Source organism: Mycobacterium sp. (assembly GCF_044223235.1).
GTDB lineage: Bacteria > Actinomycetota > Actinomycetes > Mycobacteriales > Mycobacteriaceae > Mycobacterium.
This window is the reverse complement of record NZ_JBGAME010000028.1, coordinates 1-57,457: the sequence shown is the minus strand read 5'-3', so window position 1 is coordinate 57,457 and position 57,457 is coordinate 1. Positions and strand designations below refer to the sequence as shown.

54 protein-coding genes and 1 riboswitch (1 of these 55 cut by a window edge) are annotated in these 57,457 nt (G+C 69.2%); of the genes, 20 read left to right on the top strand and 34 right to left on the bottom strand.

The features are described 5' to 3' along the window. From ADBZ6K_RS23380 to ADBZ6K_RS23370, 3 genes are all read right to left on the bottom strand, one after another. Positions 1-50: the beginning of an APA family fibronectin-binding glycoprotein gene (locus tag ADBZ6K_RS23380; RefSeq protein WP_526351174.1), read on the bottom strand. Its footprint begins 1,021 nt before the window's first position; the window shows 50 of its 1,071 coding nt (coding positions 1-50); it begins with the start codon at positions 48-50; the stop codon falls past the left edge of the window. Positions 51-260: 210 nt separating this feature from the next. Then, positions 261-1,355 (bottom strand): sulfate/molybdate ABC transporter ATP-binding protein, encoded by a 1,095-nt coding sequence (locus ADBZ6K_RS23375; RefSeq protein WP_526351172.1) that lies wholly within the window; start codon positions 1,353-1,355, stop codon positions 261-263. Then, a complete protein-coding gene (locus ADBZ6K_RS23370; protein WP_526351169.1) occupies positions 1,352-2,152 on the bottom strand; it encodes an ABC transporter permease in 801 nt (266 codons plus the stop codon). Before ADBZ6K_RS23370 ends, ADBZ6K_RS23375 begins: the two co-directional genes overlap by 4 nt. Positions 2,153-2,319: 167 nt before the next feature. Here ADBZ6K_RS23370 and ADBZ6K_RS23365 point away from each other — a divergent pair, with 167 nt between their 5' ends. The 3 genes from ADBZ6K_RS23365 (at position 2,320) to ndh (ending at position 5,451) form a co-directional block, all read left to right on the top strand. Beyond that, positions 2,320-2,991, top strand: a complete 672-nt coding sequence (locus ADBZ6K_RS23365) for an SDR family oxidoreductase (protein WP_526351192.1) — start codon at positions 2,320-2,322, stop codon at positions 2,989-2,991. Between the two features lie 17 nt (positions 2,992-3,008). Then, on the top strand, positions 3,009-3,938 hold the full coding sequence (locus ADBZ6K_RS23360) for an LLM class F420-dependent oxidoreductase (protein WP_526351167.1): 930 nt from the start codon (positions 3,009-3,011) through the stop codon (positions 3,936-3,938). Positions 3,939-4,080: 142 nt separating this feature from the next. Continuing rightward, complete coding sequence (gene ndh, locus ADBZ6K_RS23355) at positions 4,081-5,451, top strand: type II NADH:quinone oxidoreductase Ndh (protein WP_526351165.1); 1,371 nt, start codon at positions 4,081-4,083, stop codon at positions 5,449-5,451. Here ndh and ADBZ6K_RS23350 read toward each other — a convergent pair. The 7 genes from ADBZ6K_RS23350 to ADBZ6K_RS23320 all read right to left on the bottom strand — a co-directional run bounded on the left by ADBZ6K_RS23350 (position 5,448) and on the right by ADBZ6K_RS23320 (position 10,433). Then, a complete protein-coding gene (locus tag ADBZ6K_RS23350; RefSeq protein ID WP_526351163.1) occupies positions 5,448-6,080 on the bottom strand; it encodes an urease accessory protein UreD in 633 nt (210 codons plus the stop codon). The genes ndh and ADBZ6K_RS23350 overlap by 4 nt on opposite strands. A 2-nt stretch (positions 6,081-6,082) precedes the next feature. Beyond that, positions 6,083-6,763: an urease accessory protein UreG gene (gene ureG, locus ADBZ6K_RS23345; protein ID WP_526351160.1), complete on the bottom strand. Its 681-nt coding sequence runs from the start codon at positions 6,761-6,763 to the stop codon at positions 6,083-6,085. A 39-nt stretch (positions 6,764-6,802) separates the two neighbouring features. Further along, positions 6,803-7,438, bottom strand: a complete 636-nt coding sequence (locus tag ADBZ6K_RS23340; protein ID WP_526351158.1) for an urease accessory protein UreF — start codon at positions 7,436-7,438, stop codon at positions 6,803-6,805. An 8-nt stretch (positions 7,439-7,446) separates the two neighbouring features. Beyond that, a complete protein-coding gene (locus tag ADBZ6K_RS23335; RefSeq protein WP_526351156.1) occupies positions 7,447-9,168 on the bottom strand; it encodes an urease subunit alpha in 1,722 nt (573 codons plus the stop codon). A gap of 94 nt (positions 9,169-9,262) precedes the next feature. After that, entirely contained in the window at positions 9,263-9,577 is a 315-nt protein-coding gene (locus ADBZ6K_RS23330; protein ID WP_526351154.1) for an urease subunit beta, read from the bottom strand. Between the two features lie 103 nt (positions 9,578-9,680). After that, positions 9,681-9,983, bottom strand: coding sequence for an urease subunit gamma (locus ADBZ6K_RS23325; protein WP_526351152.1), 303 nt, complete (start codon positions 9,981-9,983; stop codon positions 9,681-9,683). Between the two features lie 45 nt (positions 9,984-10,028). Beyond that, positions 10,029-10,433, bottom strand: a complete 405-nt coding sequence (locus tag ADBZ6K_RS23320) for a PaaI family thioesterase (protein WP_526351150.1) — start codon at positions 10,431-10,433, stop codon at positions 10,029-10,031. A gap of 63 nt (positions 10,434-10,496) precedes the next feature. Between ADBZ6K_RS23320 and ADBZ6K_RS23315 the strand changes: the two genes are divergently transcribed. Then, positions 10,497-10,877 carry a rhodanese-like domain-containing protein gene (locus ADBZ6K_RS23315; RefSeq protein WP_526351148.1) on the top strand — a complete coding sequence of 127 codons (381 nt, stop codon included), beginning with the start codon at positions 10,497-10,499 and terminating at the stop codon, positions 10,875-10,877. A 151-nt stretch (positions 10,878-11,028) separates the two neighbouring features. Here the strand turns inward: ADBZ6K_RS23315 and ADBZ6K_RS23310 are convergent, their stop codons facing one another. Next, a complete protein-coding gene (locus ADBZ6K_RS23310; protein ID WP_526351146.1) occupies positions 11,029-11,769 on the bottom strand; it encodes an iron reductase in 741 nt (246 codons plus the stop codon). Positions 11,770-11,988: 219 nt separating this feature from the next. On the opposite strand from ADBZ6K_RS23310, the gene ADBZ6K_RS23305 reads away from it, so the two are divergent. From ADBZ6K_RS23305 to ADBZ6K_RS23290, 4 genes are all read left to right on the top strand, one after another. Then, the gene (locus ADBZ6K_RS23305) at positions 11,989-12,405 is read left to right on the top strand and encodes a BlaI/MecI/CopY family transcriptional regulator (protein ID WP_526351144.1); all 417 of its coding nucleotides are present in this window, start codon (positions 11,989-11,991) and stop codon (positions 12,403-12,405) included. 14 nt (positions 12,406-12,419) lie between these two features. Beyond that, positions 12,420-13,370, top strand: coding sequence for a M56 family metallopeptidase (locus tag ADBZ6K_RS23300; RefSeq protein WP_526351141.1), 951 nt, complete (start codon positions 12,420-12,422; stop codon positions 13,368-13,370). A gap of 89 nt (positions 13,371-13,459) precedes the next feature. Beyond that, complete coding sequence (gnd, locus tag ADBZ6K_RS23295) at positions 13,460-14,920, top strand: NADP-dependent phosphogluconate dehydrogenase (RefSeq protein ID WP_526351139.1); 1,461 nt, start codon at positions 13,460-13,462, stop codon at positions 14,918-14,920. A 47-nt stretch (positions 14,921-14,967) separates the two neighbouring features. After that, complete coding sequence (locus ADBZ6K_RS23290; protein WP_526351137.1) at positions 14,968-16,404, top strand: GuaB1 family IMP dehydrogenase-related protein; 1,437 nt, start codon at positions 14,968-14,970, stop codon at positions 16,402-16,404. Here ADBZ6K_RS23290 and ADBZ6K_RS23285 read toward each other — a convergent pair. Genes ADBZ6K_RS23285 through ADBZ6K_RS23275 form a run of 3 tightly spaced genes read right to left on the bottom strand, consistent with a single transcriptional unit; the run spans position 16,387 to position 20,069 of the window. Continuing rightward, positions 16,387-17,454, bottom strand: coding sequence for an ABC transporter ATP-binding protein (locus ADBZ6K_RS23285; protein ID WP_526351135.1), 1,068 nt, complete (start codon positions 17,452-17,454; stop codon positions 16,387-16,389). The two genes, ADBZ6K_RS23290 and ADBZ6K_RS23285, sit on opposite strands and share 18 nt — an antisense overlap. Then, positions 17,447-18,991, bottom strand: a complete 1,545-nt coding sequence (locus ADBZ6K_RS23280) for an ABC transporter permease (protein ID WP_526351133.1) — start codon at positions 18,989-18,991, stop codon at positions 17,447-17,449. Before ADBZ6K_RS23280 ends, ADBZ6K_RS23285 begins: the two co-directional genes overlap by 8 nt. 4 nt (positions 18,992-18,995) lie before the next feature. Then, positions 18,996-20,069, bottom strand: coding sequence for an iron ABC transporter substrate-binding protein (locus ADBZ6K_RS23275; RefSeq protein WP_526351131.1), 1,074 nt, complete (start codon positions 20,067-20,069; stop codon positions 18,996-18,998). Positions 20,070-20,497: 428 nt separating this feature from the next. On the opposite strand from ADBZ6K_RS23275, the gene ADBZ6K_RS23270 reads away from it, so the two are divergent. From ADBZ6K_RS23270 to ADBZ6K_RS23250, 5 genes are all read left to right on the top strand, one after another. Then, a complete protein-coding gene (locus ADBZ6K_RS23270) occupies positions 20,498-21,868 on the top strand; it encodes a CNNM domain-containing protein (RefSeq protein WP_526351129.1) in 1,371 nt (456 codons plus the stop codon). Further along, a complete protein-coding gene (locus tag ADBZ6K_RS23265; RefSeq protein ID WP_526351127.1) occupies positions 21,868-22,917 on the top strand; it encodes a CBS domain-containing protein in 1,050 nt (349 codons plus the stop codon). The genes ADBZ6K_RS23270 and ADBZ6K_RS23265 overlap by 1 nt, the downstream gene beginning before the upstream one ends. Further along, entirely contained in the window at positions 22,910-23,851 is a 942-nt protein-coding gene (locus ADBZ6K_RS23260) for a 3-methyladenine DNA glycosylase (RefSeq protein WP_526351125.1), read from the top strand. Before ADBZ6K_RS23265 ends, ADBZ6K_RS23260 begins: the two co-directional genes overlap by 8 nt. A 119-nt stretch (positions 23,852-23,970) precedes the next feature. Next, positions 23,971-26,220, top strand: a complete 2,250-nt coding sequence (locus tag ADBZ6K_RS23255; protein ID WP_526351123.1) for a malate synthase G — start codon at positions 23,971-23,973, stop codon at positions 26,218-26,220. Positions 26,221-26,322: 102 nt separating this feature from the next. Next, a complete protein-coding gene (locus ADBZ6K_RS23250; RefSeq protein WP_526351121.1) occupies positions 26,323-28,182 on the top strand; it encodes a vWA domain-containing protein in 1,860 nt (619 codons plus the stop codon). Positions 28,183-28,189: 7 nt separating this feature from the next. On the opposite strand, the gene gcvP is transcribed toward ADBZ6K_RS23250, so the two are convergent. The 11 genes from gcvP to secA2 form a co-directional block, all read right to left on the bottom strand. Beyond that, a complete protein-coding gene (gene gcvP, locus ADBZ6K_RS23245; RefSeq protein WP_526351190.1) occupies positions 28,190-31,027 on the bottom strand; it encodes an aminomethyl-transferring glycine dehydrogenase in 2,838 nt (945 codons plus the stop codon). A gap of 178 nt (positions 31,028-31,205) precedes the next feature. Beyond that, positions 31,206-31,304, bottom strand: a riboswitch (glycine riboswitch). Positions 31,305-31,346: 42 nt separating this feature from the next. After that, complete coding sequence (locus ADBZ6K_RS23240; RefSeq protein WP_526351119.1) at positions 31,347-31,964, bottom strand: MerR family transcriptional regulator; 618 nt, start codon at positions 31,962-31,964, stop codon at positions 31,347-31,349. A gap of 257 nt (positions 31,965-32,221) precedes the next feature. After that, entirely contained in the window at positions 32,222-32,716 is a 495-nt protein-coding gene (locus ADBZ6K_RS23235) for a bifunctional nuclease family protein (RefSeq protein ID WP_526351117.1), read from the bottom strand. 48 nt (positions 32,717-32,764) lie between these two features. Then, complete coding sequence (ftsR, locus tag ADBZ6K_RS23230; RefSeq protein ID WP_526351115.1) at positions 32,765-33,529, bottom strand: transcriptional regulator FtsR; 765 nt, start codon at positions 33,527-33,529, stop codon at positions 32,765-32,767. A gap of 15 nt (positions 33,530-33,544) precedes the next feature. Further along, a complete protein-coding gene (gene garA / locus ADBZ6K_RS23225; protein ID WP_526351113.1) occupies positions 33,545-34,027 on the bottom strand; it encodes a glycogen accumulation regulator GarA in 483 nt (160 codons plus the stop codon). 192 nt (positions 34,028-34,219) lie between these two features. Then, positions 34,220-34,618 (bottom strand): glycine cleavage system protein GcvH, encoded by a 399-nt coding sequence (gcvH, locus tag ADBZ6K_RS23220; RefSeq protein WP_526351111.1) that lies wholly within the window; start codon positions 34,616-34,618, stop codon positions 34,220-34,222. A gap of 55 nt (positions 34,619-34,673) precedes the next feature. Then, positions 34,674-35,480 (bottom strand): DUF881 domain-containing protein, encoded by an 807-nt coding sequence (locus tag ADBZ6K_RS23215; protein ID WP_526351109.1) that lies wholly within the window; start codon positions 35,478-35,480, stop codon positions 34,674-34,676. Continuing rightward, positions 35,477-35,809: a small basic family protein gene (locus ADBZ6K_RS23210; RefSeq protein ID WP_526351107.1), complete on the bottom strand. Its 333-nt coding sequence runs from the start codon at positions 35,807-35,809 to the stop codon at positions 35,477-35,479. The genes ADBZ6K_RS23215 and ADBZ6K_RS23210 overlap by 4 nt, the downstream gene beginning before the upstream one ends. Positions 35,810-35,849: 40 nt before the next feature. Then, entirely contained in the window at positions 35,850-36,773 is a 924-nt protein-coding gene (locus ADBZ6K_RS23205) for a DUF881 domain-containing protein (protein WP_526351105.1), read from the bottom strand. Further along, complete coding sequence (locus ADBZ6K_RS23200) at positions 36,770-37,423, bottom strand: CDP-alcohol phosphatidyltransferase family protein (RefSeq protein WP_526351103.1); 654 nt, start codon at positions 37,421-37,423, stop codon at positions 36,770-36,772. The genes ADBZ6K_RS23205 and ADBZ6K_RS23200 overlap by 4 nt, the downstream gene beginning before the upstream one ends. Positions 37,424-37,433: 10 nt before the next feature. After that, positions 37,434-39,788, bottom strand: a complete 2,355-nt coding sequence (gene secA2 / locus ADBZ6K_RS23195; protein WP_526351101.1) for an accessory Sec system translocase SecA2 — start codon at positions 39,786-39,788, stop codon at positions 37,434-37,436. Between the two features lie 93 nt (positions 39,789-39,881). Here secA2 and ADBZ6K_RS23190 point away from each other — a divergent pair, with 93 nt between their 5' ends. The 3 genes from ADBZ6K_RS23190 (at position 39,882) to ADBZ6K_RS23180 (ending at position 45,445) form a co-directional block, all read left to right on the top strand. Further along, positions 39,882-41,501 carry an FAD-dependent oxidoreductase gene (locus tag ADBZ6K_RS23190; protein WP_526351099.1) on the top strand — a complete coding sequence of 540 codons (1,620 nt, stop codon included), beginning with the start codon at positions 39,882-39,884 and terminating at the stop codon, positions 41,499-41,501. 75 nt (positions 41,502-41,576) lie between these two features. Then, positions 41,577-43,490, top strand: coding sequence for an ABC transporter ATP-binding protein/permease (locus ADBZ6K_RS23185; RefSeq protein ID WP_526351188.1), 1,914 nt, complete (start codon positions 41,577-41,579; stop codon positions 43,488-43,490). Positions 43,491-43,528: 38 nt separating this feature from the next. After that, complete coding sequence (locus ADBZ6K_RS23180; RefSeq protein WP_526351097.1) at positions 43,529-45,445, top strand: ABC transporter ATP-binding protein/permease; 1,917 nt, start codon at positions 43,529-43,531, stop codon at positions 45,443-45,445. Positions 45,446-45,671: 226 nt separating this feature from the next. Here the strand turns inward: ADBZ6K_RS23180 and ADBZ6K_RS23175 are convergent, their stop codons facing one another. Then, positions 45,672-46,397: a TetR/AcrR family transcriptional regulator gene (locus ADBZ6K_RS23175; protein WP_526351095.1), complete on the bottom strand. Its 726-nt coding sequence runs from the start codon at positions 46,395-46,397 to the stop codon at positions 45,672-45,674. A gap of 120 nt (positions 46,398-46,517) precedes the next feature. On the opposite strand from ADBZ6K_RS23175, the gene ADBZ6K_RS23170 reads away from it, so the two are divergent. After that, complete coding sequence (locus ADBZ6K_RS23170; protein WP_526351093.1) at positions 46,518-46,958, top strand: nitroreductase family deazaflavin-dependent oxidoreductase; 441 nt, start codon at positions 46,518-46,520, stop codon at positions 46,956-46,958. A 24-nt stretch (positions 46,959-46,982) separates the two neighbouring features. Here the strand turns inward: ADBZ6K_RS23170 and ADBZ6K_RS23165 are convergent, their stop codons facing one another. The 8 genes from ADBZ6K_RS23165 to ADBZ6K_RS23130 form a co-directional block, all read right to left on the bottom strand. Further along, positions 46,983-47,621, bottom strand: coding sequence for an Rv1815 family serine proteinase (locus ADBZ6K_RS23165; protein WP_526351091.1), 639 nt, complete (start codon positions 47,619-47,621; stop codon positions 46,983-46,985). Between the two features lie 190 nt (positions 47,622-47,811). After that, on the bottom strand, positions 47,812-48,444 hold the full coding sequence (locus tag ADBZ6K_RS23160) for a LysM peptidoglycan-binding domain-containing protein (RefSeq protein WP_526351089.1): 633 nt from the start codon (positions 48,442-48,444) through the stop codon (positions 47,812-47,814). Between the two features lie 134 nt (positions 48,445-48,578). Further along, positions 48,579-49,985, bottom strand: a complete 1,407-nt coding sequence (locus ADBZ6K_RS23155; protein WP_526351087.1) for an NAD(P)/FAD-dependent oxidoreductase — start codon at positions 49,983-49,985, stop codon at positions 48,579-48,581. 81 nt (positions 49,986-50,066) lie between these two features. After that, positions 50,067-51,257, bottom strand: a complete 1,191-nt coding sequence (locus ADBZ6K_RS23150; protein ID WP_526351085.1) for a cation:proton antiporter — start codon at positions 51,255-51,257, stop codon at positions 50,067-50,069. 3 nt (positions 51,258-51,260) lie between these two features. After that, complete coding sequence (locus ADBZ6K_RS23145; RefSeq protein ID WP_526351083.1) at positions 51,261-51,743, bottom strand: cation:proton antiporter regulatory subunit; 483 nt, start codon at positions 51,741-51,743, stop codon at positions 51,261-51,263. After that, a complete protein-coding gene (locus ADBZ6K_RS23140; RefSeq protein WP_526351186.1) occupies positions 51,743-52,723 on the bottom strand; it encodes a sterol desaturase family protein in 981 nt (326 codons plus the stop codon). The genes ADBZ6K_RS23145 and ADBZ6K_RS23140 overlap by 1 nt, the downstream gene beginning before the upstream one ends. An 89-nt stretch (positions 52,724-52,812) precedes the next feature. Next, the gene (locus ADBZ6K_RS23135; RefSeq protein ID WP_526351081.1) at positions 52,813-54,387 is read right to left on the bottom strand and encodes a carboxylesterase/lipase family protein; all 1,575 of its coding nucleotides are present in this window, start codon (positions 54,385-54,387) and stop codon (positions 52,813-52,815) included. A 139-nt stretch (positions 54,388-54,526) separates the two neighbouring features. Then, positions 54,527-55,726: an MFS transporter gene (locus ADBZ6K_RS23130; RefSeq protein WP_526351079.1), complete on the bottom strand. Its 1,200-nt coding sequence runs from the start codon at positions 55,724-55,726 to the stop codon at positions 54,527-54,529. A gap of 84 nt (positions 55,727-55,810) precedes the next feature. On the opposite strand from ADBZ6K_RS23130, the gene ADBZ6K_RS23125 reads away from it, so the two are divergent. The 3 genes from ADBZ6K_RS23125 to ADBZ6K_RS23115 form a co-directional block, all read left to right on the top strand. Beyond that, positions 55,811-56,179 carry a DUF202 domain-containing protein gene (locus tag ADBZ6K_RS23125; protein ID WP_526351077.1) on the top strand — a complete coding sequence of 123 codons (369 nt, stop codon included), beginning with the start codon at positions 55,811-55,813 and terminating at the stop codon, positions 56,177-56,179. After that, positions 56,176-56,517 carry a DUF202 domain-containing protein gene (locus ADBZ6K_RS23120; RefSeq protein WP_526351075.1) on the top strand — a complete coding sequence of 114 codons (342 nt, stop codon included), beginning with the start codon at positions 56,176-56,178 and terminating at the stop codon, positions 56,515-56,517. Before ADBZ6K_RS23125 ends, ADBZ6K_RS23120 begins: the two co-directional genes overlap by 4 nt. Before the next feature lie 94 nt (positions 56,518-56,611). Continuing rightward, positions 56,612-57,457: 4-alpha-glucanotransferase (locus ADBZ6K_RS23115; protein WP_526351073.1), on the top strand; the 846-nt coding region annotated here is incomplete at its 3' end.

Genomic DNA, 57,457 nt, shown 5'->3' with positions numbered 1-57,457 from the left:
TTCGAGAGGCCCTTGCGTCGTGATGACGACGTCTTGTCCGGGAGCTCCATGGGGAAGAAACTACCGTGTTACCGCCGTGACGCAAGTGTGAGTTGCTTTCAAAGCGCACTCGTGGGATTTAGCTGCCGACAAGAAAGGCGCTGTGGACGCGCTATCGATGCGATTGCTGACACGACGAACATCGGCACGCCACGCCGGGGCCGCCGGCCGGGCGTGAAAGCCCTGATCGTGATCGTTGATCGCGGTCGCGGCCCGCCGCGTTACTGCGCGGGATGAATCGCGACTTCCTGCGCCTTGACGGCGAAGAACACCCGATCGCCCGGCACCAGACGAAGGTCGCCGGTCGCCTCCCTGGTGATGTCGGCGGCCAGGCCCGGCCCGCCGTCGGGTTGCTCTTCGGTGCGGACCCGGATCCCCGCTCCGCGGCTGTCGAGCTCGGCGACCGTTACCTCGACGGTGTTCCGCGGGCTGCCGTGCGGTTTGTCCCGGTACACCGCGACCGCCGACGGAGAGAAGACGGCCACCGCGGGCTCGCCGGGCGCCACGGTAGCGCCGGGTGCCCCGTGCCAGGCCGTACCCCATTGGGTGCGCAGCACTCCCCCGTCCGCCGCCGTGCCCGCGACGAGGTTGACCCCGGCGAACCGCGCGCCGAAGCGACTCCGCGGAGCCGCCAGAATTGCTGTCGCAGAACCACTTTCGACGATGCGGCCGGATTCGATGATGAGCACCCGATCGGCCAGCGAGAGCACGTCGAGCAGATCGTGGGTGACGAGCAGGGCGGAGCGTCCGCCGTAGCCGAGGACCCGCCGCAGCACCCTGCGCATCGCGGTTGCGGCTGCCACGTCCAATCCGGCCAGCGGTTCGTCGAGCATCAGCACATCGGGTTCGGCGGCGAGCGCCCGCGCCAGGGCGACCCGCTGGGCCTGGCCACCCGAGAGCTGTCGTGGCATCCGGTCGGCCAGATCAGAGGCGTCCACCTCGGCGAGCCAGTGCGCCGCCGCAGCCGCACAGGTTCTACGGTCCGTCCCGCGCCACAAGCGACGGCCGCTGCGCGGCGCGAACGCGACGTTCGACGCTGCGGTCAGATGTGGGAACAGCAGCGGATCTTGCAGCAACAAGCCCACCCGGCGATCGTGCGTCGGCACGAACACACCCGCGGTGGTGTCGGTGAGCACCCGGTCACCGGCCAGCACCCGCCCGGAGTTTGGGCGTACCAGACCGGCGACGACGTGTAGCGCGGTCGACTTGCCCGCTCCGTTGGGGCCGAGTACGGCCAGCACCTCGCCGGGGGCCACCTCGAACTCGAGGTCGACATCCCGGCCTTCGACGACGGCCCGCAGCCGCAGTCCGGTCACGTCCAGCCTCCCGCGCGCAGCCTCCGGCTGCCCAGGCCCACGACGACCACGGCGGCGACCGCGACGAGCAGGACCGACAGCGCGACCGCGGCGTCGGCGTCGCTCTCCCGCTGCAGGTAGATCTCCAGGGGCAGCGTGCGGGTGACACCCTGACGGGATCCGGCGAAGGTCAGCGTGGCGCCGAATTCGCCGAGGGAGCGCGCGAACGCCAGCACCGCGCCGGAGATGAGTCCGGGGGCGAGCAGCGGCAGCGACACCCGCCACCACACCGTCGTCGGCCGCGCGCCGAGCGTGGCGGCCACCACCTCGTAGTCGTGCCCCGAGGTGCGCGCCGCACCCTCCAGCGCGATCACCAGGAACGGCAGCGACACGAACGTCTGCGCGAGCACCACGGCCGTGGTGCTGAACGCGATCTGGATGCCCGCGGCGTTCAGATACCCCCCGATGAGGCCGAGCCGGCCGTAGGCGTAGAGCAGCGCGATGCCGCCGACGACGGGCGGCAACACCAACGGCAGGAGGATCAGCGGACGTGCCAGCCGCACCAGGCGCGAACCGCTTCGGGCCAGCACCAGGGCCAGCGGCACCCCCAGGATCAGGCACATCACCGTGCTGGCGGCGGCGGTTTTCAGGCTCAGCCCCAGCGCAGCCAGCGACGATTCGCTGGTGATCAAGGTGACGAACCGCGGCCAATCGACCCTGGCGGCCACCGCGACGAGCGGCAGCACGATGAACGCCGCGCCGATACCTGCGGGCAGGTAGACCCACCGGGGAAGGCCGGGACCGCCGATCGCGCCCATGACCGAAAACCCTAGATCAGGGTCCCGGCAATGCGGCCGCTGAACGAACTTGCCCCGGCGTGCCGGTTTGGCCGCCTAGCTACCGTCCAGTAACATCACCGGGGATCCCCGCCGCCGACATCGGCGCGATTCGCAGGGTCAACGGTGAAGTGGAGGAGGTCGTGGCGATGGATGTGCTGGTGACAGGTGGTGACACCGATCTGGGCCGCACGGTCGCGGAAGGCTTCCGCGACGCCGGTCACAAGGTGCTGATCGCGGGAGCGCGCCGCGACGAGCTGGAGATCGCGGCCAAGGAGCTCGACGTCGACTCGATCGTCATCGACACCAGCGATCCGGCGAGCCTGAAGGCGGCGCGCAGCCTGTTCCCGCAGCACCTGGACGCCCTCGTCAACGTGCCCGCCGGCCTGTGGGACGCGGGCGACCCGCGCACCTACGGCCTGACCGACACCGTGACCGCATGGCACGCCGCGCTGAGTTCCACCGTGCTGTCGGCGGTGCTGACCGTCCAGCTGCTCGGTGACCACCTGCGTTCCGGCGGCGCGATCGTCAACGTGGTGCCGGACCATCCGCAGGACGGCAGCGCCGAGGCCGCGATCAAGGCGGCCCTGTCGAACTGGACCGCCGGGCAGGCGACCCACTTCGGCGCCCGTGGCATCACCGTCAACGCCGTCGCATCCGGCCGCGGCTCCGAGCCTGGCTACGACGGCCTCGCGCTCACCCCGCCGTCGGTCGCGGCCGAGATCGCGCGCCTTGCCTTGTTCCTGAGCACGCCGAGCGCCCGCCACATCACCGGCCAGACGCTGCACGTCAGCCAGGGGGCACTGGCTAGCTTCGCCTGAGTGGTTACGTTGGTGGAGTGACCATCCGCCTCGGACTGCAAATACCCAACTTCACCTACGGGACCGGCGTCGCCGAACTCTTCCCGACAGTGATCGCCCAGGCGAGGGAAGCCGAGGCCGCCGGCTTCGATTCCGTCTTCGTGATGGATCACTTCTATCAGCTGCCCGGTATCGGCACGCCGGACCAGCCGATGCTCGAGGCGTACACCGCGCTCGGCGCCCTTGCCACCGCCACCGAACGCGTGCAGCTGGGCACCCTGGTGACGGGCAACACCTACCGCAATCCCACGCTGCTGGCCAAGGCGATCACCACGCTGGATGTCGTCAGTGCGGGCCGTGCCGTGCTGGGCATCGGGGCGGGCTGGTTCGAGCTCGAACACGATCAGCTCGGCTTCGAATTCGGTACCTTCACCGACCGGTTCAACAGGCTCGGCGAGGCCCTGCAGATCATCCTGCCGATGCTCGCCGGAGAGCGGCCCACGTTCTCCGGTCGCTACTACCGGACCAGCCAGGCCATGGCCGAACCCCGCTTCCGCGACCACATCCCGCTGATGATCGGCGGCAGCGGTGAGAAGAAGACGATCCCGCTCGCCGCGCGGCACTTCGACCACCTCAACATCATCACCAGCTTCGATCAGCTGGCGACGAAGGTGCAGGTGGTCCGGCAACGCTGCGAGGAGATCGACCGCGATCCTGCCACCCTGGAGACCAGCATGCTGGTGTCGGCCCTGGTCGACGAGAACACCTCCTACGACCAGTTGCCCGAGGACGCGAAAGCGCGCACGGTGGCGGGCAGTGCCGAACAGATCGCCGAACAGATCAGCACGAAGGTCTTCGGCGCGGGCGTCGACGGCGTGATCATGAACCTGCCGACGTGGGTGACCGGCTACCAGCCGGACCAGATCAGCGCCCTCGGCGAACAGCTGAAGTCGCTCACCGGGGCCTGATCAGCGGTAGCGTGGCCTACGCCACAACGAACGTGGTCCCCGATGGACGGGGGTGGCGACTACCGTATCGGTTGCAAACCGCGTGCCGTAGCCGTCAAGGAGCCTGCCAGATGAGCGCTTGCGCGAAGAAGAAGGTTGACCGATGAACCATCCCGGAGCCACCACAACCAACAAGCACCGAGTCGTCATCATCGGGTCGGGCTTCGGCGGGCTCAATGCCGCCCAGAAGCTCAAACACGCCGACGTCGACATCAAGCTGATCGCCAAGACCACGCACCACCTGTTTCAGCCGCTGCTGTACCAGGTGGCCACCGGCATCATCTCCGAGGGCGAGATCGCCCCGCCCACGCGGATCATCCTGCGCAAGCAGAAGAACTGCCAGGTGCTGCTGGGCGAGGTGACCCATATCGACCTGGCGAACAAGACCGTCGACTCGCTGCTGCTCGGGCACACCTACCGCACGCCCTACGACAGCCTGATCATCGCCGCAGGGGCGGGCCAGTCGTATTTCGGCAACGACCACTTCGCCGAGTGGGCACCCGGCATGAAGACGATCGACGACGCCCTCGAATTGCGGGGGCGCATCCTGGGCGCATTCGAACAGGCCGAACGCTCCAGCGACCCGGTGCGCCGCGCCAAGCTGCTGACCTTCGTGGTCATCGGCGCCGGACCGACCGGCGTCGAAATGGCCGGGCAGATCGCCGAACTGGCCGACCACACCCTCAAGGGCGCGTTCCGGCACATCGATTCCACCGAGGCCAGGGTGATCCTGCTCGACGCCGCGCCCGCGGTGCTGCCGCCCATGGGTGAGAAGCTGGGCAAGAAGGCCCAGGCGCGACTGGAACAGATGGGCGTGGAGATCCAGCTCAACGCCATGGTCACCGACGTCGACCGCAACGGGCTGACCGTCAAGCACAAGGACGGCACCATCAATCGCATCGAGGCCGCCTGCAAGGTGTGGTCGGCCGGGGTGGCGGCCAGTCCGCTGGGCCGAGACCTCGCCGAGCAGTCCGACACCGAGCTCGATCGGGCCGGGCGGGTCAAGGTGCTGCCCGACCTCACCATCCCCGGGCACCCCAACGTGTGGGTGGTCGGCGACATGATGGCCGTCGAGGGCGTCCCCGGCCAGGCGCAGGGCGCCATCCAGGGCGGCAAGTACGCGGCCAACATCATCAAGGCCGAACTCAAGGGTGCCAACCCCGCCTTCCGCGAACCGTTCAAATACTTCGACAAGGGTTCGATGGCCACCGTGTCGAAGTACTCGGCGGTGGCCCAGGTCGGCAAGATCGAATTCGCCGGCTTCTTCGCCTGGCTGGCGTGGCTGTTCCTGCACCTGATCTATCTGGTCGGATTCCGGACCAAGGTCGCGACGCTGCTGGGCTGGGCGACGACGTTCTTCGGGCGCGAACGCGGCCAGCTCACCATCACCGAGCAGCAGGCCTACGCACGGACCAGGATCGAACAGCTGGAGGAGATCGCGGCCACCGTCGAGGACGAGAAGGCGGCCAGCTAACCCGTCAGCCGGTCGCCCTGCCAGGTGGCGAGGACACCACCCCCCGCCAGCTCCAGGGGGAGCCCGGCTCCGTCGAAAGATGTTGCCGGGTAGCGTAATTCGCTGATGCAGGCCAGCGGCGTGCCGAGCGCGTCGTCGGCGACCGCGCCGCTGCCGAGTTCCACTCGGTGCCGCAGCAACGGGGCGCCGTCGGCGTCGGCGTGCAGCGATCCCGACCAGAAACCCTGGCGCTCACCCGATCTGCCGATCTGCACACGCTCGCGCAGCCGCACCTGCGCCGCACCGGTCAGCTGCAGCCGGGTCGTCGTGAGGTGGTGGGAGCCGCCCGCCACCACGGTGGGCTCTGGGTCGAGGTCCAGCTCCCCCGCCACCTCCACGTCCCAGCTGGCGTGCGACTCGACCATCGCCGCACCGGGCAGGGCCACCGTCGCCGCCGCGCTGCGCAACCGCAGCCGCGCCCCGGCCGCCACGACGACACGCACGCGGATCGTGTCCCCGCCCAGCGGGGTCGCGGCCGCCGACACCAGGTGCACGGTGTCGGGCGCGGTGTGACGGGCGGCGATCCCGCCGCTGCACGCGATGTGCGCCAACCGGCCGGGCCTGGCGACGATGGTGACGTCGGAGCGCACGGCTACTTCCGCACCGGCGCGCGCAGCTGGTCGCGCACCCATGCCAGCACCGCCGACGCCCCCGGATCCTCGGTCAGCGAGATCAACACGGTCGGGCGTTCGCCGCGCACCGCGGCCGCGTCACGGCGCATCACGCCCAGATCTGCGCCGACCATCGAGGCCAGGTCGGTCTTGTTCACCACCAACAGATCCGAGAACGTGACCCCGGGACCGCCCTTCCGCGGCACCTTGTCACCGCCGGCGACGTCGACGACGAAGATCTGGACGTCGACCAGACCCGAGGAGAAGGTGGCGGTCAGGTTGTCCCCGCCGGACTCGACCAGGATGAGATCCAGCCCGGGATGGGCCGCGATCAGGTCGTCGATGGCATCAAGGTTGGCGGTGATGTCGTCGCGGATCGCGGTGTGCGGGCAGCCGCCGGTCTGCACCGCCGCGATGCGATCGTCGGGAAGCACCGCGTGCCTGCGCAGGAAGTCGGCGTCCTCGGTGGTGTAGATGTCGTTGGTCAGCACCGCCAGCGACAGTTCGTCGCGCAGCTGGCGGCACAGCGCGGCGACCAGCGCGGTCTTGCCGGAGCCCACCGGGCCGCCGATGCCGATGCGCAGCGGCTCCCCCGGCGTGCGGACCCGTCGGGGCCGGTCCGCGTGGGAGTGCGGCTGTCCGTCGATGAAATGCGGTGGCATATCAGGCCTTATCGGTAGTCGGGCGTGACGAGACGAGATTCACGAAACGAACAGGGGTCGGTCGCGTTCGCTGTGCCGTTGGGCCAGCGTGTCGAGCAGCGGGTCAGACAGGTCGGCGAGTTCCTTGGCGGCCGCGGCGGCGGTCCGGTCGCACAGGCCGGACAGTTCGAAGGTCAGTGCGGCGACATCGCCGGGATCCAGCGCCAGCAGCCGCTGGGCCGCCGTCGCCGAACCGGTCATCGTGGTGTAGACGACCGAGAGGGCGGTGTGCTCGGCGGTGAGTTCGCACGCCGCCCCGGCCGCACCCGCAGCGACCGCCAGATGCGGTGTCGAGCCCAGCGCTGTCCAGTCCCGGTCCGGCCACACCCGTCGGGCCAGCCGCACCAGCCCGCGGCCCTGCGCCCGCGATGCCGCCCGGGAGGCCGGCGCCGGTGTGCGCGCATCGGTTTCGCGATCGGCGGCGTCGGGAAGAAGCGCGCCGGTGTGCACCGCGGCGGCCACCGACGCGGCGACCAGACCGTGGGTGCGGATGCGCCGGATCAGATAGGCCCGCAGGGTCGGCACGTCCATGACCAGGCCGCTGGTGACGGCCTCCTCGATGCCGCCGGAGTGCACGTGCCCGCCCGTCGGCAACCGCGAATCGGATAACACCAGCAGCGTGGTCAGCCCACCCACACCATGCATCAGAACAGGAAGTAGCGCTGCGCCATCGGGAGCTCGGTAGCCGGCTGTTCCTGCCACACATCACCGTCGATGCGCACGGTGAAGGTGTCCGGGTCGACCTCGATCCTGGGCAGCGCGTCGTTGAGCGGCATCTGCGCTTTCGCGACTTGCCGAACGTTGCGGACCGGCACCAGTTTCCGCCGGACGTCGATGCGATCGGCCAGGCCGTCCTCGATCGCCTGCGGGGCGACGAAGTGCACCGAGGTGGCGGCGGCCGCCGCGGCGGCGGCGCCGAACATCGGGCGTGGCAGTACCGGCTGCGGCGTCGGGATGGACGCGTTGGCGTCACCCATCGCCCCCCAGGCGATCATGCCGCCCTTGATCACGGCGTGCGGCCGCACCCCGAAGAACGCCGGCTCCCACAGCACCAGGTCGGCGAGCTTGCCGACCTCGACGGACCCGACCTCACCGTCCAGTCCGTGCGCGACGGCGGGGCAGATCGTGTACTTGGCGATGTAACGCCGGACCCGGTTGTTGTCCGCCGCCCCATCGCCTTCCAGGGCGCCGCGTCGCCTCTTCATCACATGGGCCGTCTGCCAGGTGCGTATCACCACCTCACCGATGCGGCCCATCGCCTGCGCGTCGCTGCCGATCATCGAGATCGCCCCGATGTCGTGCAGCAGATCCTCGGCCGCGATGGTCGACGGCCGGATCCGGCTCTCGGCGAACGCCAGATCCTCGGGGACGCTCGGGTTGAGGTGATGGCACACCATCAGCATGTCGAGGTGCTCATCGAGGGTGTTGACGGTGTGCGGGCGGGTCGGGTTGGTGGAACTGGGCAGCACATAGGGCTCGGCGGCCACCGTGATGATGTCCGGTGCATGCCCGCCGCCGGCGCCTTCGGTGTGGTAGGCGTGGATGGACCGGCCCGCGATGGCACGCAGGGTGTCCTCGACGAAGCCCATCTCGTTGAGGGTGTCGGTGTGGATGGCGGCCTGCACACCGGCCGCGTCGGAGACCGTCAGGCACGCGTGGATCGCCGCCGGGGTGGTCCCCCAGTCCTCATGCAGCTTGAAACCCGCCGCGCCGCCACGTAACTGCTCCCACATCGAATCGGCGTTGACCGTATTTCCTTTGCCGAGCAGCACGATGTTCATCGGCCACGAGTCCAGCGACTCCAGCATCCGCGCCAGATGCCAGGCGCCGGGCGTCACGGTGGTGGCCTTGCTGCCCTCGGCCGGGCCGGTGCCGCCACCGATGATGGTGGTGATGCCGCCCCCGAGGGCCTCCGCCATGATCTGCGGGCAGATCAGGTGCACATGGCAGTCGATGGCGCCCGCGGTGACGATGCGGCCGTTGCCCGCGATGATCTCTGTCGAGGGGCCGACCACGAGGTCCGGGTGGATGCCGCTCATCGTGTCCGGGTTGCCGGCCTTGCCGATGGCGACGATGCGGCCGTCGCGAATCCCGATGTCGGCCTTGATGATTCCCCAGTAGTCGATGATCACTGCGCCGGTGATGACGGTGTCGGGTGCCCCTTCGGCACGGGTTGCGCGGCCTTGGCCCATCGATTCCCGCAGCACCTTGCCGCCGCCGAACACCGCCTCGTCGCCCGCCAGCCCCGGTCCGCCGCTGCGGTCCTCGGTGATCTCGACGAACAGATCGGTGTCAGCCAGCCGGACCCGGTCACCCGTCGTCGGCCCGAACAGCGCGGCGTAGCGCGCACGCGAGAGTTCGGTCATCGCCCCTCCCTCAGGCGCCGAGATAGCGCCCACGGTTGTGCTTGCGTCGGAATCGCAGCCCTGAGCGCTATCTCGCGGATCGCAAGCGCGCGCGTCACGGGGTGTCCAGCTTTCCGGGGGGATCCAGGCTCAGTCCGTGCACTTCGCGGCTACCGGTCAGCGGCACCAGGCTGACCCGCTGCGCCACACCGGGTTCGAACCGGACGGCGGTTCCGGCCGGGATGTCGAACCGGTGTCCGTGGGCGGCGGCACGGTCGAACCGCAGCGCCGAATTGGCTTGCGGCACGTGGACGTGACTGCCCACCTGCACGGGCCGGTCGCCGGTGTTGACGATCTCGAGCTCGAGTCGGGGTGCGCCCGCGTTGATCTCGATATCGCCGTCGCCGAAGGAGATTTCGCCGGGGATCATCGCTGCCTTCTGCTCTTCGCGCAAGCGCTCATCGCTGCCTTCTGCTCTTCATCTTTGACTCCTCGCGCAAGCGCTCGTCGTCGCGCAAGCGCTCATCGCTGCCTCACGGAATCGGGTGGTGGACGGTGACCAGTTTCGTGCCATCCGGGAAGGTGGCCTCCACCTGGACGTCGTGGAGCATCTCGGGCACTCCCTCCATGACATCGTCGCGGCTGAGCACTTCGCGGCCGCTGACCATCAGTTCGGCCACGCTGCGACCGTCGCGCGCGCCCTCCAAGAGGTGATCGGTGATCACGGCCACGGCCTCGGGGTGATTGAGTGTGAGGCCGCGGGCCTGACGGCGCCGCGCCAGTTCGGCGGCGTAGGAGATCAGCAGCCGGTCTTGTTCATGCGGGGTCAGGCGCATAGAGGGCGATATTGCCATGGTGCGCTGCAGTCAGCAGCGCACACCTCATCCGGGCGGCAGGTTCTGCAACCTGACCTGGCCGCGGGCCACGAGACGACCGTCTTCGTCTGTCAGGGTGATCAACCACAGCTGTTGGCGGCGTCCGCGATGGACCGGCTCGGATGTCGCGATCACGGTGCCCGACCGGATCGCGCGCAGAAAGTCGGTGTTGTTGTTGACGCCGACGACCGTGCCACCGCCGTTCTCGGCGAGCCACACGTGCCCGGAGACGCTGGCCAGGCTCTCGATGACCGAGCACCACACCCCGCCGTGCACGATTCCCCACGGCTGCAGCAGCTTGTCGGTCACGGTCAGCTGCGCGCGGCCTCCGTCGGGGGTGACGTCGGAGTAGGTCAACCCCAGTTCCGAGTCGAACCCGCCACCGAGTTCGGGAATTGCGTCTGTTGCCACGGTGTGTGTCTACACGTCGGTGAATCCGCGGGTCGGCCCGGGGTTGCGGCGTTATCGTCAGGAATGCCCAAGAGTGTCAAGGAAATGGTCGCCGCCGCGAATGCGGTGGTACCCAAGATCACCCCGGCCCAGGCCAAGAAGATGATCGACGGTGGCGACGTCGTCGTGGTTGACGTCAGGGATGCCGCCGAGGTGGAGCAGACCGGCAAGGTCCCCGGCGCCATCCACATTCCACGCGGAATGCTCGAGTTCCGGGCGGATCCGGACTCCCCCTACCACAACCCCGCGCTGGCCAAGGACAAGCCGGTGCTGGTCTACTGCGCGGCCGGAGCGCGTGCCGCGCTGTCCGGACAGGCACTCAAGGACCTGGGATTCGCCGAGGTCTACAACATGGGCGGGTTCGGCGACTGGGCCGACAGCGGCGGCGAGATCGACAAGAGCTAGACCCAGGCCCGGGCTGCCCAAAGGATTCGGGCGGGTCCCGCACGCAATGTGCGGAACCCGCCCTTGAGGGGACCGGGGGTCTCTGCAGCCCTCAGGACGCCGGCGCGGTCCGTTAGTCTCGTACCAGAAGAATAGGCAAGGCTGCCCTAATTTAGCAAGCCCTTCCCTGCAGTTCCCTGGTCTCCCCGCGGACCGGCAGGCCGAACCCGACCAGCGCATCCAGCACGGCCTGACCGCGCCTCATGCTGGTCAGCTCGCCGGAGCCGGCGAGCATCGGCACCTGCGTCGCGGCGCTCACCACCGAGACGCCGACCATGTGCCACATGGCCGCCTGCGACATGGCGCCGCCGCTGACCTCGACCAGCCTGCCGAACAGCGGTGCGAGCGTTCGGTGACTGCGGTGGGCGACCCAGGTGGTCAGTGCGCCCTCACTGGGCAACGCGACGATGCCCGATGCGGCGGCCAGCGGGTCGTCAGGCAGCGTGCGCAGAGTCGGGTCGACGACGCCGACCCAGTCAATCGCGCCCTCGGAGTCGACGTGCACCCATAGGTTCTCAATGCCGGTGTCCCACGCCCTTCCCTCGAGCCCCAGCAGCGGTATGACCCGGCCGATGACCACATGCGACAGCGTGGCGGTCAGCTGCTGGGCTACCGACGAGCGGTTGCCGGTCTCGGCGACGGCTGAATCGAACATGTCCCGCAGCCGGTCGGCGGTCAGCGCTTCGGCCAGCGGCCACCACCGCCGGCGGGACAGGTCGCCCATCACGGCCACGCCGTACACCCGCGGGCATTCGGGGTACAGCTCGCGCAGCCGCCGGCTGGAGCCATGCAGCGGCAGTGGCCGCTTGATTGCCATGCTCGCGATGAGCGGGTCGTCGACCACCACCGTCACAACCAGGCCTCCTTCGCCGAGTTAGGTTAGCCTTACTATAGTCGGAAGACAAACGGGGTCGGCTACCCGCTGTGACAGGTTTCATATGGGCCTTCTTGATCGATCCGGTGCTGGTGAGGAACTCAAGCAACGGGTCCGGCGTTGAACGCCAATATCTGGTTACGACGCGCGGTAGTACCCGTAGTACGCTGGTGACATTGCGCAGGAGAGTGAACAACCATGGCCAAATTGACGCGACTAGGGGAACTCGAGCGCGAGGTGATGGATCACCTGTGGTCCGCGCCCGAACCTCAAACCGTTCGCCAGGTACACGAAGAGCTCTCGGCCAGACGAGACCTGGCCTACACCACCATCATGACCGTGCTTCAGCGGCTCGCGAAGAAGAATCTGGTCGTCCAACACCGCGACGACCGGGCCCATCGCTATGCGCCCACCCACGGCCGCGACGAGTTGGTCGCAGGTCTCATGGTCGACGCCCTCGACCAGGCGGCGGACTCCGGCAGCCGTGAGGCTGCGCTCGTCCATTTCGTAGAACGTGTGGGTGCCGACGAGGCTGCTGCACTGCGCCGGGCGCTCACCGAATTGGAGAGCAAGCACCGGATCGCCCCACCCGCTGGCGAACCTGGCACTGGCTGAGAGACACTAACGGCGTGTCAGCGCTGGCCTTCGCAATCGTCGCGCTGGTCCTCGTCGGACCGGTGCCGGCAGCGCTGGCCCGCTCGACATGGCCGCTGCGGGCGCCGCGGGCCGCGATCGTGCTCTGGCAGTCGATCGCTCTGGCGGCCGTGCTGTCGGCATTCTCTGCGGGTATCGCGATCGCCAGCAGGCTGTTCGTGCTCGGCCCGGATGGACGCCCGACGGCGACGTTGACCAGCGAGATCGAGGCGCTCGGCGGGCCGTTGTGGCTGCTCTACGTCGTCGCCTTCACGGTCACGCTGCTCATCGGCGCACGGCTGATCGTCGCGGTGATCGAGGTGGCGATCGCCACCAGGCGCAGGCGCGCGCACCACCGAATGATGGTCGACCTGGTGGGCAAGCCGCATGGTGCGACGCACCCCACGATCCCGAGCCCGACGGGGGGTGTGCGCATCCTCGACGTCCAGCAGCCGCTGGCTTATTGCCTGCCAGGGGTGCGCAGCCGGGTGGTGCTCAGCGAGGGCACCCTGACCAGCCTCTCCGACGCGGAGATCTGCGCGATCCTCAGCCATGAGCGCGCACACCTGCGGGCCAGACACGACCTGGTGCTGGAGATGTTCACCGCGGTACACGCCGCGTTCCCGCGGTTCGTCCGCAGCAGCAGCGCGCTGCAGGCCGTGCGGCTGCTCATCGAACTGCTCGCCGACGACGCGGCCGTACGCGCCGTCGGCCCCACTCCCCTGGCGCGTGCGCTTGTCGCCTGCGCCTCCAGCCAGACCCCGTCGGGTGCCCTCGCCGCGGGCGGTCCGACCACGGTCGTCCGGGTGCGCCGGCTGTGCGGCAAACCCAACAGCCGTATCCTGGCGGCCGGTGCGTATCTTGCCGCGGTCGCAGTGCTGGTCGTTCCCACCCTCGCGGTGGCCGTGCCCTGGCTGACCGAGCTACACCGGCTCTTCGCCGCGTAGGTGTTCTATGCCTCCTAGGCGGTGACGCGGAGCCCTCGTCAAACTACTCAAACCAGCTGTGCCACAACAAAAGAACGAAAGGCTGCCGAATGAGCTCGTCCGAAACACCCGCCTCCGGCACCGCTCAGATCGGGGTGACCGGCCTGGCCGTCATGGGTTCGAACATCGCACGCAACTTCGCCAGGCACGGATACACCGTCGCACTGCACAACCGCTCGATCGGCCGCACCGATGCCCTGCTCGCCGAACACGGCGACGAGGGCAAGTTCGTGCGCAGCGAGACCATCCCGGAGTTCCTGGCCGCGCTGGAGAAGCCTCGGCGGGTGCTGATCATGGTCAAGGCCGGCGAGGCCACCGACGCCGTCATCAACGAACTTGCCGACGCGATGGAACCCGGCGACATCATCATCGACGGCGGCAACGCCCTCTACACCGACACCATCCGGCGCGAGAAGGCCATCCGTGAGCGCGGCCTGCACTTCGTCGGCGCGGGCATTTCCGGCGGTGAGGAGGGTGCGCTCAACGGCCCGTCGATCATGCCGGGCGGCCCGGCCGAGTCCTACGTGTCGCTTGGTCCACTGCTCGAGGAGATCTCCGCCCACGTCGACGGTGTGCCGTGCTGCACCCACATCGGCCCCGACGGATCGGGTCACTTCGTCAAGATGGTGCACAACGGCATCGAGTACTCCGACATGCAGCTGATCGGGGAGGCATACCAGCTGCTGCGCGACGCTCTCGGGATGACCGCGCCGGAGATCGCCGCGGTGTTCACCGAATGGAACAAGGGTGACCTGGACAGCTACCTGGTGGAGATCACCTCCGAGGTGCTCAACCAGGTCGACGCCAAGACGGGCAAGCCGCTCGTCGACATCGTCCTCGACGAGGCCGAGCAGAAGGGCACCGGCCGGTGGACCGTCAAGTCGGCTCTCGACCTGGGGGTGCCGGTGACCGGCATCGCCGAGGCGGTGTTCGCACGCGCCCTGTCGGGATCGGTCGCGCAGCGGCGCGCCGCGACCGGGATGGCCAGCGGGACGCTCGGCGAGAAGCCCGGCGATGCGACCAAGTTCGTCGAGGACGTCCGCCAGGCCCTCTACGCGTCGAAGATCATCGCCTACGCGCAGGGTTTCAACCAGATCCAGGCCGGCAGCGACGAGTACGGCTGGGACATCACACCGGGCGACCTGGCCACCATCTGGCGGGGCGGCTGCATCATCAGGGCCAAGTTCCTCAACCGCATCAAAGAGGCCTACGACGACGACGCCGACCTGGCCACATTGATCGCCGCACCGTACTTCCGCGCTGCGATCGAGGCCGCGATCGACGGCTGGCGCCGGGTGGTGGTGACCGCGACCCAGCTGGGCATCCCGATCCCCGGGTTCAGCTCCGCGCTGTCCTACTACGACGGGCTGCGCACCGAGCGGCTGCCGGCCGCGCTCACCCAGGGCCTGCGGGACTTCTTCGGTGCGCACACCTACGGGCGCACCGACGCCGGCCACGATCAGAAGTTCCACACGCTGTGGAGCGGCGATCACAGCGAGGTGCCCGCATGACGGGCCTGCGAGGGGTGACGCACCGATGAGACGCCGATGAGACTCCGATGAGATTCCTTGATGGGCACGTGCCGCCCTACGACCTGACCTACAACGACGTCTTCATCGTGCCGGGACGCACCGACGTGGCGTCGCGCTTCGACGTCGACCTGTCCACCGTCGACGGTTCGGGTACGACGATCCCCGTGGTGGTCGCGAACATGACCGCGGTCGCGGGCCGCAGGATGGCCGAGACGGTGGCCCGCCGGGGCGGCCTGGTCGTCCTGCCGCAGGATCTGCCCATCTCGGTGGTCAAGCAGACCGTCGACTTCATCAAGAGCCGTGACCTGGTGGTGGACACCCCGGTGACGCTCGGTCCCGACGACTCGGTGTCGGACGCGACCGCCCTCATCCCGAAGCGCGCGCATGGTGTGGCCGTCGTCGTGTTCGAGGGACGCCCCATCGGACTGGTCACCGAGTCGGCCACCGCGGGGGTGGACCGGTTCACCCGGGTCCGCGACATCGCGATCAGCGACTTCGTCACCGCGCCGGCCGGCACCGACCCCCGAAAGGTCTTCGACCTGCTCGAACACGTCCCCGTCGGCGTCGCGGTGATGACCGGACCGGACGGCACGCTCGCAGGCGTGCTGACCCGCACCGGCGCCGTGCGCGCCGGCATCTACTCCCCCGCCATCGACGCCAAGGAACGGCTTCGGATCGCCGCCGCGGTCGGCATCAACGGCGACGTCGGGGCCAAGGCCCGCGCGCTCGCCGAGGCCGGGGTCGACCTGCTGGTGATCGACACGGCCCACGGCCACCAGGTCAAGATGCTCGACGCGATCAAGTCGGTGTCCTCGCTGGAGCTGGGGCTGCCGATCGTCGCGGGCAACGTGGTCTCCGCCGAGGGCACCCGTGACCTGATCGGCGCGGGCGCGTCGATCGTCAAGGTGGGCGTCGGACCCGGCGCGATGTGCACGACCAGGATGATGACCGGCGTCGGCCGCCCACAGTTCTCCGCCGTCGTCGAATGCGCGGCGGCGGCCAGGGAACTCGGCGCGCACGTATGGGCCGACGGCGGCGTCAGGCATCCCCGCGACGTCGCACTGGCGCTCGCCGCCGGCGCGGCCAACGTGATGATCGGCTCCTGGTTCGCCGGGACCTACGAGTCACCCGGCGACCTCATGCACGACCGCGAGGACCGGCTCTACAAGGAGAGCTACGGCATGGCCTCCAAACGGGCCGTCGCGGCGCGCACCGCCTCCGACAGCCCGTTCGACCGGGCCCGCAAGGCGCTGTTCGAGGAGGGCATCTCGACGTCGCGCATGGCACTGGACCCTGCGTGCGGTGGAGTCGAGGACCTGATCGATCACGTCACTTCGGGTGTGCGCAGCACGTGCACCTATGTCGGCGCGGCGAACCTGCCCGAGCTGCACGAGAAGGTCGTCCTCGGGGTGCAGTCGGCGGCCGGGTTCGCCGAGGGGCACCCGCTACCGACTGGCTGGTGACGGGTAGGCCAGCACGTCCCCGGTGACGTGGACGCTGACGGCGTCACCGTCGTCGATCGCGGGCTGCCCGGGCATACGCAGCTGTACGGCGCTGCCGTCGTCGAGCCTGACGTGCACGATGGTGTCCGCGCCGTAGAACCGGCACGCGGTGACCGTGGCCGCAGGCCCGGCGCCGGCGTCACCGATCCGCAGCTGCTCGGGGCGCAGCACCGCAACGACCGGACCGTCGTGCGCAGGCAGCCGCGTGCCATGGGTCCCCAGCGCGGTGTGCACCCGACCCGACCGGCACTGCCCGCGCAGCTCGACCGTCGCGCCGACGAACCGCGCCGCCGCCAGCGTCGCGGGTCGTGCATACACCTCTGCGGGCGCCGCGTGCTGGGCCACCGAACCCGCCATCAGCAGGGCCACCGAGTCGGCCAGCGACAGCGCCTCGGCCTGGTCGTGGGTGACCAGCAGCGCCGTCGTGCCCGCGGAGCGCAGGATTGTTGCGATGTCCTCGCGGACGCGCACCCGCAGCCCGGCGTCCAGCGCCGCGAACGGTTCGTCGAGCAGCAGCACCTTCGGGCGTGCGGCCAGCGCCCGGGCCAGCGCGACCCGCTGCTGCTGGCCGCCCGACAGCTCGTGCGGGCGCGCGTCGGCCTTGTCCTCCAGCCCGACGACGGCCAGCCAGTGCTCGATCGCGGATCTGGTGCCATTGCGCGATGGCCGGCCCAGGCCGAAGGCGATGTTGCCCGCGACGCTCAGGTGCGGGAACAACGCCCCCTCCTGCGGCATGAGGCCGACGTGTCGGCGGTGGGCGGGCACCGCGGTACCGTTGCCCGCCACCGCTTCGCCGCCGATCCGGACGACGCCCGCATCGGGGAGGTCGAAGCCGGCCAGGATGCGCAGCAGGGTGGTCTTGCCGCAGCCGGACGGTCCGAGCACCGCGGTGATCGTGCCCGCAGGCACCTCCAGGTCCACCCCGTCGAGCACCGTCCTGCGGCCGAACGATTTGTGGATGCCGGTGGCCGCCACACCCGTGGACACCGGTGCGAGCCGCTGCTCAGTCACTGCGCCCCTCACCGAGTCCCGCGCTGAACAGACCGAGCAGAGCGGTCGGCACGGCGGCGAAGACCAGCAGCGCTGCCGCGTACGGCGCGGCCGCCGCGTAGTCGCTGACCGAGCTGTATCCCCACAACCGGGTCGCGAGCGTCTGCGTCCCGGTGGGATGCAGCAGGAGGGTAACCGGAAGCTCCTTCATGCAGGTCAGCAGCACCAGAGCCGCACCGGCCGCGATGCCGGGCGCCGCGATCCTGGCCGTGACCCTACCGAATGCCCGCAGGGGCGGTCTGCCCAGCGAGCGGGCCACCTCCTCCAGCCGGATCGGCGCCGCCTCCACCGCGGCCCGCACCGAACCGATCGCCAGCGGCACGAACAGCACCGCGTAGGCCAGGATCAGCAGCGGCTCCCGCTGATAGAGCGGGCGCAGGAGCAATACACCGACCGACACCATCGAGATCGCAACCACGATCGAGGGCAGCCCATGCGCAACGTAGCTCGCCCCCTCCAGCGCCCGGGTCGCCCGGGTGCGGTGCCGGGCCGCGAGCACCCCGACGGGCAGTGCAGCCACCGTGCACACCAGCGCGGCAACCAGCGACAGCCACAGGGTGGAGCCTAGGGCCATCACCCACTCGCGACCGTCCCACCGGGCTCCGGCGGTCAGCAACCAGCGCGCCAGCACCACCGTCGGCACACCGATGGCGGCGATCAGCGCCGCCGCGGGCGCCACCAGGGCGACAGGCCACCACCGCCCGAGCCGGTTGAGCGGCGCGGGTCGCGGCGCGCCGCCGCCGACCCTGGACGCCGCGGCGCGGCCCCTGGCCAGCCCCTCGGCGACCACCAACGCCACCGCAAACGCCAGCAGCACCATCGAGAGCACCGCCGCCCGCGAAGGATTGAACCCCGAGCGGTAGGCGCCGTAGATCACCCAGGTGAATGCCTCGTAGCGCATCGCGGCGACCGCCCCGAAATCGCTGAGGACATACAGCGCGACCAGCAACGCGCCCGCGGCGATCGACGCGCGGGCCTGACGCAGGGTCACCGAGAACAGCACCGACAGCCCGCCCCGCCCCAGCGACCTGGCCACTTCTTCCTGGGCGGGGTCGACGCGGGACAGCGCGGCGATGGTGGTGATCATCACCAGCGGGTAGCTGACCAGGACGAGCACCAGGGTGGCACCCCAGAAGCCGGCCACGCCCGGGTACGCCGACACCCAGAGATAGGCCAGCAGATAGCTGGGCATCGCCAGGGGCAGGGTCAGCGCGACCGCCCACGCGCGCCGGGCAGGCACGTCGGTGCGGGTCACCAGGACCGCCAGCGCCACCCCGATGACGACACAGGCCGTCGTGACGACGGCCACCAGCAGAAGCGACCGGCCGACCAGCGCGGCGGTGCGGGGCTGGACCAGTTCGTCGACGACAAACGTCGCGCCCCGCTCCGTTGCCCGTTGCGCGAGGTAAACCAGCGGCAGCAGGGTCCCCGCGGCCACGAGGGCGCCCGGGATCAGCAGCAGCGCGGGTAGCCGGGTGCCGCGGGCTGGGGACGCCACCGCGTCAGTTCGTCAGCAGACCGGTTTCGACCAGCATCTCCTGGGTCGCCTCGATGTCGTCGAGCTGGGACAGGTCGACGGCGGGCGGCTGCAGGGCGCTGAGCGCCGGCATCTCTGAGGACGGTTCGACGCCGGCGATCAGCGGGTACTCCGCGGTCTCGCCGGCGAAGTACTCCTGCGCCGACGTTCCCACGAGGTAGGCCGCGAACGCCTGCGCGCCCTCCGGATTCGGCGCGGACTTGAGCACACCGACGCCTGCGACGTTGATCAGCCCGCCGGGGTCACCCGGCGCCATGAACTGGTTCTGGGCCTTGACCGCGTCGGCGCCCTTGGCGTGGATCAGTTCGTAGAGGTAGTAGTGGTTGACCAGGCCGAGCGGCACCTGCCCGGAGTCGACGGCGTCGCGCACTGCGACGTTGTTCTCGAATGCCTGCGGGTCGTTGGCCTTGAACGCCTCCAGCCACTGCCGGGCGCCGTCCTCGCCGCGGATCACACGCAGGCCCGTGACGAACGACTGCCACGACGCGTTGCTCGGCGCGTATCCGACCTTGCCCTTCCACTCCGGGGCGAGCACCGCGTCGATCGTGTCGGGCGGCGTGGGCGCCAATTCCGGGTTGAACACGATGACGCGGGCCCGGCCGGACACCCCCACCCAGGTGCCGTCGGCGGCCGAGAAGTTCGCGGGCACCGCCTCCAGCGTCGTCGCGTCGATCGGCGCGAACAGGCTCGCGTTGGAGACCGCGCCGAGTGCGCCCGCATCCTGCGACAGGAATACGTCGGCGGGCGACTTGTCCCCCTCGGTGATCAGTTGGGCCGCCAGCTCACCGGAGCCCGCGTAGCGCGTCTCGACCTCGATGCCGGTGTCGGTGGTGAACTGCTTGATGAGAGGGCCGATCAGCTCCTCGTTCCGGCCGGAATAGACGGTGATCTTGTCTGCGGCCTCGGCGGTTTCGCCCGAACCGGTGGACGCCGACTCGGACCCGCAGGCGCCGAGCGCGAGGGTCGCCGCCGAGGCGGCGATGATGCAGGCAAAACGCCTGATCGAAGTGGACTTCGGGGTCGACTTCGGGATCGACATGACGCGTGACTGCCTTCCTGTGAACTGGCTGGCAAGGAGATTGGGTGAACCCGAACCTACCACTGGCTAAGGTTAGCCTTTCGATACTTCGGTCCACTGTGCGCGGATGCGCCGAAGTCCACTGTGCGCGGATGCGCCGAGGTCCACTGTGCGCGGATGCGCCGATTTGGAGCGGCATCCCCGGGCGGATCCCGCGAATCGGACTAGCATGTGCCTCACCGTTCACACATCACGCAGCGTCGGGCTGCGCGGACCCGCGAATCGAAGGAAAGGGTTGACGTGCCGCAGGCACCGGTGGAGGCGCCGCGTTCCGGGCCGGCTGACCAGGCCGCACTGCCGCCGCACGAGCCACCCGAAGCCGAGCCCTCCCCTAGTCAGCCGGGTCGTCGACCCGGCGTCCCCGCCGCTCCGCCAGGTGCCGGCCCGCGATGAGCGTCGGCTACTCCCTGCTGTCGCTGCTGGCGATCGTCTTGCTGACCGCGGGCACCGCGGTGTTCGTCGCGGCGGAGTTCTCGTTGACGGCGCTGGAGCGAAGCACTGTCGAGGCCAACGCACGCACCGGTGACCGGCGCGACCAGATGGTGCGCCGGGCCCACCGCACCCTGTCGTTCCAGCTGTCCGGGGCTCAGGTGGGCATTTCGATCACCACACTGGCTACCGGCTACCTGGCCGAGCCGGTGCTGGCGCGGTTGCTGCGGCCGGGGCTGGAGGCACTGCACCTCGCGCCGAATGTGGCCGGCGGGCTGGCGTTGACGCTGGCGGTGCTCATCGCGACATCGCTGTCGATGGTGTTCGGCGAGCTGGTGCCCAAGAACCTCGCCGTCGCCCGTCCGGTGCCGACCGCGCGCGCGGCGGCGGGCCCGCAGCTGCTGTTCTCGATGCTGTTCACCCCGCTCATCCGGCTGACGAACGGCACCGCGAACTGGATCCTGCGCAAGATGGGCATCGAACCCGCCGAGGAGCTGCGCTCGGCGCGCTCGGCCCAGGAGCTGACGTCGCTGGTGCGCACCTCGGCGCGCAGCGGATCGCTGGACCCCGTGACCGCAACCCTGGTGGATCGGTCGCTGCAGTTCGGCGACCGCACCGCCGAGGAGCTCATGACACCGCGATCCAAGATCGAGACACTCGAAGCCGACGACACCGTCGCCGACCTGGTGGCGGTGGCGATCGAAACCGGCTACTCCCGGTTCCCCATCGTCGAGGGCGACCTCGACGAGACCATCGGCATGGTGCACGTCAAACAGGTCTTCGCGGTGCCCCAGGAGGAGCGCGCCAACACCCGGCTTGCGGTGCTGGCGCTGCCGGTGGCCAAGGTGCCCTCGACGCTGGACGGCGACGCCGTGATGACCCAGATCAGGGCGAACGGCCTGCAGACGGCGCTGGTGGTCGACGAGTACGGCGGTACGGCGGGCATGGTCACCGTCGAGGACCTGATCGAGGAGATCGTCGGCGACGTCCGCGACGAACACGACGACGCCACCCCCGACGTCGTGGCCGCCGGCCGGGGCTGGCAGGTCTCTGGGCTGCTGCGCATCGACGAGGTCGCCACCGAAACCGGGTTCCGGGCACCGGAAGGTGAGTACGAGACCATCGGCGGGCTGATCCTGCAGGAACTCGGGCACATACCGGAGCCGGGTGAGGCGGTGGAGCTCACGGCGTTCGACCCTGACGGACCGCTGGAAGATCCGGTGCGCTGGCTGGCCACGGTGATCCGGATGGACGGCAGGCGCATCGACCTGCTGGAGCTCACCGAGATCGGCCGCCGCGGCGAGGCCGACGCACGCGGGGACGACCACTGATGGGTGACGTCTTCGGTGTGTTGCTGACCGTGCTGCTGTTGGCGGCCAATGCGTTCTTCGTGGGGTCGGAGTTCGCGCTGATCTCCGCGCGGCGCGACCGGCTCGAGGCGCTGGCCGAGCAGGGCAAGACGAGCGCGGTGACCGTGATCCGGGCCGGTGAGAACCTGTCGTTGATGCTTGCGGGCGCCCAGCTGGGCATCACCATCTGTTCGATCCTGCTGGGCCGGGTCGCCGAGCCTGCGTTCGCCCATGTGCTGGAGCGGCCGTTCGCCGCGGCAGGCATTCCCGAAGCGCTGCTGCACCCGGTGTCCTTCGTGGTGGCCCTTTCGGTCGTGGTGATCCTGCACGTGCTGCTCGGCGAGATGGTGCCGAAGAACATCGCGATCGCCGGGCCGGAGTCGACGGCGATGCTGCTCATCCCCACCTATCTTGTCTACATCCGCGCCGCCCGGCCGCTGATCGCGTTCTACAACTGGTGTGCCAACGCCACCCTGCGCGCGTTCCGGGTCGAACCGCGCGACGAACTCGACGTGACGGTGTCCACCGTCGAACTGTCGGAGATGATCGCCGAATCCGTCTCCGAGGGCCTGCTGGACCCCGAGGAGCACAGCCGCCTGACCCGCGCCCTGCAGATCCGCAACCGGGTGGTCAACGACGTCGCCTTGCCGCTGAGCGAGATCCACGCCATTCCCGCCGCCTCGGCCGATACCGGCCCGACGGTCGGTGCGGTCGAGCACGCGCTGGCCGAGACCGGCTACTCCCGGTTCCCCGTCGCCGACCCGTCCGGTCAGTTCGTCGGGTACCTGCACATCAAGGACGTGCTGTCGCTGGTCGACGATCCCGACGCGGTGCTGGAGCGCTCGATGGTGCGTCCGCTGCCCCAGGTCCCCGCGACGCTGCCGCTGCCCGACGCGCTGTCGCGGCTGCGCCGCAGCAACAGCCACCTGGCGCTGGTGACCTCCGGTGACACGGTGACGGCGATGGTGGCGCTCGAGGACCTGGTCGAGGACCTGGTCGGCACCGTGCGAGACGGGACCCACCGTGTCTGAGGTCCTCGACGAAGTCACCTGGACCCGTCGCGAACGGTTGCACGGCGACCGCGTCGACACCTTCCTGGAGCCGCACCTGCGCAGGCAGCGCGCGGGTGCGGCGCACCCGGTGTGGGACTTCCTGTTCACCTACTACAGCCTGCGGCCGCGGCAGCTGCGCCGTTGGCATCCGGGCTACGGCGTCGTCCTCGCCGGGGATCGCGCGCGGGGCTACCTCACCCGCAGCGGGTACGGCGGTCATCCCGACGGCGTCACCGTGACCCGTGCGCATCTGCTGGCCCGCGCCGACACCGTGCGGTTCATCGCCGAGCTGTTGCACGCCACGGCGTCCCGGCCGCCCCGGCTGAACTGCTTCGGGCTGCACGAATGGGCGATGGTCTACCGGGCACCCGAGGTGCGGCACAGCCAGGTTCCGCTGCGCCTCGGCGCAGCGGGCACCGACGCGGTGGTGGAATCGATTTCCTTGCGCTGCAGCCACTTCGATGCCTACCGCTTCTTCACCGGCCCCGCCGCGCAGCGCAACTGCGAGCAGCTGAGCCGCGCCGGGCAGATCCGCAGCGAACAACCCGGCTGCATCCACGCCGCGATGGACCTCTACAAGTGGGCCTACAAGCTCGGCCCGCTGGTGGCCTCTGAGCTGCTGATGGACAGTCTGGAACTGGCGGCCGCCGCGCGGGCCGTCGACATGCGGGCAAGTCCCTACGACCTGAGCGGCTACGGCTTCACGCCGATCGCCGTCGAAACGGCCACGGGCCGTGCGGAGTACGTGCGGGCCCAGCAGGAGATCGCCGCCCGGGCGGAGCCGCTGAGGGCGGCGCTGCAGAAGGCTTGCACCGTGTTGCCCCCGGAGAGCAACCGACCGGTGGGTCGCGAGATCGATCCAGTGCCCAACCCTGTGGAGCACGCCGAAATGGTCGGCGTTACCCATGGGTAAGCTGGACAAACGGCACCGAGCAGGAACGGAAGCGCCGCGACGATGCAGAAGCGCCTGGCGGCGCCCTCAGCCGAGGAGGAAACGATGACCAGCAAGCGAGCACCGAAGGCGGATCGCGCATGACTGATCGCGTGACGGTGGGCAACCTGCGCGTGGCCAAGGTGCTGTACGACTTCATCACCAACGAGGCGCTGCCGGGCACCGATCTCGACCCCGAGACCTTCTGGTCGGGCGTGGACAAGGTCGTCGCCGACCTGACTCCGCAGAACGAAGACCTGCTCGCCCGGCGCGACGACCTGCAGTCCCAGATCGACCGGTTTCACCGCCAGCGCGTGATCGAGCCCATCGACTCCCCTGCCCTCAGACAGGACTACAAGCAGTACCTCATCGACATCGGCTACCTGCTGCCCGAACCCGACGACTTCACCATCACCACCTCGGGTGTCGACGATGAGATCACCACCACGTCAGGCCCGCAGCTGGTCGTGCCGATCCTCAACGCCCGTTTCGCGCTCAACGCCGCCAACGCCCGCTGGGGCTCGCTGTACGACGCGCTGTACGGCACAAACGTGATCTCGGAGGACGACGGCGCGGAGAGGGTCCATCCGGACGGCAACGGCGGATACAACACGGTCCGCGGCGACAAGGTCATCGCCTACGCGCGCGACTTCCTCGACGGCGCCGTCCCGCTCGCGTCGGGCAGCTGGGGCGAGGCGACCGGCATCGAGATCAGCCAGGAGGACAACACGAGTGAGCTCGTCGTCGCCCTCGGCGACGGCCTGTCCACCGGGCTCGCCGAACCCGAGCAGTTCGTCGGCTACAGCGGTGAACTCGGCTCGCCGCAGTGGTCGGTGTTGCTGCGCAACCACGGCCTGCACATCGAGATCCTCATCGATCCCGACTCCCCGATCGGCTCCACCGACGCCGCAGGCATCAAGGACGTCGTCCTCGAGTCGGCCATCACCACGATCATGGACTTCGAGGACTCGGTGGCCGCCGTCGACGCCGACGACAAGGTGCTGGGCTACCGCAACTGGCTGGGCCTGAACAGGGGCGACCTGGTCGAAGAGGTGACCAAGGGCGGCACCACGTTCACCCGCGCACTCAACGGCGACCGCACCTACACCCGGCCAGCTGGCGACCCGGAGGGGGCCGACCTCACCCTGCCCGGGCGCAGCCTGCTGTTCGTGCGCAACGTCGGGCATCTCATGACCAACGACGCCATCGTCGACGCCCAGGGCCGGGAGGTTCCCGAGGGCATCCAGGACGCGCTGTTCACCAGCCTGATCGCGATGCACGGATTGAAGGCCGAGGAGGCCAACGGTCCGCTGATCAACAGCCGGACCGGCTCCATCTACATCGTGAAGCCGAAGATGCACGGCCCCGACGAGGTCGCGTTCACCTGCGAGCTGTTCAGCCGGGTCGAGGACGTCCTGGGGCTGCCGCAGGCGACCCTCAAGGTCGGCATCATGGACGAGGAGCGGCGCACCACGGTCAACCTCAAGGCCTGCGTCAAGGCCGCCGCCGACCGGGTGGTGTTCATCAACACCGGCTTCCTCGACCGCACCGGCGACGAGATCCACACGTCGATGGAGGCGGGTCCGATGATCCGCAAGGGTGCGATGAAGACCCAGCCGTGGATCCTGGCCTACGAGGACCAGAACGTCGATGTGGGCCTGGCCACCGGATTCACCGGCCGCGCGCAGATCGGCAAGGGCATGTGGGCGATGACCGAGCTGATGGCCGACATGGTCGCCCAGAAGATCGGCCAGCCCAAGGCGGGCGCCACCACCGCCTGGGTGCCCTCGCCGACCGCGGCCACCCTGCACGCCATGCACTACCACCAGGTCGACGTGGCGGAGGTGCAGAAGGAGCTGACCGGCAAGAAGCGCACCAGCATCGACGAGATCCTGACCATTCCGCTGGCCAAGGAGCTGGCCTGGGCTCCGGAGGAGATCCGCGAGGAGGTCGACAACAACTGCCAGTCGATCCTGGGTTACGTGGTCCGCTGGATCGACGCGGGTGTGGGCTGCTCGAAGGTGCCCGACATCCACGACGTCGCGCTGATGGAGGACCGCGCCACGCTGCGCATCTCCAGTCAGTTGCTGGCCAATTGGCTACGCCATGGAGTCATCACCGAAGAGGACGTGCGGGCGAGTCTGCGCCGCATGGCCGTCGTCGTCGACGGGCAGAACGCCTCCGACGCCAGCTATCTGGCGATGGCACCCGATCCCGAGGCCAGCATCGCGTTCCAGGCAGCCCAGGAACTGATCCTGTCCGGCGGGGCGCAGCCCAACGGCTACACGGAGCCGATCCTGCACCGCAGGCGCCGCGAGTTCAAAGCCAGGGCCGCCGGCACCGGTGCGTGACCTCACGCGGCGCCCGGTGACGTCGACAGTGGCTAGACTGCGGCGTGGTTGGCCGGGCCAACCGACGATGGCGACCGGACGAAGCGAGCACAGAGGTTAGGGATGGGCAGGCACAGCATTCCCGATCCCGACGACTCTCCAGGCGATCTGCCGAACCCCGGCGACGATCCCGCGGCGGGCATCGAATCGGGTTCGGACTCGGGCAACCGGGCAGACGGGTCAGGTACGCCCCGCGGCGGGGACAGCGGCGAATGGACCGGCAGTCACCGCGCGGTGATCCAGAAACGGCGGGGTGTCAGCGTCGGGGTCATTGTCGCGCTGGTCACGGTCGTCGTGTTGGTCGGCGCGGTCATCGCGTGGCGCTTCTTCGGTGACGCGCTGTCCAGCCGCAGCGGCGAGGCGGCCGCACGCTGCGTGGACGGCGACCTCGCCGTGGCGGTGCTCGCCGATCCGACCATCGCTGAGCACGTCGCGACGCTGGCCGACCGCTACAACGAAACCGCCGACCCCGTCGGCGACCGGTGCGTGAAGATCGGGGTGAAGCCGGCCGACTCGGAGCAAGTGGTCAACGGATTCACCGGCGACTGGCCGGCCGACCTCGGCGACCGTCCCGCGCTGTGGCTGCCTGCCAGCGGTATCTCCGAGGCGCGGCTGGAGGTCGCCGCCGGCCCCCAAACCGTCAGCGACAGCCGCTCGCTGGTCACCTCGCCCGTGCTGTTGGCGGTGCGTCCCCAGCTGGCGGACGCGCTGGCCCAGCAGAGCTGGGCAAGCCTGCCGTCGCTGCAGAGCAACCCGGCGGGCCTCGACGGCCTCGGATTGCCCGGCTGGGGGTCGCTGAAGCTGGCGCTGCCCCTCGAGGGCGACGCCGACGCGACCTATCTGGCCGCCGAGGCGGTGGCCGCCGCCGCGGCGCCTGACAGCGCTCCCCCGACCGCGGGGATGGGTGCGGTGAGTCAGCTGATGGCCGGCCAGCCCGGGCTCGCCGACAAACGTGCCGACACCGCGATGGACGCCTTGCTGAACGCCGAAGACCCGGCGACCGCCGACGTCCACGCGGTCGTGACCACTGAACAGCAGCTCTTCGCCCGGGGTGCGGAGATGACCGACGCCTCCAACACCATCGGATCCTGGCTGCCGCCGGGCCCCACCGCCCTGGCCGACTATCCGACCGTCCTGCTCAGCGGTGACTGGCTGTCGCAGGAGCAGGTCGCCGCCGCCAGTGAGTTCGCCCGGTTCATGCGTAAGCCCGAGCAGCTCACCGAGCTGGCCAAGGCCGGGTTCCGCACCGAGGGCGGCACACCGCCGCACAGCGACGTAACCGCCTTTGCTCCGCTGTCGGCGCCCCTGTCGGTCGGCGACAACGAGATGCGGGCCACCCTGGCAGGCGCGCTGACGGCGCCGGCGCAAAGCCCCGCGGTGACGATCATGCTGGACCAGACGCTCAACCTGGCTCCGGTGGTGGCTGCGTTGAACGCGCGTATCGCCGCCCTGCCGCCGGCGACCGCGGTCGGTCTGATGACATTCGACGGCTCTGCGGGCACGACGCGGGTGAACCTCGGCGGGCTCGGCGACGATGTGGACGGCCGCTCCCGCGCGGAGGTGCTGACGTCCGCGCTCGACGACCTGCCCTCCACCTCAGACGGTCGGGTGTCGTTCACCACGCTGCGCAACGCCTTCGCCGCGGCGCAGACGGGTTTCCGCCAGGGTCAGCAGAATTCGGTGCTGGTGATCACGTCGGGACCCCACACCGACCAGACGCTCGGTTCGCAGGGTGTGCAGGACATGCTGCGCCAGAACGCCGACCAGGCCCGCCCCGTCACGGTCGACGTCATCAACGTGGGCGACGATCCGGACAGGGCGACCTGGCAGTCGGTCGCCGAGATCACCGGCGGTCGTTACGAGGGCGTGCCCCGCTCGGACTCCCCCGAGATGGTGGCGGCGATCTCCCAGCTGCTCGCCTGAACGGGCGTCAGGCGAACGCCTCGACCGGCGGGCAGGAGCACACCAGGTTGCGGTCGCCGTAGGCGCCGTCGATGCGCCGCACCGGGGGCCACACCTTGGGCCGGAACTGCTTGCCCAGCGGGTAGGCGGCCTGCTCGCGGGTGTACGGGTGATTCCAGTCGGATACCAGCAGGCATTCCGCGGTGTGCGGGGCCCCGCGCAGCGGGTTGTCCTCCACCGGCCAGGTTCCGCTGCCGACCTGATCGATCTCCCCGCGGATCGCGATCATCGCCGCACAGAACGCGTCCACCTCGGCGAGGCTCTCGCTTTCCGTCGGCTCCACCATCAGCGTGCCCGCGACGGGGAAGCTCATGGTCGGCGCGTGGAATCCGTAGTCGGCCAGCCGCTTTGCCACATCGTCGACGGTCACGCCGGTGTCCTTGGTGATGCCGCGCAGATCCAGGATGCACTCGTGGGCGACCATGCCGTTCTCGCCGGTGTACAGCACCGGGTAGTACTCGTCGAGCCGCCGCGCGATGTAGTTCGCCGACGCGATGGCCGTCAGCGACGCGGCGCGCAGGCCGGCAGCACCCATCATCCTGATGTAGGCCCAGGTGATCGGCAGGATCGATGCCGACCCGTACGGGGCGGCCGAGACGGTGTGGTGGTCGGGGAGCTCGTCGGCCAGAGGATGGCCGGGCAGGTACGCGGCCAGGTGCGAACGCACAGCCACCGGGCCGACACCGGGTCCGCCGCCGCCGTGCGGGATGCAGAACGTCTTGTGCAGATTGAGGTGGCTGACGTCGCCGCCGAACCGGCCGGGCCGGGCCAGGCCGACCAGCGCGTTGAGGTTGGCGCCGTCGACGTATACCTGTCCGCCCACATCGTGCACGGCGGCGCAGATGTCGGCGATGTCGTGCTCGTACACGCCGTGGGTGGACGGATAGGTGATCATCAGCGCGGCCAGGTCGCCCGCGTGGTCGGCCACCTTCGCCCGCAGATCGTCGAGGTCCACGTCACCGTTAGCCCTGCAGGCCACCACCACAACCCGCATGCCGGCCAGCGCCGCGGACGCCGCGTTGGTGCCGTGTGCGCTGGACGGGATCAGGCAGACGTCGCGACCCGGGGCGCCGTTGTCCTCGTGGTAGGCCTTGATGGCCAGCAGCCCGGCGTACTCGCCCTGCGACCCGGCGTTGGGCTGCAGGGACACCTCGTCGTAGCCGGTGATGGCGGTCAGCCAGGTCTGCAGGTCGGCGATGAGCGTGCGCAGCCCCGGCGCGTCGGAGGCGGGTGCGAACGGGTGCTGTCTGGCGAACTCCGGCCAGGTGATCGGCTCCATCTCGGCGGCCGCGTTGAGCTTCATGGTGCATGACCCGAGCGGGATCATGCTCCGGTCCAGGGCGATGTCCTTGTCGGCGAGCGAGCGCAGGTACCGCATCATCTCGGTCTCGGTGCGGTGGCGCGTGAACGCGGGATGGGTGAGGAACCTAGATGTCCTGGTGGCTGTCCTGGTGGCGATGTCGGGTCCATCGTGCCGGCTCCCGGGCGCCGCCCCGAACGAGCTCAAGACCGCCTCGACGTCCGCAGCGCGGGTGGCCTCGTCACACGCCACCGACACGTGATCGGCATCGACCATCCACACGTTGATACCGCGGGCCTTGGCGTCGTCACGGATCTGAGCGGCCCTGCCGGGCACGCGGGCGAGCACCGTGTCGAAGAAGGTGTCGTGGACGACGTCGACGCCGGCACCGCGCAGCCCGGCGGCCAGCGCCTGCGCGTGGCTGTGCACCCGGCGGGCGATGCCGGTCAGCCCCTCGGCGCCGTGGTAGCTGGCGTACATCGCCGCGACCACCGCCAATAGCACCTGGGCGGTGCAGATGTTGCTGGTGGCCTTGTCCCTGCGGATGTGCTGTTCGCGGGTCTGCAGCGACAGGCGGTAGGCCGGCGACCCGTCGGCGTCCACGGACACCCCGACCAGCCGGCCGGGCAGCTGGCGGGCGTGTTTGGTGTGCACCGCCAGATAGCCGGCGTGGGGGCCGCCGAACCCCATCGGCACACCGAACCGCTGTGTGGTGCCGAACGCCACGTCGGCACCGATCTCACCGGGCGGGGTGATCAGGGTGAGGGCGAGCAGGTCGGCGCCGACGGCCACCAGCGCGCCGCGTTCGTGGGCCTGTGCCACCAGCGCTGACCAGTCCGTCACGACCCCGCTGGCACCCGGCAGCTGCACGAGGACCCCGAAGAACTCGCCGTCGGGCAGCCCCTGGCTCAGGTCGGCCGTCACGATGTCGATGCCGAGCGGCGCCGCCCTGGTCTCCAGCACGGCCGCGGTCTGGCTGTAGACGTCGGCGTCGACCGCCAACCGGTTCGCCGAGCCCTTGACCGCCCGGTGCATCAGGGTCATGGCCTCGGCCGCGGCGGTGCCCTCGTCGAGCATCGACGCATTGGCGATCTCGAGCGCGGTGAGGTCGGTGATCATGGTCTGGAAGTTGAGCAGGGCCTCGAGCCGGCCCTGGCTGATCTCCGGCTGATACGGCGTATACGCCGTGTACCAGGCGGGGTTCTCGAGAATGTTGCGACGCAACACCGGCGGGGTCAGCGTGTCGAAGTAGCCCTGCCCGATCATCGACACCGCCACCGTGTTCGCATCGGCCAGCGCACGGAGTTCGGCCAGCGCCTCCTCCTCGGTGGCCGCCGGCGGCAACACCTCGAGGCCGGGGGCTACGCCGCTGGGCGGCAACGCGTCGAGGATCCCTGCTGGCAGCGCCTTGTCTGCCAGCTCATCGAGCGATCCCACACCAATGGTATCGAGCATGGTCGCGATGGCCTGGGTGTCCGGCCCGACGTGGCGGTCGACGAATCGCAGTTGCTGGGGATCGAACACTGGCGAGATCTCCTGGGGCGTGAGGGACCGCTCGGGTTCCTCCCCCTCTGTCGTCGACCCGTGCCGGGCGCCTGAGAGATTCGGCCATCTCACCGAATCGGCGAGCACGGCCTTTCCCCATGGGCGGGTGAGCGAAACTCACCGCTTTCCAGAGGCATCGGGGCCGTGCGCGGTCCTGGGTGCCTGAGAGGTTGACGGAGAGGTGTTGCTCCTTCGGCGTCCGTGACTGGCGGTCACGAAGCTCTCCCGCGCAAGGGCGATGCGCGGCCGATTCTACCGGCCGCCGTTGGTGCCCGCCGTGTCAGCCGATCTTGCGGTCGCGGTGCTTGCGCCGCGACGCCAGCTCGTCCTCTGGAGCGGCGATCGATTCGCCGCCGTCGGCCCGTTCGCCCGGGAAGTCCGCAATCGCGCCCGTGAGCTCCCGCATCGCGCCGGAGACGGCGATCCCGAACACGCCCTGCCCGCCCTGCAGCAAGTCGACGACTTCCTCGGCCGATGTGCACTCGTAGACGGTGGTGCCGTCCGAGAACAGCGTGATGTTGGCCAGGTCCCGCACGCCGCGCTGACGCAGGTGGTCCACCGCGACGCGGATGTTGTGCAGCGAGATACCGGTGTCCAGGAGCCGCTTGACGATCTTGAGGACGAGAATGTCCTTGAACGAATAGAGCCGCTGGCTGCCCGACCCCGCCGCCCCGCGGATCGACGGAACCACCAGTGATGTGCGGGCCCAGTAGTCGAGCTGGCGGTAGGTGATGCCGGCGATCTGACAGGCGCTGGGACCGCGGTAGCCGACGAGTTCGTCAGGCACAGAGTCGTCGGGGAACAGCCCGGCCTGGATCGGTTCGTTCGGCGCCGCCGGGTCCGCAGGCACGCTCGCGGAGGACAAATCCAGCTGCTCTTGGCGTGGCGTGTCTCCCACTCTCGAAATCCTCTCGCCGATCGAACTCGCCGGGTCCAGATCGCTCTAAACCCGCACTGACCTGCACTGATGCGCAGGCGTCACCAGCTCGAATGTGTCGAGCATACGCTTCGTGGCGGGCCATTTCTGCCCGTCGCCCTCAAAGTATGGCTGCCCGGTTCCGGGTTGCGAGAAATCGCCGCCGCGTGTCGACCGGGAAGTCGCAGTTGAGACGGTTCCGTGACCGTCTCGAATTTCGCCGGGAACTTTTGCCGGGATCAGGTGGCCTTGAAGTCGTCGGGTGAGACGCTGTCGAGGAACTCCTTGAACTTCTCCACCTCGTCCTCGCGGACCGCTCCGGAAGACTCCTCGTCGTTCTCGTCGGGGATCAGCAGGCCGGCTTCTGCCAGCACCGCCTCCTCCACGTAGATGGGGACTCCGACGCGCAACGCGATCGCCACCGAGTCGGACGGGCGCGCCGACACCTTGATGTCGCGGTCGAAGATCAGGTCGGCGTAGAACGTGCCTTCCCTCAGGTCGACGATGCGCACTTCCTTGAGCGTATGGCCAAGTGCGGCAATGAGATCTCGGATCAGATCATGAGTCAGCGGGCGGGTCGTTTCGACACCCTGCTGTTCCAGTGCGATGGCCGAGGCCTCCGTCTGGCCGATCCAGATCGGCAGGTAACGATCGCCGTTGGACTCCCTGAGCAGCAACACCGGCTGGTTCTGGGGCTGCTCCACGCGAATGCCGACCACACGAACTTCAGCCATCTGTGTCTGCCCTCCAGCGCCACTAGCCGTCTCTAGTGAGTCTAATCCTCACCGATCCAGAACGTCGCGCACAGCAGACTTGATCAACGACGTGTGCAGGGTGATGGCCAGCGCCGCCACTTCGCGCGCCAGGTCATCGGCACGGTCGCGGGCCCCCGCTTTACCCGCCTTGACCGTGGGACCCGCGATCTGGGCAATCAGGTCGGACTGCCGGTCCGCCGCCGACCGGAATGCCCGCAGGTGCCGCGGTTCCACCCCGTAGTCGGCCAGCGCCCTGGCGCATTGGACGATCACCACCGAATGCTCGTCGAAGAATCCGGCCGGTCCCGGTTTGATCACCCCCGCCTTCACCAGCGACGAGAGCAGCTCGTCGTCGACGCCGCCGCGGGCACGCAGATCCTCGCGACTCAACCTGATCTGGGTGGGTGCCACCCTCGATGCGTGAGCGGCCTGAGCCGCCTCGGCCAGTGGGTGGTCGTCCTGCCCGTTGGCGGACACAGGCACCAATCGCGGTATGCCGTAAGCGGATCCGACGGACGGCAGCTCGCCGTCGGGCAGCGCGTCCAGCTGTGCCTTGATCACCTTCAGTGGCAGGTACTGGTCGCGCTGCGCGGTCAGGACGAAGCGGAGCCGGGCACAGTCGTACGCGGTGAACCTCCGGTAGCCCGACGCGGAGCGTTCCGGCGTCACCAGCCCCTCGGCCTCCAGGAACCGGATTTTGGAGATGGTGACGTCCGGAAAGTCGGGTCGGAGCACATCGAGCACCGCTCCGATCGACATCCCGGCGGGTGCTGGGCTGTCGGGTGCCGTCATCCGCTGCAGGGCCCGCTAGCTGCCCGGGCCGCTGTCGTCGTCGGTCTTGGGCCCGGTCAGGAACACCAGCCGGAACTTGCCGATCTGCACCTCGTCACCGTTGGCCAGCACCGCCGAGTCAACCGGCTCGCGGTTGACATAGGTGCCGTTGAGGCTGCCGACATCGACGACCTGGAACTCGCCGCCTTCGAGCCGGAACTCGGCGTGGCGGCGGCTCACCGTGACGTCGTCGAGGAAGATATCGCTGTCCGGATGCCGGCCCGCCGACGTCGTCGGCTGGTCGAGCAGGAACCGCGATCCCGCGTTGGGGCCGCGCTTGACGACCAGCAACGCCGATCCCACAGGTAGACCCTCGACGCCCGACACCGAACCTTCGGTGCCGGTCGACGCCGGGGCGTCCAGTTCGTTGAGGAAGTCCGCGCGGAAGACCGATGTGGTTTCCACGGTGAGCTCCTCAGACGTCTGGTCGGTCCCGGACTTACTGTCCCTATCCGTCACCCGCTGCTCCTCACTGGCTGCTGTGGCGAAACCCGGCCGCCGTGCGTGCCAACGTCGACCGTACCGCGCGACGGGCGTCGTTGTGTCCACCACCGCCGGATCCGATGGCGGCGACGTCACCGCGCTCAGCTGGCCGAACTGGTCCTCGAAACTGTTGAATACTCCGAACCTCTAGGAAACACTAACAACTCGTCACTCGGTCACTGCCGCGCGGTAGCCCTCGGCATTCAGTAGACCGCCCAGCTGGCTCTCCAGTGTGTCGCCGGCGTCGACCTGGAGCTCGATCAGCCAGCCCCCGCCGTACGGATCCGAATTCACCAGATCCGGGCTGGCTTCCAGATCGCCGTTGACGGCAACGACTTTCGCGGTCACCGGCGCGTACAGGTCGGAGACCGACTTCGTCGACTCCACCTCGCCGAACGACGCTCCCGCGGTGACCTCTGCGCCGACGTCCGGCAGCTGGACGAAGACCACGTCGCCCAGCGCCGACTGGGCGTAGTCGGTGATTCCGACGCGCACGGTGTCGTCGCCGGTGGGTAGCACCCACTCGTGTTCCTGCGTGTAGTACAGGTCGGACGGGATATCGCTCACGGCGCTCCTTCTTCTCCGGCTTCTCCGGCATCGCCGGTTCGCGGCTGTGCCACGGTCACTTGACTGGCTGAGCGTATTGGCGGGGTTTCGGTTGCCGCAAGGCGGTCACATCGACCTTGTCGGCCTGCTGCACGTTCACCGTGCCGCCCACCCGTTTGACGCTGTCCACCGCCCCGCCTGGGATGTTCATCGCGGCGGCCAGCGTGGGCGGATCGCCAATGGCCAGAACGGAATAGGGCGGGCTGACGCGTTGGCCGTCGATGACCAGCGCACCGGGTGTGCCGACCACCCAGGTGTCGACGCCGACCCGGATCGCGGGCTGACCGCCGGGCGAGGGCGCCCCGCGGATCTCAATCGCCTCGGCCCCTGCGGCGCGCAGTTCGTTGATGACGTCGAGCATGGTCTCGGCGGGCACCCCAGGTGCGGTGTCCCCGACGGTCATCGTGACGCCGGGGCCGGTCGCGGCGACCGTGCCGATCAGGATCGACAGCGCGGCAAGCCGCGCCCGGGCGTTCTCGATGGCGGCCTGATCGCTGCTGCCGGAGGCCTGCATCTGTGCCAGCGTGCGCTGCAGCTCGGCCACCTCGGTGTTGAGCGCGGCCTCGCGCTGCTGCAGGGAATCGAGCAGCACCAGCAGGTCGGCCGGGCGCGCCGTCTCCAGCGAGTCACCGGACTCGTTCTGGCGGACCTGGGTCGCGATCGCCACACCGAGCACCACACACAGCACGATCGCGAGCGCCCCGAACACCATCTGCGAACGGCCCTGACTCCCCGGCGTTTCCCCGGCGGGCCGCTCGTGGCGGCCGTGCGGCGGTGTGGCGTCGGGGGAGCCGTTGCGGTCGGGCGTGTCGGGCACGGTCACGCGCCGAACAGCCTGCGCCGCAGTGCGGCAGCGTTGCCGAAGATGCGGATGCCGAGCACCACGATGATCGCGGTCGACAACTGGGTGCCGACACCCAGCTGATCGCCGACGTAGACGATCAGCGCGGCGACGAGCACGTTGAAGACAAACGACACCACGAACACCTTCGAATCGAAGATGCCTTCCAGGTAGGCCCGCAGCCCGCCGAAGACCGCGTCGAGGGCGGCGACGACGGCGATCGGTAGATAGGGCTGAACGACCTCGGGCACGCTGGGGTGGAAGACCAGGCCCAGCACAATGCCCGCGACCAGCGCGACGATTCCGATCATGGTCCCTTGCATCCTGTCAGATCGACGCTGTGTGCGGCCGTCACGGTCCCACCTGATCGGCGAAGACGACGTCACGCACCGAACCCGCCGGAAGCGTCAGACCGTCACCGGCGCTGACCGTCGCGCCGACTCCGTAGGAGGTCTCCAGCAGTCGGAGCCGATACAGCCCCGGGCTGCGGTCGAACACGTCCTGCATGGCGTGCGGTGGTCCGATCGCGAGGACGGTGTATGGGCTCGCTATCGGTTGATTGTCGACCAGGATGCCCCCACCGGCCTGACGGATCGTGACGCCGGGGCCGATGCGGACACCGCCGACCGAGATCGCCTCGGCCCCGCTCACCCACAACGAGTTGACGACCAGCTGTAGGTCACGGTCCAGAATGACTTGCTGGCTGCCGGCCACCCGCTGTTTGGACACGTCGCTGAGGTCGGGCGGAACGGCCGGTTCGGTCACCGTCACGGTCAGCCCCGGCCCCATGACGGGGGTGGCCGCAGCGGCGATGTCGGCCTGGTCGAGTTCGGCGAGCAGGCGGCGTCCCAGCTCGTCGCCGGCCAACCGGCTGCGCCGCTCTGCGTCCACCTCGCCGGCGAGGGCGGCGCGGCGCTCGGCGGCCTGCGCGGTCTCCTCCTGGGCCGAGCGGACGTTGACCGCCAGCGCATTTCGCGCCTCGCGGGCCACGGGGGCCACCGATTGGACCTGCGCCACGGCGACGGCGAAGACGCCTGCGATGCTCAGCGCCCCGAGCGCCTGCCAGATCCACTCCCGCCGGCGCCCGCGGTCCTCCCCCGCCGCACGCCGGTGCGCGGCGGCCGCGTAGCCGGGATCGAGGTGCTCCGACAGCAGCGATCGCAGCAGCGAGGGCACCGGGATGAGCGTCGGCGCGCCCGCCCCGGGAACACCGCGGCTGGCCGCCTGATCGACCCGGCGGCCGGCCGCCGGGTCGTAGCCGCCCAGCTCGGTCATCGCGACGTCCTCGGAAGGTGCCTGACGACCATCACCACCTGGATCAGGTACAGCACCGCCGACCAGAGATACAGCGCAAGACCCCAGATCAGGAACGCCCAGCCGCAGGCAAGGATCACGCGGCTCCACAGCGCGTCCCACTGGCCGAGCAGGATCAGCGGGAAGGCCGACATCAACGCGAACGTCGCAGCCTTGCCGATGTAGGTGACCGGCAGGGCGGTCAGTCCCCGGCCGCGCAACACCGGCAGCGTCGCCGCGAGCACCGCATCACGCCCGATGAGCGTGCCGATCACCCACCAGGGCACGACGCCCTGGATGCCGAACGCGATCGGAATCGTCACCATGTAGATCCGGTCGACGGCCGGGTCGAGCAACTCGCCCAGCCGTGACGACTGGTTGCTGACCAGCCGGGCGATCTTGCCGTCCGCCCAGTCGGAGAAGCCGCTGAACGTCAGCACCGCGACGGCCCAGCCGTAGGAATGCGCGACCAACAGCAGGTACAGGAATACCGGCACCAGCGCGAGGCGCAGCAGGCTAAGCGCGTTGGGCAGCGTCAGCACCCGATCGGATGCGCGCGCGTCCGGCGCCGAAGGCTGCCGGCCATCAGCCCCGTCCGGCGCCGAAGGCTGCCGGCCATCAGCTCCGGTCATGCAGGCAAACCTAGCGGAACACCCCGGGCAGGCTCAGGGCCGACATCGTGTCGTCTGCCAGCGGGTTGTCGTGCACCATGTACGTCCACGTCGAGGTGGGGCGCGCGAGTTTGGACAGGTCGACGCCGGGTTCGTCCTCGATCGACGCGGATGTCTCGAATGTCTGCTGCGCGGCCTCGATCGCATCTGCGGCCAGCGAGGCGAACGCGTCGACGGCCATCCGGTGGAACTCGTCGAGCGGGTTCTGCCGCCCCAGCGCCCGCAGGTGGATGCTCTCCCGGATGTCGGCGAGGAAGGCCAGGTGGTCACACCAGCCCCGATCCAGGTGATAGAGCATGATCAGCCTGCAGATCACCTCCAGCCGGTCCTCGCCGAGCGCCTCCTCCAGGTCCCCATAGCGCTTCGGCGACAGCTCGGCGAGTTCTTCGCGCGCGGTCGCCGTGCGCAGCAGCGTGTCCCGGCGTTCGACGATGATGGCCCGCTGCTGGGCGATCAACTGGTTGTACCGCCAGGTGTTCGCGTGGACGTCGAGCAGTCTGCCCTCGGCGACCCGCTGGGCATGGTCGAGCAGGGTGGCCGCCTTCGGGGAGACGATCCTGCCGTCGTCGTCGGTCTGCGTCGGCAGCTTGCTGGGTTCCAGGTGGGCGGCCACCACCTCGTCCTCCCAGCTGGAGAAGAACACCGACGAACCGGGGTCGCCCTGCCGGCCGGCACGGCCGCGCAGCTGGTTGTCCAGCCGCTCGGTATGGTGCCTGCCGGTGCCGACGACGTGCAAACCGCCCAGTTCGGCGACCTTCTGTCCGGAGTTTTCGGGGTCGTTCTCGGGGATGTCGGAGCCGCCCAGCCTGATGTCGGTGCCGCGGCCGGCCATCTGGGTGGACACCGTCACCGCGCCGAGCATGCCCGCCTCGGCGATGACATGGGCTTCCTCGGCGTCGTTCTTGGCGTTGAGCACGACCGCGGGCACCCCGTGTTTGATCAGCCGCTCGTGGAGTTCCTCGGACTCCGCCACGTCGCGGGTGCCGACGAGCACGGGCTGTCCGGTCGCATGCACCTCGGTGATGTGCTCGACGATGGCGTCGGCCTTGGCCGCGGCGGTGATGTACACCCGGTCGGTCTCGTCCTCGCGGATGTTGGGCTTGTTCGACGGGATCGGCGACACCCCAAGCTTGTAGAACTGCCGCAGCTGTTCACCGGCGGCCAGCGCGGTGCCGGTCATCCCGCACACCGTCGGGTAGCGGTTGATCAGCGCCTGAACCGTGATGGTGTCGAGCACCTCCCCCGTTTCGGTGGTCTCGATGCCCTCCTTGGCCTCGACGGCGGCCTGCAGCCCGTCCGGCCAGCGCTGCAGCTGCGCGATGCGGCCCCGGGACGCGTTGATCAGGAAGACCGCGTCGTCGCGGACGATGTAGTGCACATCGCGCTGCAGCAGCACGTGGGCGTGCAGTGCCACGTTGACCTCGGTCAGGGTGGTGCCGACGTGCTCCTCGGAGTACAGGTCGATGCCGCCGAGTGCGGCCTCGATCTTTTGCGCACCCGCCTCGGTGAGATGCACGTTGCGGCTGTCGTTGTCGGTGGCGAAGTACTTGTCGGCGTCGGGCCCTGCCGTCAGTTCGCCGACCAGCCCGATGATGTTGGCCTTCGGGATCTCGCGATGGCTGGTGCCCGCCAGCACCAGGGGCACCAGCGCTTCGTCGACGAGCACCGAATCGGCTTCGTCGATCAGCGCTACATCCGGGTTCGGGGACACCAGATCCTCGACGTCGGTAACCAGCTGGTCGCGCAGCACGTCGAAGCCGACCTCGTTGACCGACGCGTAGGTGACGTTGCACCGGTAGGCCTCGCGCCGTTCGTCGGCGGTGGAATCGGCGGTGATCCAGCCGACGGTCAGGCCCATCGCCTCCAGCAGCGGACCCATCCATTCGGCGTCGCGGCGGGCCAGGTAGTCGTTGATGGTGATGACGTGCACGCTGCGTCCCGCCAGGGCGTAGCCGGCCGCGGCGATGGCACCCGAAAGCGTCTTGCCCTCGCCGGTGGCCATCTCCACGACGTCGCCTGCCAGCATGCGCAGGGCGCCCAGCAGCTGAACGTCGAACGGTCGCAGGCCGGTGGCCCGGTCGGCGGCCTCGCGGGCGATGGCCAGGAACTGGGGGATGTCGGGCGACGCGGCCAGATCGTCCAGATTCAGCAGCCCCGCCGCCTTACGCAGCTCCTCGTCGTCGAGGTCGGCCGCCTTCTCGCCGAACTCCGCCGAGCCCTTCACCTCGGTCAGCGACCGGCTCTGGTTCTTCTCCGTGCTGGCCCCGAGCATCTTCCAGAACTTGCTGCTTAAGCGACCCGGTTTGGCGCTGGACGTCTTTGGCACGTATCAACGGTACGCGGCCGGTTCACGGCCCCGAACGCGCGCGGGCGGCCTCGGGCCAGTCGTGGCGGGCTGCCGCCCGCCATAATCGGGCGGATGCCCCACACCAGTGTGCTCATCGCAGGGGCGGGCCCCGTCGGCCTGACCGCCGCCTTGGAGCTGACCCGCCGCGGAATCGACTGCCGCATCATCGATCCGGCGCACGAACCGCCGCAGTACGCGAAAGCCGTTGGCGTACAGCCCCGAACGCTGGAGGTGTTCGAGCAGGTGGGGGTGCTGCGGCGCATCCTGGATGCCGCGATCCCGATGCGAGGCCAGATCGTGTACGTCAACGGTGAGCTGTTCGGGCAGCTCCACATCACGGTGCCGCCGGACCTGCCGTTCGGCTTCCTCCTGATCCCCCAGTACGCCACCGAGCGGGTGCTGCGCGAGGAGCTGACACTGCGCGGGGTGACGGTGCAGCGTGACGTGCGGCTGGCCGGGTTCAGCCAGGATGACGACGGTGTGACCGCGACGCTGTCGACCTCCGACGGCGACCACACCGTGCGGGCGGACTACCTGATCGGCGCGGACGGCGCGCACAGCGCGGTGCGCAAGGGCCTTGGCCTGACGTTCGAGGGGGCGGCGTTCGAGGAGCAGTACATGCTCGGCGACGTCGAGGTGGACTGGTCGCTGCCGGCCGGCTACGCGGTGCGGAGCATGCACCAGACCGACGGCAAGACCGACGACCTGCTGGTCGGCATCCCCTTGCCGGGCCGGGGACGCTACCGGATGTCGATGCTGGTCCCCGACGATCTGGCCACCGCGGCTGGTGACGGGGTGGCGCACGGGTTCGAGGGCGAGCGTAGGCCCGAGCTGACTCACATCCAGGCGGTACTCGACCGGCTCTCACCCGAACCCGTCACGGCCCGAAACCTGCGCTGGTCCTCGGTTTTCCGGATCAGCCACCGCATCGTCGACGCGTACGGCCGCGGTCGGGTGTTCGTCGCGGGCGACGCCGCCCACATCCATCCCCCCACCGGTGCGCAGGGCATGAACACCGGCATCCAGGACGCCCACAACCTGGCATGGAAACTCGCGCTGGCCGTCGACGGGCACGCGGCCCCCGCGCTGCTCGACAGCTATGACGCCGAACGCAGACCCGTCGGCGAGGAGGTGGTCGGGCGCACCGTGCGCAGCGCGCGGGAGGGAATCGGGGCCGACTCGTCGGACGCCGACTACGTCCTCCGCCGGGAGGGTCAGCTGCTGATCGACTACGCCGACAGCCCGATTGTCGGACCCGGCGGGGGGCGGCGGGCCCCGGACGCGACCGGCCTGACCCGTGATGCGGTGACCGGGCCGCTGCGCCTGTTCACGCTTTTCGGCAGCGGGCACACGATCGTGTTCTACGCCGACGGCGACGCCGGACCCGACGAGGTCGCGGCCTTCGAACACGCCGCTCAGGCGGTGCACGAGGCACTGGATATCGATCTGGACGTGTATCTGGTGGCCGCACCGTCGGCCGCCGTCGACACCACCGTGCTGCCACTGATACGCGACGCCGACGGCGACTTCGCCCGCAGCTATTCGACTGCGGGCACCTCGGTGTTCGTCGTCCGCCCCGACGGCTATCTGGGCTTCACCGCGCACGGGGTCGACGCCGATGGGCTCACGGGCTATCTGCATCGGACGTTTGCCGTCACAAACGTTGACACCGCCAGGTTTCCGCGCACGTGAAACGTCACACGACGGTGGAGACCCACCCGGCGGGCCCTCTGTATTTTCTCGGGGTACCTTGCCGGAATGGACAATATGTTCACCCCGACGCTGGACTGGGGATCCGAGCTGTGGACATCGCTGAAGTGGATCGCCATGGCCTGGGTGATCGCCGCGGTGTGTTCTCTGGCGGTGCTGGTAATGATCGCCCGCTACACCGTGTGGGGCAGGCAATTCTGGCGCATCACGGGCGACTACTTCACCGGCCCGACCAGGGTCAAAGTGTGGGTGTGGCTGGCGGCACTGTTGTTGTCGGTGGTGGCGGGTGTGCGGCTGGTGGTGCTGCTCAGCTTCCAGGGCAACGACATGATGACCAGTTTCCAGGTCATCGCCGCCGGCCTGGGCAGCGACGACGAAGCGGTCAAGGCCTCCGGCGCCGCGGGCTTCTGGATGTCCATCCGGGTGTTCTGCATCTTGGCCTCTATCCACGTCGGCCGGATCATGCTGGACCTGTTCATGATGCAGCGCTTCATGCTGGCCTGGCGGGTGTGGCTGACCGTCAGGCTGACGGCGGACTGGCTCGACGGCAAGGCCTACTACCGGTCCCGGTTCATCGACGACACGATCGACAACCCCGACCAACGCATCCAGGCCGACATCGACATCTTCACCACCGGCGTCGGACCGTTGCCGAACACCCCGCAGAACACGACGAGCGCCACGCTGCTGTTCGGGGCGATCTCGGCGATCACCTCGATGATTTCGTTCACCGCGATTTTATGGAACCTCTCCGGGACGCTCACAGCTCCGATCATCGGGGTCGAGATCCCCAGGGCGATGTTCTGGATTCTGTTGGTGTACGTGCTGTTCGCGACGGTCATCGCGTTCTGGATCGGCAGGCCGATCATCTGGCTGACGTTCAACAACGAGAAGTTCAACGCCGCGTTCCGCTACGCCCTGGTGCGGCTGCGCGACGCCGCCGAGGCGGTCGCGTTCTACCGGGGTGAACTCGCCGAGCGCACCGGGCTGCGGCGGCTGTTCATCCCCGTGGTGGAGAACTACAAGCGGTATCTGAACAGGACCATCGGCTTCAGCGGCTGGAACCTCGTGCTGAGCCAGATCATCGTGCTTCCGCCCTACATCCTGCAGTTTCCGCGGTTCCTTTCCGGCGAGATCACGCTCGGTGCGCTGACCCAGTCCGCGTCTGCCTTCGGCAGCATCTCCGACGGCTTGTCGTTCTTCCGAAACGCCTACGACCAGTTCGCCGGCTACCGCGCCGCGATCATCCGTCTGCACGGCCTCGTCGTCGCCAACGACGAGGCAAGGGCGCTGCCGGAGCTGACGATGGAGGGCTGCGGTGACGGCACCGTTCAGCTGTCCAAGGTGGAGGTGCGCACACCCGACGGCAAGCAACTGATCAACCCGCTCGACCTCTACCTGGAGCCCGGCGACACGTTGGTGATCACCGGCCAGTCGGGCGCAGGCAAGACCACGCTGTTGCGCAGCCTCGCGCAGCTGTGGCCGTTCGCCTCGGGCTCGATGAAGTGCCCCGCCGAGGAGAACTCGACACTGTTCCTGTCGCAGATGCCCTACGTGCCGCTTGGGGATCTGCGGGCCGTCATCACCTATCCCAACGAGGAGGGAACGCTGGACGACGGCCGGCTACGCGAGGTCATGTCCGGGGTGGCCCTCACCCATCTGCTGGACCGGCTCGACGAGGTCCAGGACTGGGCCAAGGTGCTCTCCCCCGGCGAGCAGCAGCGGATCGCATTCGCGCGCATCCTGCTGACCAGACCCAAGGCCGTGTTCCTCGACGAGTCGACCTCGGCGCTCGACGAGGGCCTGGAGCTGATGCTCTACCAGCTCGTGCGCGATGAGCTTCCCGACACCATCCTGGTCAGCGTCAGCCACCGCAGCACCGTCGAGCAGCACCACGAGAAGGAACTGCACCTGCTCGGTGGGGGCGAGTGGCGGCTCAGCAACGTCGACGAGAATCGGGTTCCGGTCTAGCTGCAATGGCGGCGGGCCGCTCGCGGTAGCTTCCCGCCATGGATTTGTACACTCCGTCCCTGGACTGGGGCGACGAGCTGGTGCTCTCGGCGCTGTGGGTCGCCAAGGCGTGGGCGATCAGCGCGGGGTGCATCGTGGTGGTGCTGGCGCTGATCGCGCGGTTCACCAGCTGGGGACGGCAGTTCTGGCACGTCACCGGTGACTATTTCAGGGGCCGGGACAGCGCGATCGTGTGGGCGTGGCTGGGCGGCCTGCTGCTGCTGGTGATGATGGCCGTACGGCTGGATGTGCTCTACAGCTACCAGGCCAACGACCAGTACACCGCGGTGCAGGCCGCGCTCACCGGCTCCGATGAAGCTGTCAAAGCCTCTGGAAGACAAGGGTTCTGGATCGCCCTCGGGATCCTGATGATCCTTGCCATCGTCAACGTCACGCTGATCCTGGTCGACCTCTACGCGATGCAGCGCTTCATCCTTCGGTGGCGGGTCTGGCTGACGAACCGGCTCACCGCGGACTGGCTGGACGACAGCGCGTACTACCGCGAACGATTCGTCGAGGCGCCCATCGACAACCCCGACCAGCGCATCCAGCAGGATATCGACGTCTTCACCACCATGGTTGGTCCGCAGACGAACAACCCGACCATCGGCACCACCCAGACACTGCTGTTCGGTTCGGTGAGATCCATCCTGTCTGTGGTGGCGTTCGCCCCGATCCTGTGGGAGCTGTCGGGGCCGCTGACGATCTTCGGCGTCACCGCGCCCAGGGCGTTGTTCTGGATCGTGTTGATCTACGTGGCTGTCACGACGGTCGCCGCGTTCTGGATCGGCCGCCCGCTGATCCGGCTGTCCTTCCGCAACCAGGCCACCAACGCCGCGTTCCGGTACGCGCTGGTGCGCTTGCGCGACGCCGCCGAGGCGGTGGCGTTCTATCGCGGCGAGCGCACCGAAAGCGTCACCCTGCGAACCCGATTCGCCGCGGTCGTCGACAACTATCGGAGATTCATCCTTCGCGGCCTGGTCTTTCTCGGCTGGAATCAGGCGATGAACCGGATCGTCGATCCGCTGCCCCTGCTGATCCAGGCGAACCGCCTGCTCGACGGCTACATCAGTCTGGGCGACATCACGCAGTCCTCGAATGCTTTTCTGCAGGTGCATGATTCGCTGGCGTACTTTCGCTCCGTCTACGACTCGTTCGCGAGCTACCGCGCCGCCATCATCCGCCTCGACGGCCTGGCCACCGCGAACACGCAGGCGAGGGAACTGCCGAAGTTGACCGCGGCGCCCAGCACCGACGGCGCGGTCGCGCTGGAGGACGTCGAGGTGCGCTCACCCGCTGGTGCGCAACTGATCGATCCGCTCGACGTACGGCTGGAGCCCGGCGATGCGATGGTGGTCACCGGCCCGTCGGGTTGCGGCAAGACGACGTTGCTGCGCAGCTTGGCTCAGCTGTGGCCGTTCACCTCCGGCACGGTTCGATACCCCGGCGCCGACAACCAGGCCCACAACGAGACCCTGTTCCTGTCCCAGCTGCCCTACATACCGCTGGGGAATCTGCGCACCGTTGTCTCCTATCCCGCCGCGGGCGGCGAATTCAATGACGCCGGGATCCGTAGAGCACTCGACACGGTCGCGCTGGGTCACCTGGCGAGCCGGCTGGATGAGGACCGCGACTGGGCCAAGGTCCTCTCGCCCGGCGAACAGCAGCGGATTGCCTTCGCTCGCGTGCTGCTGAACAAGCCACGGGCGGTCTTCCTCGACGAATCGACGTCGGCGCTCGACGAAGGCCAGGAGTTCGCGCTGTATCGGGCGCTGCGCGCCGAACGGCCCGAAACCATCGTGGTCAGCGTGAGCCATCGACCCGCTATCGAACAGCACCACAATGTGCACCTGCGTCTACTCGGTGGCGGCGAGTGGCGCGTCGAGCCGGTCGGCGCCACACCCTCACCGGCGTGACGCCGCGTGTGCGCCCAGCACCCCTGCCGAGGAACGAAACCGTCCGGCGTGGTCGGGGAGCCCAGTCGCCTGCTGCACCGCCGCTGGGGCGCTGAGCGCCGCGCAGCCACCCGCGATGCCGAATCCGAGGACTAAGACGTCGAAATCGTCGGCCCACGACGCGACGACCTCGATGGTGTCGACCCGCGGAATCTCGGTGCTGTGAATCGCTGACGAGGATAGCCGATTACGAGAACGTGTTCTCGTTGCTGGCTGGGGTCGCCCCGCCGGCCGCCCCCGCCACGGCCTCGATCAGCAGCCGGACCTGGATGTCGAACACCGCCCCCGGATCGGTGAGTGTGTCGGCTCCGTACTGGCCGAACACCTCGAGGCTGATCGCCCCGATGAGGCCGGCCCACAGCACGAAGCACTTTGCGACGGCGGCGTCGTCACCGGGAAACGCGTACTCCGTGCGTAGCCGGTCGAAATCGGAGAGCACGGGCTGGGCGATGGTCATCGACGTTGCGACGACGTCGCCGGCCATGATGCCCGCGGCGACGGAGTCGAAGACGGCGGCCACCACACGCGTGCCCGGGCCCACGGTCTTGTCGGCCGGCGCGTGATACCCGGGCACCGGGCTGCCGTACAGCAAGGCCCACCGCGCCGGCTGATCGATCGCCCACTCCCGGGCCGCATGTGCGGTCTGCCGCAATTGGGCGCGCCAGTCGTCGCCGGCCGTCGCACGGGCCCGGTCCACCGCATCGGCCAGTTCGGTATAGGCGTCGACCAGCAGCAACGTCAGCAGTTCGTCGCGGCTGGCGACGTAGCGGTACACGGCCGACGAGACCACGCCCAGGTCGCGCGCGATGGCGCGCAGCGACAGCCCCGCCGCTCCCTCGGTGCTCAGGTGGCGGCGACCTAGTTCGACGATCCGCGTTTCGGTGCGGTCACGCGCATCCTGCCGCTTGCCCATGCCCCAGTGTGACACGAATAGAGATCAGTGCTCTTGAAATTCCGGCCGCAGCGTGTCAGAGTGAAAAGAGAGCAATGCTCTCTAAATTGAAGAGGGCGACCAGACGAAAGGTGATCCATCATGGCCGTGCGTTACGACGAGCCGAACCGCATCGCGCGGGCCGGCAACGAGATGATCCGCTGGTTGGCTGAGGCCGGCATCAGCATTGCGGGCACCACGGCGCTCCGGGTGCGGGGACGCACCACCGGCAAGCTCCGCGGGGTGGTCGTCAACCTGCTGACGGTCGACGGCCGCGACTACCTGGTGTCACCGCGCGGCAACACCCAGTGGGCACGCAACGCGCGTGCCGCCGGGTTCGTGGAAATGGGACCGCGGTGGCGCAGCAGACGGGTCCGGATCACCGAGGTGGCCGACGACGCCAAACCGCACCTGCTCGGGCCCTACCTGGATCGGTGGTATTGGGAGGTCAAGGGCCACGTGGGAGGTCTGACGCCGCAGTCATCCAGCCAGGACCTGCGCGCCGCCGCGCCGTCGATCCCGGTCTTCGAGCTGGTGAGCTAACGGATCTGGCGGGGGCGCACCGGGTCAGCCGACGGTGGCGGCGATGACGTCGTCGCTGGCCTGTGCCCTCGCCGCCTCCCACGACACCGCCGCCGGGTACTGGCCCCAGGTGCTGTTGAACATCCCGACGATGATCGCGCGACCGTCGTCGGTGGGCACATACACCGGTCCGCCGGAGTCGCCCTTCTGGCTCACCACACCGTTGGCCATGGTGAACCAGCCGTTGTTCACCGCCTGGACGGTGCCGCAGCTCTCGCCGGTGACCACACCGAAGTGGCAGATCGGCTGACCGGGAAGCGGCCGCACCGCAGGATCGGACACCAGCGTCCGGCCGCCGGGCAGAATGTTGTTCACCGCGACATCGGGGACCAGCGCGATCGCTTCCCAGTCCGAGATCTGATGCTCGGTGTCGATGGTGGCGCCGTCCGGGGTGTTGTCCCGGTACATCGCCAGGTCACCGATGTAGTTGCCGTCGCTGTCACTGACCGTGCCGCTGCCCCGGCAGTGGCCCGCCGTGAACGCGATGCGCATATGCGGGTCGACGTAGCCGAGCGTGCAGACATTGGAGTCCTGCAGGATCTCCATCCCCGGGTAGACGAGCACGCCGGGTTCGGCGCGCGCCATCGGAACCGACGTCGGAACCGACATAAGGCCGGCCGCCATGGAGGCGACCGCCGCAGCGGCTGCGCGCAACAACCTTCTGCGCACAGTGCCTCCGATCCGTAGGACTGCTGAAAGTCCAGCGTACCGGCGGTGGCCTGGGTTGGCGCGCCCGATGATCGGGCGCCGACGCCAAGCGGCCCGCATCGCAGGGATGCGGGCCGCCGGGGTTCCCTCCCGTTCACCGGGACGTCTACGGGATGGTCAGCACCTGCCCGGGACGAATCAGGTCGGGGTTGGGGATACCGCTGGCATCGGCGATGGCCTGATACCGGCTGCCGTCGCCGTAGAAGCGCTCCGCGATGGCCCACAGGGTGTCACCGGAGACCACCGTGTAGGTCCGGGGAGCCGGAGGTGCGGGCGGCGGTGGTGGCGGTGGCGGCGCGGGCGCGGCCTCAGGCGCCGGGGTCGCGGCGGGCGCAGCGGCTTCGGCCGGGGCCTCGGCGGCGGCCGGTGAGACCGCGGGCTCCTCCTCGGCAGCGGGCGGCGGCTCGCTGGTCTCGGTCTTCGACGACCAGGCCGGTCCGTCCTTGGCGTAGAGCACTACATTGCGATCGTCCTGCAGGACGAGCCTGACATCCTTCTTGCCCTGGGTGTCGGTGTGCCACACCGGTTTCTGGGGCGTGTACAGGACGAAGTTGCCGTCCTTCTGCACCTCGGCACGCACCACGTCCTGCCCGTCGGTGCCGGACGCCCACACCGCCTGATCGCGGGAGTACAGCACCAGGTTGCCGTCCTGCTGCAGGGTCAGCTTGTACGCCCCGTTCGGTGAGGTGAGCGAGCCCCCCTTCTCCAGTTTTTGTCCTTCGGTAAGTGTGTCGGCCACGTCGCAACCCCTTTCTGGAAGGCGACTCGTCAGCGGGACTCGCCGCGAGGCGCCGATGTGCGAACACGACTCTGCCGAGCCTACCGACCGTTGCTGCGGCCGTGTGAGGCTTCGTGCGCACGCCCCCGCTGTGACTACGAATCGAACCCGAGGCCCAGCGCGTCGAGGGTGCGCAGCAGCGCGTTGCGCCGGCCGGCACTATGATCGGCCCGGTCCAGCGACCAGCGGGTCGCTTGAATCCCTATGCTGGCCAACGGTTCTGGCGGAAATGGCAGGGGCCGCTTGCGAACCATCTCCAGGTCGGTCCGCGGTGTGCGGTTGCCTTCGAGGAGGTCGAGGCAGACGTCGGCGGCGAACCTGGTCGCACCGACACCAAGCCCGGTGAAGCCGTTGACGTAGGCGACCCGGCCGCGGTGCGCCATCCCCCAGTGGGCACAGAATCGGGTGTTGGTGTCGATGGCACCCGCCCACCGGTGACTGAACCGTACGTCCTCGAGTTGCGGGAAGGTGATGTAGAAGTGCGCGGCCAGCTTGCGGTAGGTCGCGGGCTGATCCTCGTAGGAGGCCCTGGTGGCGCCGCCGTAGAAATAGAGCGCGTCGTAGCCGCCGAAGACGATGCGGTTGTCCTGGGTGAGGCGGTAGTAGTGGAACTGATTGGCGCTGTCTCCGATCCCCTGTCTGCCCGCCCAGCCGATGCGGTCGAGTTGCTCGGCGGTCAGCGATTCGGTCGCGAGCACGTAGTCGTAGACGGGCACGGTGTGCAGCCGGTTGCGCTTGAGCAGGCTCGGGAAGACGTTCGTGGCGAGCACGACCCGGCCCGCGGTGACGGTGCCCGCGCCGGTGTCGACGTGGAGCGCACCGCCTTGCGACTCCAGCGATTTCGCCTCGCTGTGTTCGTAGATGGTCACCCCGGCCTCCGTGCACGCGCGGGCCAGTTCCAGCGCCAGCTTCCCGGGATGGACGATGGCGCAGGTGTCGGGGCTGAACAGGCCCGCGAGATAGGTCGGGGAATGCACCTCGTCACGGACCTCCCGCAGGTCCAGGAACCGGTCCCGGCCTTCGGACGCCGCCTCGGCCAGCCAGTCGACCTGATGCGGTTCGGTGGCCACCGCCAGCATCCCGGTGCGTTGCCATTCGACGTCGAGGCCCAACCGCTCGATGTCGGCCTGCATGCCGTCGAGGTTCTCCAGTCCCAACGCATCCAGTGTGTCGATCTCGTTGGGCCAGCGGGTCTTACCGTTCACATCGCCGTGCGTGAGACTGGCGTCGACGAACCCCCCGTTGCGCCCGGAGGCGGCCCACCCGACCCGGTTGGCCTCGATCACCACGATGCGCTGGTCGGGACGGCGCTCGGCGGCGTGCAGCGCGGCCCACAGACCGGTGTAGCCGGCTCCGACCACCAGCAGGTCGCAACTGACCGGGCCGGTCAGCGAGGGATGGGCCGGACGCGGTATGTCGAGCCACATCGAACCGAAGGCGCTTGGCGCAAGCGAACGTTCGATCAGTGCGGGGTCGACGTGGGCATCAAACACAGTCTGCACACAGCGGACATTACGGGTTCGTCCTCGGCGGTGTTTGTCCTGGGCGACGGTCACCAACGCGCTGGCGCGCCGATCCGTGGGCTACCGAGGTTCGGGTGCCGGCTGCCCGCCGGGATCCTCGATCGGGGGCCTGCGCCGGATCGGCCGGTTGCCGGCGTAGCGGGTGAGCACCGGGCCGGCGATGGCGAGCAGGAACACATAGGGGGTGGCGACTGCGCCGACGGCTTCGATCGAAGCGCCGACCAGCCCGATGATGACCAGGGAGAATTCGCCGCGCGCGATCAGCGCGGTGCCCGCGCGCAACTGCCCGGGCTTGCCCACCCCCTCACGGCGCGCCGCGAACTGCCCGGTGAGGACCTTCGTGCCCGCGGTCACCACGGCCAGCGCCAGCGCCACCGGCAGCATCGGCAGCAGGTCCGTCGGGTCGACCGCAACGCCGATCGCGAGAAAGAAGATGGCCGCGAACAGATCCCGCAGCGGGCTGAGCACGGTGCGCGCCCGCTCGGCCGCCTCTCCGGTCAGGGTGAGCCCGACCAGAAACGCCCCGACCGCCGCGGAGGCATGGACGTACTCGGCGAGGGCGGCGACGATCAAGGTGAGGCCCATGACGCGCAGCAGAAGCTGCTCATTGTCGGGGTGGCCGACGATGCGGCCGACGTGGTGGCCCCACCGCAACGACGCGACGAACGCCGCGCCGAGCGCGGCGATCGCGATGGCCATGCCGAACAGCGCCTGCGGCCAGGTGCCGCCTGCGGCCAGCACCGCGAGCAGCGGTAGGTAGGCCGCCATCGCGAAGTCCTCCAGCACCAGCACCGACAGCACGGCGGGGGTCTCGCGGTTACCCAGCCTGCGCAGGTCGCTGAGCAGGCGCGCGATCACACCCGATGACGAGATGTAGGTGACACCGGCCAGCGCCAGGATGCCGACCGCGTTCAGCCCGATCAGCCAGCCGACCACGGCGCCGGGCACCGCGTTGAGCACCAGATCGACCCACGCCGACGGCAGATGGCGGCGCAGGCTGCTGGCGAACTCCGCCAGCGAGAACTCCAGACCCAGGGTGAGCAGCAGCAGCACCACCCCGATCGAGGCGCCGGTTCTGATGAAGTCGGCGGCGGCAGGGATCGGCGCAATGCCGCCCTCGCCGAGCGCGAGCCCGGCGAGCAGATACAGCGGAATCGGCGACAGGGCGAACCGGCGCGCAACGGTGCCGAGCACGGTGAGCACCGTCAGGATCATTCCGAGCTCGAGCAGCAGTGTCGCCGAAACCTGCACGTGTCAGCCCCGGGCGACGATCTCTTCGACTCCCGCGATGCCATCCCCGGTGCCGATCACCACCAGCACGTCGCCCGCCAGCAGCACCTCGCTGGGCGCGGGCGAGGCAAGGACCTGCTCGTCGCGGACGATGGCGACGATGGACGCACCGGTGCGGGTGCGCGCCCGCGTGTCACCCAGTGGACGACCCACGAACGGGCCGCCTGGCCGGATCGTGACTTGACCGGCGTTGAGGCCGGGCACCTCACGGGTGAGGTCGGCGAAGCGCTCCGCGATTCGTGGCGCGCCGAGGATCTGCGCCAGCGCCTCGGCCTCCTCGTCGGTCAGGCGGAACACCTCGTGCGCCTGATCGGGATCGTCGCTGGGATACACGACGACCTCGAAGTCACCGGTGCGACGGGCGATGACGCCGATCCGATCGCCATCGCGGTTCTCGAACTCGAACCGCAGGCCGACCCCCGGCAGCATTACCTCTTTGACATCCATCAGGACATACTCACCGACAAATGCAATGCGCGAGCGCCGACCCGGTGAATGCGCGAGCGCCGACCCGGTGAATGCGGGTTGTCAGCGCTCGGCGCCGGCCGGCGTGGGGACCCGGCGGCGCGTTCCCGCGACGGTTGCCAGCCGGGTGGGCCGAATACGTACCCGAACCGGTCACGCCAGCGCACGGCACGGCGCAGGTCTCGGGCGATGGCCGCGTACTCGTGGGTCTGTAGCCGCCAGATGTTGAAGGTGTTGACGGGTTTGGTGAGGCCGTAGCGCGGACGCGACGTCTCGGGCTGAAAGGTGCCGAACATCCGGTCCCACAGGATGAGGATGCCGCCGTAGTTCTTGTCGAGATATTCGGCGTCCATGCCGTGGTGGACGCGGTGGTGAGACGGCGTATTGAGCACGAATTCGATTGGCCGCCATAGCTTGTCGATGCGCTCGGTGTGTATCCAGAACTGGTAGATCAGGTTGACCGAGAACGCGGCGAACATTATCCACGGTGGAATGCCCAACAGCGGCAACGGTATCCACATCAAGATCTCGCCGCTGTTGTTCCACTTCTGGCGCAGCGCCGTCGCGAAATTGAAGTACTCGCTGGAGTGGTGGGCCTGATGGGTGGCCCAGATCAGCCGCACCCGATGGGCGATGCGGTGGTAGGTGTAGAACAGCAGATCGACGCCGACGATCGCGATCACCCAGGTGTACCAGCGGTCCGCAGGCAAATGCCACGGCGCGAGGTAGGCGTACAGGGCCGCGTAGCCCAGCAGCGCCAGGAACTTCCACGCCGCCGTCGTCGCCACCGACACCAGACCCATCGAGATGCTTGCCCACGCGTCGCGCCGCTCGAACGCTCCCGATTGCGGCCTGCCCTCGACACCGACGCGCTCCAGATGCTCGAGCTTGCGGGCGGCCGCCCATTCGACGGTCAGCAATATCACGAAGAACGGGATGGCGAACAGCACGGGATCGCGCATCTGCGGTGGCAGCGCATCAAGTACCGCGTGCACTGTGTCCACGGTCACACCTCCGGACCGAGTCTAACCGTCGCCCGCACCGATGCTCGTCAGCGGAAGTTGAGAACCCTGTCGCCCCAAGCCATCCGCAGCTCACGGTCGAGATCGGTGACGACCCGGTCGCGCTTGTCGATCACCAGCGTGGCCCGGTCCTCGGCGCGGTAGGGCCGCCACACCGGTTCACCCGCCGCCGCCGGTTCCCCGAACTTGGCGAAGTTGATCCATCGCCGCTGCATCCGCTGCGACACCGCCCTACCGTCCTTGAGCCCGCCCAGCTTGAACGTCGGGTCCTTGGGTCCGCCGACGAGATTGCCCCACATGTACGGCAACTCGGTGGCATGGGCGGCACCGAGGCGCAACAACCGCAGCAACCGCGTCGACCAGTCGAAGCGGTACAGGTAGACGGGTGCGACGGTGTCGTGGCCCTCGGCGAACCACACCGAAGGCATCCGGAAGCCGACGTCGCGCGCCACGTGCAGGCCCAGCGTCCTTGGCCGCGCCTTGCGCCGATAGGCCGAGACGATGTCGGCCTCACTGGGCATCTGCAGTCCGGGCTGCTCGGATGCGATCGTCTCGAACATCGTTCTGATCGCGTCCGGGGTGATCGGCAGCAGCGGCGACCGCATCCACCGGAACAGGGCGGCTTCGTGCTCGTTGGTGCCGATGATCAACGGGACAGGGTGCGACTTGCCCTCGCGCGCGAGCGAGACCGGGTAGTCGGGCACGATGTCGCCGTCGACGATCGGCGCGAAGGCCAGAGTGCCGGGAGTCTGCAGCGGCACCTCGGTGAAGGCCCGCTTGGCCGCCCGCAGGATCGCGGGCAGCGGCGTGTCGACGAGCCGACGCGCCTGGTCGTGGTCGATGCCGAGCCGGTCGAGCATCTGCTCGGCCATTCGGCGGCCCCGCGCCGCGTCGTAGACCGATGTCGCGGGTGAGCTTTGCGCGATCGCGGCCGAGAACAGACCCGCGGCGGCCGGGCTGGTCAGCAGGGTCGTGATGATGCTGCCGCCAGCCGATTCGCCGAACAGGGTGATCCGATCGGGGTCGCCGCCGAACGCGGCGATGTTGTCGCGCACCCAGTGCAGGGCGAACAGCACGTCGCGCAATCCGGGGTTGCTGTCGAAGGCCGACCCGAACGACGACAGATCGAGGAACCCGAATGCGCCGAGCCGGTAGTTGAACGTGACCACCACCACGTCGCCCGCGCTGGTCAGCGCGCGGCCGTGGTAGAGGGGCTGGCTGGACGACCCGAGCACGTAGGCACCGCCGTGAACCCACACCATCACCGGTTTGCCCGCCCCCGGCGGGGTGCCCGACGGCGCCCACACGTTGAGCACCAGGCTGTCCTCACCCTGCCGCGCACCCAGGTCCAGCGGAATCCTCGGATCGGTGGGTTGCGGACAGGCCGGCCCGACCTTGGCCGCCTCGGCGACCTCCCGCCACGGCTGCGGCGGTTGCGGCGCCCGCCAGCGCAGGGCGCCCGACGGCGCGGCCGCGTAGCGGATCCCCCGCCACACCTTGACGACGCCGTCGTCGACGCCGCGGACCGGGCCGTACACGGTCTCAGCAACGGGTCGGTCGATGACGGTCCTGACGTTGGCCCCGACATTGGCCCCTGCCGTCATCGGCCACCTCCCGGCGCCGCCCGGTCCGCGCCGGCTTCGGTCGGCCCCGGGATTTCGCTCATGACTGCTCCTTTGCACCTGCCAATTCATCCAGGCTACCCATGAGTACGTGCCGGCAGTCCCGCCGTCGGTGTGGTCTTCATCGCCGAGTTGGTCGGTCGCGCACCTGGAGCGCACCCGCCAGAGCGACGGCGAGCAGACCCGCGACGGGCACGCTGAGCAAACCGATCCGCAGGCCCGCCGCGTCGGCGACGACGCCAACCGCCAGCGGCGCCCCGAGGAAGCCGATACGCATCAGCCAGGTCATCACCGTCAGCCCGGTGCCGGGACGCAGGCCGGGCAGCTGGTCGGCGCTGTGCATCGCCGCCGGGATCAGCGTGGCAGTGCCGAACCCGGCGGCGGCGAACCCGGCGATCGTGCCCGGCACGCTGGGGAACGCCAGCGCGGTGCCCATTCCGACGGCGGCGATCACTCCGCCCGTGCTGACCACCGCGCGTTCGCCGAAACGGTCGACCGTCCGGTCGCCGATGAGCCGGCCGATGACCATGAACCCGGCGAGCGCCACGTAGCCGAACGCCGCGACTGCGGCGGGCGCCCCCAGACTGTCGCGCAGATACAGGGTGGCCCACGAACTTCCGGCGTCCTCGATGATGGCGCCAGCGATCGCGATCAGCGCCAGCGCCGCCAGCACGGCCCACACCCGGACACCCGCCCGGTACCGGCCGGATGCCCGCTCGGCCGGATGGTCGACGTGGTCGGCGCCCGGCAACAGGAACCGGTAGCCGACCAGCACGACGGCGGTGAACACGGCGGCCGCGACAATCAGGTGAGATACCCGCGGCACGTGCAGCGCGATAGCCGCGGCTCCCATCATTCCCCCGGCGACCGCGCCGATCGCCCACACCGCGTGAAACGAGTTGATGATCGACCGGCCGTAGCACCGCTGGACCCGCAGGGCGTGTGCGTTCTGCGCGACGTCGGTGACCGCGTCGCACGCGCCTGCGACGAACAGCGCTCCGGCGAACAGCAGCGGTGAGGGCGCCGCCGCGGCCGCGACGACGAACAGCGCGATCCCGACGGTTCCGGCCACCGCCACCCGCGACGAACGAAACCGGCGGATCAGCGCGCCCGCGGTGAGCCCGGCAGCCAGGGCCCCTGCCGGAAAGGCCGCGACCGCCGCGCCATACAGCGCGTTGGACAGCTGCAGATACTCCTTGATCTCCGGGTAGCGCGGCAGCAGGTTGGCGAAGATCGCACCGTTGGTGAGGAACAGCGCCGCGGTGGCGACGCGGGCGTTGCGGTTCTGCGCCACGGCCGTACCGAGCGGTTCGGGCGCCATGACACGGAGCGTACCGATACCCATCTCGGGGTCTTAAGGCGTTTCGGGGCATCTCGGGTAGCGCGGCGCGCGATCATGGCCGTGATGGATGCCACCGCAGACGCCGACCGCCACCTCGAGCAGGATCCCGACTACCGGTTCACGCTCGCCAACGAACGCACCTTCCTGGCGTGGATCCGCACCTCGCTCGCGCTGATCGCGGGCGGTATCGCGGTTGTCCAGCTGGTTCCCGAGTTCGGTTTCCCGATCGCGCGTCTGACCATCGGGGCGCTGCTCACCGTCGGCGGCGGGCTGCTGGCACTGGCTGCGGTGCGGCGTTGGGTCCAGGTGCAGGCCGCGATGCGCAGAAGCATCGATCTGCCGCCGTCCCGACTGCCTCAACTGTTGGCGGGCGGCGTGCTGGTGATCGTCCTGCTGGTGCTCGGCGTGCTGCTGGCCCAGGCGCTGACGTGACGGCTCCGCCGGAGAAGCCGGGTCTGCAGGCCGAGCGCACGCTGCTGTCGTGGGAACGCACCGCCCTGGGCTTCCTCATCGGCGCAGCGATCCCGCTGATGCACGGACACGGGCCGATCCAGGCGGGTCGCGCGGCGCTGGCGGCGATGGCGGCCGGGCTGGCGGTGCTCGTCATCTGGCTCGGGCGCGCCAGGGGACGGCGGATCGGCACCATCCACGTCGAGGCGGGCGCCGCGGGTGGCCCCGTGGTGCCCGAGCCCCGCCGCGCGGTCTTCGCCGCGGGCATCGGCACGGCGGTCTTCGCGGCCACCGTCCTTGTCGCCATGCTGCTGCGATGACCGGCGGTGACCTTGACCCGGTCGGCGGGCGCGGCGGCCGGTCGTTGAGCAAGATTGGCTGCATGACCCCCGAACGCGGAAATGCGGAACCCAGATGACCTCGCTGGTGGAACTGGCCCATCGCCATGGTGTCGCCACCGACTACGTGGACTGGACGGGCCGGTACATGGTGGTGGCCGAGTCCACCCTGGTGGCCGTCCTCGAGGCGCTAGGGGTGGCCGCGGCCACCGAGGAGGACCGGGTGGCCGCGCTCGCGGCGGGCGACCGCCGCTACTGGGAACGCGCCCTGCCGCCGACCGTGCTGGGCCGCGCCGGTGTGGCGTCGGCGTTCTGGGTGCACGTCACCCACGGCGACGCGGTCGAGGTGTGGTTGCAGCTGGAGGACGGCTCCGCGCGGGACGGGTTGCGCCAGCTGGAGAACAACCGACCGCCGTTCGATCTCGGCGACCGGCTGGTCGGGGAGGCCAGCTTCGAGCTGCCCGTCGACCTGCCGCTCGGCTATCACCGGCTGCACCTGCGGGCGGGATCCTTCGAGACCAGCACCGCGGTCATCGTCTCCCCCGCGTGGCTGCCGCTGCCTGCCCGGCTCGGCGGCGGACGGGCGTGGGGGCTGGCCACCCAGCTCTACAGCGTGAGGTCCCGTGGCTCATGGGGCATCGGCGACCTCACCGATCTCGCCGACCTCGCGGTGTGGGCGGCGTCGCGCCACGGCGCCGGGTTCATCCTGATCAACCCCCTGCACGCCGCCGCGCCGACTGCGCCGATGGAACCGTCGCCCTACCTGCCGACCTCGCGGCGCTTCGTCAACCCGCTGTACCTGCGCGTCGAAGCGATCCCCGAGTACGCCGAGGTGGCCGGACGCGGCCGGCTGCGCAAGGCACAGGCCGCCGCGCCGGGCCGCGCCGACCGCCACCCGGGGATCGACCGTGACGCGGTGTGG

Coding starts and splice junctions, on each gene's coding strand:
- ADBZ6K_RS23370 (WP_526351169.1), bottom strand. CDS start 2,152: ATGGGCGCGATCGGCGGTCCCGGCCTTCCCCGGTGGGTCTACCTGCCC.
- ADBZ6K_RS23365 (WP_526351192.1), top strand. CDS start 2,320: ATGGATGTGCTGGTGACAGGTGGTGACACCGATCTGGGCCGCACGGTC.
- ndh (WP_526351165.1), top strand. CDS start 4,081: ATGAACCATCCCGGAGCCACCACAACCAACAAGCACCGAGTCGTCATC.
- ureG (WP_526351160.1), bottom strand. CDS start 6,763: ATGCCACCGCATTTCATCGACGGACAGCCGCACTCCCACGCGGACCGG.
- ADBZ6K_RS23335 (WP_526351156.1), bottom strand. CDS start 9,168: ATGACCGAACTCTCGCGTGCGCGCTACGCCGCGCTGTTCGGGCCGACG.
- ADBZ6K_RS23330 (WP_526351154.1), bottom strand. CDS start 9,577: ATGATCCCCGGCGAAATCTCCTTCGGCGACGGCGATATCGAGATCAAC.
- ADBZ6K_RS23325 (WP_526351152.1), bottom strand. CDS start 9,983: ATGCGCCTGACCCCGCATGAACAAGACCGGCTGCTGATCTCCTACGCC.
- ADBZ6K_RS23315 (WP_526351148.1), top strand. CDS start 10,497: ATGCCCAAGAGTGTCAAGGAAATGGTCGCCGCCGCGAATGCGGTGGTA.
- ADBZ6K_RS23305 (WP_526351144.1), top strand. CDS start 11,989: ATGGCCAAATTGACGCGACTAGGGGAACTCGAGCGCGAGGTGATGGAT.
- gnd (WP_526351139.1), top strand. CDS start 13,460: ATGAGCTCGTCCGAAACACCCGCCTCCGGCACCGCTCAGATCGGGGTG.
- ADBZ6K_RS23290 (WP_526351137.1), top strand. CDS start 14,968: ATGAGATTCCTTGATGGGCACGTGCCGCCCTACGACCTGACCTACAAC.
- ADBZ6K_RS23275 (WP_526351131.1), bottom strand. CDS start 20,069: ATGTCGATCCCGAAGTCGACCCCGAAGTCCACTTCGATCAGGCGTTTT.
- ADBZ6K_RS23270 (WP_526351129.1), top strand. CDS start 20,498: ATGAGCGTCGGCTACTCCCTGCTGTCGCTGCTGGCGATCGTCTTGCTG.
- ADBZ6K_RS23265 (WP_526351127.1), top strand. CDS start 21,868: ATGGGTGACGTCTTCGGTGTGTTGCTGACCGTGCTGCTGTTGGCGGCC.
- ADBZ6K_RS23255 (WP_526351123.1), top strand. CDS start 23,971: ATGACTGATCGCGTGACGGTGGGCAACCTGCGCGTGGCCAAGGTGCTG.
- ADBZ6K_RS23250 (WP_526351121.1), top strand. CDS start 26,323: ATGGGCAGGCACAGCATTCCCGATCCCGACGACTCTCCAGGCGATCTG.
- ADBZ6K_RS23235 (WP_526351117.1), bottom strand. CDS start 32,716: ATGGCTGAAGTTCGTGTGGTCGGCATTCGCGTGGAGCAGCCCCAGAAC.
- ftsR (WP_526351115.1), bottom strand. CDS start 33,529: ATGACGGCACCCGACAGCCCAGCACCCGCCGGGATGTCGATCGGAGCG.
- ADBZ6K_RS23210 (WP_526351107.1), bottom strand. CDS start 35,809: ATGATCGGAATCGTCGCGCTGGTCGCGGGCATTGTGCTGGGCCTGGTC.
- ADBZ6K_RS23205 (WP_526351105.1), bottom strand. CDS start 36,773: ATGACCGAGCTGGGCGGCTACGACCCGGCGGCCGGCCGCCGGGTCGAT.
- ADBZ6K_RS23200 (WP_526351103.1), bottom strand. CDS start 37,423: ATGACCGGAGCTGATGGCCGGCAGCCTTCGGCGCCGGACGGGGCTGAT.
- ADBZ6K_RS23190 (WP_526351099.1), top strand. CDS start 39,882: ATGCCCCACACCAGTGTGCTCATCGCAGGGGCGGGCCCCGTCGGCCTG.
- ADBZ6K_RS23185 (WP_526351188.1), top strand. CDS start 41,577: ATGTTCACCCCGACGCTGGACTGGGGATCCGAGCTGTGGACATCGCTG.
- ADBZ6K_RS23180 (WP_526351097.1), top strand. CDS start 43,529: ATGGATTTGTACACTCCGTCCCTGGACTGGGGCGACGAGCTGGTGCTC.
- ADBZ6K_RS23175 (WP_526351095.1), bottom strand. CDS start 46,397: ATGGGCAAGCGGCAGGATGCGCGTGACCGCACCGAAACGCGGATCGTC.
- ADBZ6K_RS23170 (WP_526351093.1), top strand. CDS start 46,518: ATGGCCGTGCGTTACGACGAGCCGAACCGCATCGCGCGGGCCGGCAAC.
- ADBZ6K_RS23165 (WP_526351091.1), bottom strand. CDS start 47,621: ATGGCGGCCGGCCTTATGTCGGTTCCGACGTCGGTTCCGATGGCGCGC.
- ADBZ6K_RS23145 (WP_526351083.1), bottom strand. CDS start 51,743: ATGGATGTCAAAGAGGTAATGCTGCCGGGGGTCGGCCTGCGGTTCGAG.
- ADBZ6K_RS23140 (WP_526351186.1), bottom strand. CDS start 52,723: ATGCGCGATCCCGTGCTGTTCGCCATCCCGTTCTTCGTGATATTGCTG.
- ADBZ6K_RS23135 (WP_526351081.1), bottom strand. CDS start 54,387: ATGACGGCAGGGGCCAATGTCGGGGCCAACGTCAGGACCGTCATCGAC.
- ADBZ6K_RS23130 (WP_526351079.1), bottom strand. CDS start 55,726: ATGGCGCCCGAACCGCTCGGTACGGCCGTGGCGCAGAACCGCAACGCC.
- ADBZ6K_RS23125 (WP_526351077.1), top strand. CDS start 55,811: ATGGATGCCACCGCAGACGCCGACCGCCACCTCGAGCAGGATCCCGAC.